This window comes from Acinetobacter sp. 70_2 (assembly GCF_056736115.1).
This window is the reverse complement of the sequence record NZ_JBWZIP010000015.1, coordinates 230,686-288,356: the sequence shown is the minus strand read 5'-3', so window position 1 is coordinate 288,356 and position 57,671 is coordinate 230,686. Positions and strand designations below refer to the sequence as shown.

Below are 57,671 nucleotides of genomic sequence, written 5' to 3'. Positions count from 1 at the left end.
GATCTATAAAGTTGTTGTCCCCAATAGTACCAATGAGTAATTAATAGAGGGCTTTCTTTACTTGCAGATTGAGTTGTTTCTGAGTTAATAGCCCATCCTGAATAGGCTGATAAATTATATAGAGGATAATCCTGTAAAGCATATACATCACTTGCGTTAACTTGATTTAATGCTTCATCAAGCTCTGCAGTTTCTTTTAAATCACCTTTAGGCAAATTTATATTGATGTGGTAAAAAATGTCCGTTAAATGATTCAGTAAGTTATCTGGTATTGGAAGTTTTTTTTGCATAAATATAGTTCCTAGAAGTACCTCAAATAAGAGGTACTTCGCTAATTTTAATTATTAATCCACATTAATAAAGAACTTATCGCCATCTAAGACGCGTTCGGTATTAAAGAAAGATCTTCAAAATACCTCACTCATTACATTATTTGCTCTAAAATCTATTTTCTAAAAATTGGCTGTATAGCAAATTGTAAGAATCAGAAATACACCTCTTTATTTTGCTTTAGCAAAGACTTTATAACGTCAATAAAAAAGCCCTAAACCATTATAGTTTAGGGCTTTTTAAGTCATGTAAAGCAATTTGAGTTTATATAAAAATAGACAGATATGTATATTTTTTATTTATTATCATTCGCCCAGTTCATGAAAATAAAAGGCTTAAATCTTCTAAATTTAAGCCTTTAAAAAGCCTCTCATTTCTGCAAAATCAATCAAGGTACCCTAAATCTCTACTTGGCTTCCCATTTCCACCACTCGGTTAGCAGGTATCTGGAAGAAATCACTAGCAGGACTCGTATTTAGTTGCATAGAAATGAACAGTTTTTCACGCCATGAAACAATACCATCACCTACGTTATGAATTACACGTTCACGTGATACAAAAAAGCTTGTGTCCATAATGTTATATGGTTGATTCAACTTAGTTAAAGCTTGTTCTAATGCTTGAGGTACATTTGGCTGCTCTTTAAATCCATAATAAGCACTGACACGTAAAAAATGCTTATCTAATACTTCGACATCAATGCGTTCTGATTCATCTACATAAGGAATGTCACGAGTATTTATAGTGATCAAAATATTACGTTCATGAAGTATTTTGTTATGTTTTAAATTATGTAATAAAGCATGAGGAACAACTTTTGGACTACTTGTCATAAATACAGCCGTTCCACTCACCATATAAGCACTAGACTCCAAGCTCTTAATAAATAAATCTAATGGCATAGTGTCACTTTGCAATTTGCTCAGTAGTAATTCACGTCCACGGCGCCATGTTGTCATAATTATAAAAGTGATTGCACCCATCATTAATGGGAACCAGCCGCCATCTACAATTTTTAGTGAAGTTGAAGCAATAAAGAGGAGATCTGGAATTAGCAATGGTATCGCAACTAATAACATGACCCATGAAGGCCATTTCCATAAGTGATACATAATGAAAGCAACTAGAATAGTGTCACAAAACATAGTCAAAGTTACTGCAATACCATAAGCCGAAGCTAGATTAGCGCTAGATTGAAACATAAGCACTAAACTAATAATCATACCAAGCAACATCCAGTTCAATGCTGGTATATAAATCTGACCAATTTCAGATTCAGAGGTATGGTCAATCGCAAAACGTGGTAAATAACCTAATTGGATAGCTTGACGTGCCATAGAAAACACACCTGAAATAACTGCCTGAGAGGCAATTACTGTCGCAGCAGTTGCTAAAGCAATCATAGGATATAAGGCTATTTTGGGTACCATCATGAAAAAAGTATTCTCAATGGCCTGTGGGTTTTGCAAAATCAATGCACCTTGTCCTGCATAGTTTAATACCAAGCATGGTAGCGCAACCAAAAACCAAGCCAATTGAATTGGCTTACGACCAAAATGGCCCATATCCGCATATAACGCCTCTCCTCCTGTAATCGTCAATACAACTGCTCCCATAACTACAAATGCAGTCACGGGGTTATTTTCAATGAAAGGAAGAGCCCAATACGGATTAAGCATATTCAAGATATAAGGGTTCTTGATAATGTGAGATAGGCCAATAAAACCTATTGAGAAAAACCACAGTAGCATGATAGGTCCAAAAAAACGGCCTACGGATCCAGTTCCCTTTTTCTGGATCATAAATAATCCAATTAGAATCACGATCGTAATTGGTATCACATACGGTGTAAAAATAGGGGTTGCTACCGACAATCCCTCTACTGCTGACAATACTGAAATAGCGGGGGTAATAATGCCATCACCAAAAAATAATGAAGCACCAAATAAACCAATTGTAATTAACCCAAAGCGCACTTTAGGTCCAATTTTCTTATTGTGCATGTTAAGAGCTAATAAAGCTAAAATGCCGCCCTCTCCATGATTGTCAGCACGCATAATTAACATACTAAATTTCAAGGACACCACGATCATTAGTGCCCAAAAAATCAATGATAAAATGCCTAAAACATTCGCTTCATTTATAGGAACATTATGTGATGTATGAAAACATTGGGTAAAAGCGTAAAGTGGACTAGTACCGATATCACCAAAAACCACCCCTAAAGCGCCCAATGTCATTGCTGACATTTTTTGACGTCCAATCTCATGTGAACTCATCCATATCTCCTTGATATGAAATTATTATTCTTATTTAAAAAGTACTAACACCTATAGCCCACTATCATTGATCAAAATATAAAAATCAAGAGCATTAATAATCAATAAGATATTACTTCCTATAATAAGTGGGACTATAAACACAAAAATTAGTCTACCCTCATAGTATTTGAATTCTAAACTTGATTAATTTTCGTACTTATACACATTAGGGCGTGAATTAATACCCCGAAAAGAAAAAACCGCCATTTAAGGCGGTTTTTTAAATTGCTGATTTAACAGCGAATCTTGGTAGGTATATCCAGACTCGAACTGGAGACCTCTACGATGTCAACGTAGCGCTCTAACCAACTGAGCTATACACCTAGAATGGAAAGCATAATATTCATTTTTCAAAAGCAAAACAAGAGATTTGCCATTGAAAAAAATACAAATGAGCAGACTTTAAGCAAACTTTTTTCATTTTCCAAAAAAGTAAAACGGTACATGGTTCAACCACATACCGTTTTGTTTAGCTGAATTTAACTCTCAATTTAACAAGGGCATTTCTTTAAAGTACCGCCTGCCGATGGATAACGCACATCAACACAATGACGGTAGAAAGTCTTCGCATCCATAGGTGTTAAATCTGGATGATGAGCTTTCATGTGCTCCAAATACGTTTGATAATCCGGCACTCCAACCATCAGTCGGAAGCTTTGCTGCAAACGCTGCCACAAGGTTGCTATACGCGACCAGTTCTTTGGAGAAAGTAATAGCTCTTTTTGCGAAAGCACTGTCATTTTGATGATTTTCGCAATAATGACAGTTCCATTTTTTGCAAATTTAAAATTCATCTTTATTCTCCTCGAGTGGTAACCACTTCAGGATCGGCATATACCGCAGGTGCTTCATTTACAGTCGGAGTACGACTCGCTAAAGCACGGCGAACAATACCAATTGAGGCAATAATCATGACAATCGATACAATCATAAAGAAGCCACAAAGCGCAGCATTAATCTGATTCGACATCACAATGTTTTGCATCTCAGCAATAGTTTTGGCTGGTTTAATAATTTCACCGCGAGCAATCGCATCAGAGAACTTATGCGCTTGCGCCAAGAAACCAATTTTTGGGTTTTCGTGGAAAATCTTTTGCCAACCGGCAGTCATACAGGTCACGAACAAGAAAATAGTTGGAATAATCGTCACCCACACATATTTTTCTTTTTTCATTTTAAACAGAATGACTGTACCTAAAATGAGTGCCATAGAAGCCAGCATTTGGTTACCAACACCAAATAAAGGCCATAATGAGTTAACGCCACCTAATGGGTCAATCACACCTTGATAAACGAAGAAGCCCCATCCACCAACTGCAACGGCTGTACCAACCAAATTACCAAAGAATGAACCTGATGCTTTAACCGCAGGAATGACAATACCTACCGTGTCTTGCACCATAAAACGACAAGCACGAGTACCCGCATCTACAGCAGTTAAAATGAATAATGCTTCAAATAAAATCGCAAAGTGATACCAGAACGCCATCATTGAACGGCTATTGAAAATTTCAGAAATGATATGAGCCATACCAATAGCAAAGGTAGGCGCACCACCCGTACGTGAAAGAATCGAGCTTTCACCTACTTCTTGAGCCAACACAGTCAACATTTCTGGAGTAACGACAAAACCTAAGTTACGTACAGCTTCTGCCGCAGACTCTACAGTTGTGCCGAGTACTGCCGCTGGCGCATTAATCGCAAAATACACACCCGGGTCTAAGACAGTCGCACAGATCATCGCCATGATCCCGACGAAAGACTCCATAAGCATACCGCCGTAGCCAATCACACGAATATCTGCTTCGTTATCAATGAGTTTTGGCGTAGTACCACTTGATACAAGCGCATGGAAACCAGAAATGGCGCCACAGGCAATAGTAATAAATAGGAATGGGAATAAACTACCTGAGAAAACAGGACCAGTACCATCAATGAAGTGAGTCACTGCTGGCATTTTCAATTCAGGTAATGCAATTAAAATACCGACTGCCAAACCAAGAATGACACCAATTTTAAGGAAGGTAGATAAATAATCACGTGGCGCTAACAATAACCAGACAGGTAATACTGAAGCAATAAATCCATAAATGATTAAGCACCATGTGAGTTGTGTACCAGTTAAAGTGAAAAACTCACCCCAGTACGGGTCTGCTGCAACATGTCCACCATAGACAATTGCCAGCATCATTAAAACAAAACCAATAATTGAAACTTCTGCAATACGTCCCGGACGAATAAATCGCATGTAAACGCCCATGAACAATGCAATTGGAATAGTTGCTGCAATCGTAAAAACACCCCATGGACTATGGGCAAGTGCTTTAACCACAACCAAAGCCAATACCGCAAGGATAATAATCATTACTCCAAGCGCACCAAGCATTACAACGATACCAGCAAAAGAGCCAAGCTCCTGCTTTGCCATTTCACCAAGTGAACGACCATCACGGCGTGTCGAGATAAATAAAACTAAAAAGTCTTGTACCGCACCTGCCAGAACCACACCAACCAGTAGCCAAATGGTTCCCGGTAAAAAGCCCATTTGTGCTGCCAAAATTGGTCCGACTAGCGGCCCTGCTCCAGCAATTGCAGCAAAATGGTGACCAAAAAGCACATATTTATTGGTGGGAACATAATCCAGACCATCGGCTAAACGATGTGCTGGGGTTAAACGTCTTGGGTTTAATTCAAATACTTTAGTTGCAATAAATAGACTATAAAATCGGTATGCGATGCTATATACACATGCTGCAGCCAGTACAAGCCAAACCGCGTTAACATGTTCACCACGACTGAGTGCCAGCATCCCAAAAGAAATTGCACCTATAATTGCCACTAGGCTCCAGACCAGCTTGGAGGGAAGCGTAGATTTCGCTTGCATTGTGTCCATTCTTAACCTCTCAATAAATAACTACAGCATTTTTATATTGTTATGTACTGTTTCTCTTAATCCCTGTGACTCTACTCCTCCTTTTTCTTTTTTCCTCTTATACTTTCGCATAAAAAAAGGGATGATTTACATCATCCCTTCGATAATAGTGTATTTTTTAACTATTATGCACGCTCTAAATAATCGCCAGTACGAGTATCTACACGAACGCTTTCTTCTTGCTGAACAAATAACGGAACACGAACAACCGCACCTGTTTCAAGCTTAGCTGGTTTACCGCCACCGCCAGATGTATCACCACGTACGCCCGGATCAGTTTCAACGATTTTTAATACAACGAAGTTCGGTGGGCTTACTGTTAAAGGTACGCCGTTGAACAACATAATTGTACATTTTTCATTTGAATCGTCTTTTAACCATTTAGCAGCATCGCCCATTGCAACTTTGTCTGCAGCGATTTGCTCAAAAGATACAGGATCCATGAAGTTCCACATTTCACCATCGTTGTATAGGTATTCCATTTCAACTTCAACGATGTCAGCTGCTTCTAAAGAGTCACCTGATTTGAAGGTTTTTTCTAATACTTTACCGGTTTTAAGGTTACGTAATTTTACACGGTTGAACGCTTGACCTTTACCTGGTTTTACATATTCGTTTTCCATGATAGAACATGGGTTACCATCAAGCATAACCTTAAGGCCAGCTTTGAAATCATTTGTAGAATAATAGGCCATGAAAGGCACACTCCAAACTTAACAAGTCAACTATGCGATATAATGCGTTGTTGCATTATCTTAATCGTGTCAAATGATAAACTATTTATACCAAGAGCAAAACTGGCAATCACAACTCAGTGACCTTATTACTGATCCTTCTGAACTGCTAAGCCTACTCGAGTTATCCTCAGATCAGCTATTATCGGGTGCGATTCTAGCTTCTGAAAAGTTTAAATTACGTGTGCCTCGTGCGTTCGTCGGAAAAATGAACGCTAAAAACCCACTTGACCCGCTTTTACTACAGGTATTGCCTCATCATTTAGAACTTGAAGAACATCCTGAGTTTGTAACCGACCCTTTAGGTGAAGAAGCAGCAAATCAATTACCGGGTGTATTACACAAATATAAATCACGTTTTTTACTGACTTTGACAGGTGCTTGCGCAGTTCATTGTCGTTATTGTTTCCGTCGCCACTTTCCCTATCAGGAAAATTTGCCAAAAAATGACGATTGGCTAAACATTAAAAACTATATTGAAGCGAATCCCGACATTAATGAAGTAATTTTAAGTGGCGGTGACCCACTTACTTTGTCTAATCGAAAATTAGCACTTTGGTTGGAACGTTTATCATCTCTCAAACAAGTGAAGATTTTGCGAATTCATTCACGAGTTCCAATTGTCATTCCAAATCGAATCGACGAAGAGCTGATTTCTTTATTAAAAAACAGTAGGCTGCGTATTATTCTGGTGGTACACTCGAACCATGCTTCTGAGCTCGATGACTTTACTTGTTCAAAGTTGATGGAGTTATCTTCACACCACATTACTGTACTGAATCAAGCTGTATTGCTAAAAGGTGTTAATGATTCTGCTCAAACTTTAACTGATTTAAGTTATCGTCTATTTGAAGCTCGCGTTATGCCATATTACTTACACGTATTAGATAAAGTAAAAGGTGCACAACATTTTGATTTAATGCCATCTGAAATAGATGCGATATATCAAGACGTGTTAGCGAGCCTACCTGGATATCTGGTTCCTAAACTCGTCAGGGAAATTGCGGGCGAAAAGAATAAAACACCGCTTTTTGGGGCTACAACTTTTTGAGTTATATAATAAGTGATGATGAATAATGCACTTTCGGACATTTTTCACAATCAAACCTCACGTACTCGTGAACGGTTAAGCTTTTGTGAAGCCAACATTAAAGACCTTAATGAATGGGTCACTACCCTTTCTATTATGCAATTGGGTGATACTTCAAAAGCGCTATTTACCGCAATTTTGGAGTTAAATGAATTAAATTGCAGTGAAACACTTCGCTTTGACTTAATTCAAACGCTTCACCCAACCATTAATAATGTTTTGGCAAGTTTAGAAAAGAACTTCTTTAACCAAGGTGTGATTAGTACAGATCGTAACGAGCATATTATTGAGCTAGCAATGCTGTTGCGCTGTTATTTTGCCAGCATTTATTTAAATATTGCGCAGACCAGCCACGAACAGCTGCAAAAACAGAAGTTTTCTTTGTTTTCTTTTAAACAAAAGAAAAATTTACAAACTGCGCGTATTTTGGCGACATTCCATGCATTGCAGCAACTGACCAACCTTTTATATCAACAGCACATGCTCTATAGCGAACCTGTAAAAGGCCAATGGTTAATTGCGCATCAACTTTATGAAACAGCCGTTCAGCACAAATACCATTTAACCAATATTAATCATATTCAAGGCGTGCAACACCCTTTAGCGAATATTACGCAGGCTTATGCACAGCTTATTTTATTAGATATTTTTAATACCAATCAGATTCGTCAATCAGAAATTCAGGCTTTGTTTCAATGTAGTTTCGACTGGGCACGTATGATTCAAATCTTGCCTAAAGACTCTGCTTTAACAAAGTATGTGGTCGATCCAACTAAAGACCACCCACCTGTATATAACAAAAAGCAAAGTTCAAATTTCAACCCAAGCATTTTTATTAGTACACAAGCGTTGCTTGAGCATGTCACTGCTACCATGCATAAAAATGCTCAATATATGTCTAAAAATGAAAAGATTTATTTGAGCCCAGCACTAAAATTCCATGTTCAAACCATTTTGGGCACGACAGCACAACGCCGTCATGAACGTTATGAATATAATGCTGCACTACAAATCTGTTTCGGGTTAAGTACCGCTCATTTTTACTTATCTAAAGCAAAAAACTTTGAAGAAACGCTACAACTTAACAATAACTATAATCTACAAAGCGAATCGAAAGTTTTATCAAACCTAGAGAAAAAAGAGCAACAAACTTCGTCTTACCAACGCTTAAGCCGTGAGAGTAAAACCATCTATCAAACCACCGTGCTTGATATTAGTGTGAATGGCTACCGTATTAAATGGTCTGGTGAAGCGCCTAAAAACTTAAGAACTGGCGAATATATTTTAGTCAAAGAAACACTGCATGGTCAGTGGCGTGGCGGTGTGATTCGCTGGATTAAACAATCGACTGAAAAAAGTCTGGAACTGGGTTTAGAAATTCTTTCACAAGCCATGTTCCCTTGTGCTGTACATATTCAGGCAGAGCGCCATACTCGTAATTACCACCCTGCACTATTACTACAAACTCAAAACTTAGAAGAAATACAAAACACGCTTATTTTACCGGGGTCTCAAATTTTTAGAGAGCAACAAACAATTCATTTACGATTGGGGACAGAAGAAATCAAAGTGTATCTACTCAAAGCACAACTCATTACTCAAAGTTTTATTCAATTTCAATTTGAACTTTTGAATGAGCAGCAGCAACACCTGCTTGATCAGTTCATGCTGAAAAAGAATAGTAACGTGAATAGCCAAGATTTATGGGAAGCATTAAAGTGAGAAACTCTTTACTATCTAAAAGGTTAAAACGTACTGAAATACGTTTACTCATTATTGATGATAACCAATTACGTTATAACCAAATTTTAAATTTATTATCGGGGAATGATTATCAAGTTAATGCCTTATTACTTGATGATTTAAAAAGTTTTGAAAAGCAGCTCAATACATCGTGGGATGTCATTATTTTTGGTCGCGCATATGATTTGAAAATTGAACAAACTCTCTCCCTTGTTCAAGCCTCAGAACAGCCGCAGCTACCAATTTTACTTTTACAACCAGATGATTACCAAGCGCAGCAATATCAAAACTATATTCAAAAAGGTATTTATGATGTAGTTCCATTAGAACCTTTGGACTATTTCTATATTACGCTTGTTCGAGCACTGTCATACAGCCGCCTTTTACAAAAGGAACAACGTCTTTTGGCGGAGCTTGATACCATTCATACGCATACGCAAACATTGGTCGATAACAGCCATAAAGCGGTCGCTATTTTTCAAGAAGGCATCCACATTAAGGCAAATACCGAATATTTGAATCTTTTTGGCTTTCAGCAAGAAGAAGATATTATTGGTTTGCCAATCTTGGATGTCTTACAACCCAACGATTTAAATATTTTTAAACAGCGTTTTAAGAAAATTTCTTTAGGGCAGTTTGATCAAGCACGCTTCGAAATCCAAAGTCAGCATCAAGCCATTTCTGGTAATAATGCTTTAAAACTGGAATTTATTCCGAGTCAAGAAGAAGATGCTGTACAGCTGACCATTGACTATCAAGTTGATTTAAAAACACCAGCAAATACGGTACCGTCCGAGAAAACAACTGGGTTAAGCACAGCTTGGCCGCAGATTAACCGACATTTATCGACCCACCCTGCGCAAGCAAATGCCATAGTTCTATTTAGACTTGCGCAGTGCCCAGAACGCCTCTTTCAACAGGGTTGGCAGACTTTGGGGCAGTATTTCAATCAGCTACATGGTTTTTTAAAAGACCATGCACAAATGCCGATTTACCAAGTCGATTTGGGTACGTATGTAGGCATTTTACAAGCTGAAAATAGTACAGTTTTAAACTCTCAGTTGACGAGTTTGCAAACTTTGCAAAAAGAGCACTTGTTAAAAGTGAATGAGCAAAACTTTTCGGTACAGTTAAAACTTGGCTATGCTCCGTTAAATCAGCCACTCACTGAGGTTTCATTTAGCTCATTACTTAATGAAGCTGAAAAGCAGAACCTACCTCAAGTTACCCCTCAGCTTGAAATAACGCCTATCGTAGAAAAAACAGTTTCGCCAAGCATTGAAGCTGTTTCTCTTGATTTAACGATTGAACATTTTGAGGCGACTTCGCAGTCTTCTTTGCTGCAGCAGTTAAGACAAAAACTAGCTCAGGGCCAAATACACCTGAAGTATCAGCAAGTTTATGACAAGCATGATGAAGAAACTCATAACTATGAAGTGACGAGTGGCTTTATTGCTGATGAACAATGGCATGATTTAAACGACTTAGCTGACTTAAAAGAAGATGCTGAACTGTCAATTCAACTAGACCGCTGGATATTGGTAGAAGCATGTAAACAGCTTCATAACTTCATTGCTCAATATCCTAAAGCAAGACTCATTATTAACCTTAATATTGATATTTTGCTGAAAGATAAGTCATTCCCTGAACTGATTTCCAAACTGCTTACCATCATTGGTAGCAAACTTGAAAGTCCGCTAATTTTGCAATTTTCGGAACAGGCACTTCAGCACTACCTTCCAACAGCTCAACCGCTGATTGGTCGTTTACGTCAACATGGTGCGGAAGTTTCAATCCGAGACTTTGCTTCTTCTATATATAGCGATTCAATTTTGCAGCAGCTTGATATTCAGCTCGTAAAATTACAGTCCAGCAAAACTGACCTATTAAGCTCAGACCAAGGACTTAGTAGCTTGCAAGAAAAGGTACTGAACTATTTGACTGTAAAACCGATTGGAATTTTATTGGCTAATTTAAATGATATGAACTTGTTTGCTAATGCATGGAATGTGGAAGCACGTTTCTTACAAGGTGATTATTTTCAGAAAAAGCTTGATCGCTTAACAGATGTGCAAGACCAATAATGGTCTTGTACGCTAAAAACAAAAAACGGGCATAAGCCCGTTTTTTGTTTCGTTTTGAAGTATTAACGCTTGATAGAGCGAGACATACCAGCAAAACGTTGTTTGAATTTGTCGATACGACCACCAGTGTCTACATTCTTTTGTTTACCAGTGTAGAAAGGGTGGCAAGCTGAACATACGTCAAGGTAAATAGTTTCTTTACCTAAAGCAGAACGAGTTTCGATTACGTTACCGCATGAGCAAGTTGCAACTAATTTTTCATATTTTGGGTGAATATCGGCGCGCATCGTCGATTACTCCTAATTGAAGAAAGGCTTAAGCTGTCATCGCAATTGATCACTCTCAATTAAATTGAGGCAGGCTTTTTCAAGCAGATCAACACCACAACAGACCATTCTTTTGGCCCACCGAAACCTCTAGGGTTAGAGCTAAGCACAACAAGTGGACAGTATTATACGCCATATAATTTTTTTTTGCGACTTAATCTTGGGATTTAGCCCAGTAATTTGCGATTACTCCACACACCATTAACTGTATTTGGTGAAATATCATAATTGGCAATACAATCATTCCCAAAGGCTGACCAATAAATAAGATTTGTGCCATTGGAACCCCACTCGCCAAGGTCTTTTTTGAGCCACAAAAGAACACGGTAATCTGATCGGCACGGCTAAAACCAAAAGCACGTGGCAAATACAGTGCAAGCAACATAATAATAGTCAGTAATACCGAGCAAGCGAGTGCTAAAAGAAGTAAGGTTTTCCAGTTCACTTGATGCCAAAGTCCGGCAACTACTGCCCCACTAAATGCACCATAAACCACCATCAAAATTGAGCCTTGATCGAATGCTTTTACAATGCTTGGTACTTTTGCCATATATGGAAAAACATAAGGACGAAGTAGTTGCCCTAAAACAAATGGCACTAATAACAATAGCGTAATTTCTATAATGGACGATGTAGGATCAAACCCGTGCTGACTCTGCCCTAAAATAAAGAAACTGACTAAAACTGGCGTAATGAACATACCCACCAAGTTTGAGAAAGATGCACTACATACCGCCCCTGCCACATTCCCTTTTGCCACTGAAGTAAAAGCAATAGAAGACTGAACCGTAGAAGGTAAGAAACACATAAACAGAAAGCCCCAATAGAGCTGCTGTCCCAATAAAGGTAAAAGAATAGGTTTAGCCAATAAACCAAGAGCAGGAAAAATAAAGAACGTAATTGCAAATACCAGTAAATGCATTTTCCAATGCAAAATACCTTCAATTACAGCTTCACGAGACAACTTAGCCCCATGTAGGAAGAATAAAATTGCAATCGCGACTGTAGTTAATGTATTGAAATACTGCGCAGCTTGACCACTGACTGGAAAAAATGTTGCTAGTAGCACCATACCAACCAACAAAATTGTAAATCGATCAAGTGCCAAGAACTTCAGCATGTTCACATCCTATGATTATTTTAGACAAATAAAAACCCAGTTGATAAATTGACCATTTGGTCAAGCCTTCATCATACTGGGCTATAAAAATAAAGCTAGGCTTTTAAGACCTAAATCTTAAAGCACCTAAGTCAATTATTTAATTATTTCTAGCATTTGCATCTTGCTGAATGAGCTCGATTTTGTAGCCATCTGGATCTTCAACAAAGGCAATAACCGTAACGCCACCCTTCATTGGGCCAGCTTCACGCACAACTTTACCGCCACGTGCTTTAATTTCTTCACATGCTTTGTAAGCGTCTTCGACACCAATTGCGATGTGACCATAAGCATTACCTAAATCATAACTTGATATATCCCAGTTATGAGTAAGTTCAAGCACGGTATTATTTTCTTCATCGCCATAACCAACAAATGCCAGTGTAAAACGACCTTCTTCATAATCACGCTTACGAAGTAACTTCATCCCTAATACTTCGGTATAGAACTTTAAAGATTGTTCTAAATTGCCTACTCGCAACATTGTATGAAGCATTCGCATGTTTATTCACCTGCCTTTTCTGTTTCATGTGTTTGATGATCTTTGAGTAGTTTTCCAACCCAAACCACTAAAATTAAGATTGGAATCCCGATCAGTGTGGTCATCAAAAAGAAGTTTGGGTACCCAATATTACTCACTATGGTACCTGAATATCCACCTAAAAGTTTTGGTGTAAGGGTCATCAGTGAACTAAAGATCGCATATTGAACAGCAGTAAATGACACACTGGTTAGACTCGAAAGGAATGCAATAAATGCTGCACCAGCAAGACCCGAAGCCATATTATCTACAACAATTGCGAAGTAGAGCCACAGTGAACTATAAGGCTTGATGACTTTACCGCTAATCTCAACTTCTTGACCTGACTTGGTGTCAATGTATGGTAGAGGTTCGATGTTCACATCTAATTCAGCTTTTGGTGCAGAGTTTGAGGCGACTTCATATTGATGTGAAACTGATAATACTTTTTGGTTTCCTTCAACCACCGAAGCAGTAAGTTGTTTGCTTGGTGATGACAATAATTTTTGCATATCAATTGCAGCGTTGAACACGCCTTTTTGATCTGTCATTTTTGCATCAAAATTTTGCCCATCAAGATTCACCACAATCTTTTGGTTAGGCGATAAAGCTTTGCCAAAGTACTGACCACGAACAACCACACTGCCTTCAGAAGATTTAGCAGTGATTTGGTCACTTCCCATTAAAGGTAAAATCTGTAGGGGTACATGTTCAGCATGCGTTGTTACTAAAGGTTGAACTCGGACTATGGTCTCTGCTTGTTGACCTTGCAAAGCATAGCCAGCTTTTACATCAACTTGTTTTGCCCCATCAAAAGTGGAACTCGGGACTTTAATCTTCCAATAACCCACTTCATCTGGCTGAGCTTTATAATGTTTATCACCCACTTGAACATCAACCATATCAAGCGGTTTGCCAGATTTTACTAAACCAATGAAAATGAGGTTAGTCGAGCTTGCTAATACAGCACCAACAAACATCAGTTTCATGATGTTCATACGCTGCGCTAGTAAGCCGCCTAAGAAGCCACCAACCAAGCTAAAGATAACACCATAAACTTTTACAGCTTCGGCAATTTGCTCTTTGCTAAAGTTCAAATCTTGATAAAAGACATTTGAAATCACACCAGCAATAATGTCTGAAATACGGAAGAAACCAATCAAGAATAAAAGCACTAACGCAAGTTTGACACCATAACGTTTAAAGAAATCAAGAATTGGCGCAATCCAAGTTTCTTTTGCCATTTGCTGGTTGACCACGCCTATTTTCACCAGTATGTAACCGACTAAAATGGCAGTGCCTGTTGCTGTTAAAAATCTTAAAGCTTCTAAGCCAAATAAAGCTGCGCTGTCTTGAATATTGCCAGCTTTAGAAATTGCCTCAGTAATTTGACCTGAGTAAATATAAGTTATGACAAACGAAATGACCGCTACAAAGAAGACCAAAACCAGACGGTAATAATCTGTGGTTTTATAGTTTTTATATACGCGATTAACCTTAGGTTCGCGGACAAGCAAGGTTGTAATAATACCTACCGACATGACGGCTGCCATTGTTAAGTAAGTTGTTTTCCATGCCTCGTAAATATAGTTGCCTTTAGCTGTTCCTAAATGTGCTGCTAAGAATAATGCACCAGCACCCGCGACAATCATACCGATACGGTAACCCGCATTATAAGTAGATGCTAACACCGTCTGCATTTCAGTTTCAGCTAACTCAATACGATAAGCATCAATCACGATATCTTGCGTTGCTGCTGAAAACCCAAGCAACACGGCACCTGCCGCCATTTGAACAAGATAACTATGACCTAAAGCTGGGTCGGCAAAAGCCATGGTACAAATCGCAAGCACAATTAAACACTGTGCAATTAGCAACCAAGCACGTCTTCGGCCTAAAGCCTTGGTCAAGATAGGTACTGGCAACTCATCAATTAAGGGTGCCCAAACAAACTTAAAGGAATATCCCAAAGCTGCCCAACTGAAAAAAGTGACTGCACTTTTATCAATGCCCGCTTCACCTAGCCATAAAGAGAGGCTAGAGAAAATCAATAAAATAGGTATTCCGGCAGAAAAACCCAGAAATAGCATAATTAATGCACGACGGTCTAAAAATGCTTTAAACGCCGAGACCCAACCAGAGGTTTGTGTGGTCATTCGTTTTTTATTTTCCATAAATTATAAATGCGCCTATTCAATCGCTTCTTACAATTGCTTTCAAGATTCTTTCTGCAATCAAGTTTTGTTTTGGTGATAAAAGCAGCAAGTTTGCTTGATATTTTATGCTAAACCTGTATACCTTTAATCTTCAACCTTCGTTTTCTTTTGCTGGATATCAACAGTGACACAAAAACTTGATCAAGTGACAACTTCAACTTTATCACTCGCTAAAACAAACACCACAAACGTCACAATAAATGCATTTCCTTCAGCTTTTGAGCAACCTGATATAAAAATGACTTTGGATAAAACAGCCTTAAAACCCGAACAACTTACGCATATTCCAAATTTCGAAAATATCCCAGCTTCTACAAAACGTATAAAACCGCTTAATAACTTTTTAGGGCAAGACCGTGCCAAAGCTTCGGTAGAAGCAGGGATTTCTTTACCCTACTCTGGTTATAACATTTTTGCAGTAGGAACGGCAGGCTTGGGTAAACGCACCATGATTAAGCGTTTACTCCAACAACATGCGAAAACAATGCCTACTCCAGATGATTGGGTATATGTCTATAATTTTAAGCAAGCACGCCAACCACTTGCTCTACGCTTCCCTGCTGGGCAAGGAACGAAGTTTCAGCATACTCTTCACCAAACTTGGCAAATTATTTTAAAACAGCTTGAGCGCCGTTTTAGTGCCGAAACTTACCATAACCGTATTGAGCGTATCCGTGAAGAAACCGGAGATGAACAACAACAAGCACTGGTTGAGTTAACAAAAGAAGGCGAAGAGCTCGATTTAAAATTGATTTCTCGAAATGAGAAACATGGTTTTGTACCTGTACAAGTAAAAGACGATCAGGTGCAAGAACTGACTCAAACAGAAATTGATGCTTTAAATACGAAGCAGCGTGCTGAAATCGCAGCTAATGTTCGTTACATGGATAAAAAGCTCGAACGTCTTGGTTTGCATTTAGGCGATTTAGAAGATGACGCACGTGACAAAGTGTCTGTGTTAAATCGAGACATCGCGACTCAAGTGGTTATGCCACGCATGGATTTGATTTTAAATAAATATGGCCAAGTCAAAGGCCTTGAAGATTATTTAAAGCAGTATGCGCAAGATGTAATTGACAATGTTGAGCTCATTTTAGAGCAAGAAGAAGATGACTTTGCTCCAGCTATGTTCAATCGTGTACCTGCACGCTATCAAGCTAATGTGATTGTCTCAAACAAACCAAACAGTGGTGCACCGGTTATTTTTGAAGATTTCCCAACGCACTACAACTTGCTTGGTCATGTCGAACAACTTACTCACAACGGCACAATTACCACAGATTTCACTCTCATTCGCCCCGGTGCTCTACATCAAGCGAATGGTGGTTTTTTAATGCTTGAGGCCGAGCAATTACTCGAGCAGCCTTATGCATGGCAAGGTTTGAAGCGTGCTTTAAAATCAGGCCAGCTCAAGCTCTCTTCTCTTGAACATATGTTGACGTTAACAGGCTCTATCTCAATAGAACCTGCTGCAGTTCCACTTGATATTAAAGTGGTTCTTATGGCGGAACCTGAAATTTATTATGAAATTTTAGAAGTAGAACCAGAGCTTGGTAGTGTATTTAAAATTCGTGCAGATTTTACCGATACATTACAACGTAATGACGAAAATGAACAAGCTTACATGCAGCTAATTGCTGACTATGTACAAGCAGATAAATTGCTTCCGTTTGACCGCAGTGCTTTAGCAGCTTTACTTACCGACTCAAGCCGTCAGGCAGAAGACCAAAGCTCGCTGTCGTTACATGCTTCAACTTTGGGTGACCTCATTCGCGAAGCGCATCATCATGCATTTAAAGCCAATGAAAAGATTGTAACCGACCAGCACATTAACCTTGCACTACAACATAGACAATATCGCTTAGGCTATTTAAGAGAGCTTTACTGGCAAGATCTGTCGCGTGGAACTCAGTTAATCGAAACTTCTGGTCATCGTTTAGGTCAAATCAATGCCCTCTCCGTCATTCACTATGCAGATGTTGAGTTTGGTTTACCTTCACGTTTGACTGCATCGGTCTATCAAGGTGGCGGCGATATTCTTGATATTGAGCGTAGTGTAGAACTTGGTGGTTCACTACATGCTAAAGGCGTGTTGCTCATGTCTAGCTTCTTGAAAGCTCACTTTGGCCGTGAACAGATTTTGCATTTCTCTGCTGCGCTTGCATTTGAACAAAGTTATGGACAAGTGGACGGCGACAGTGCAACTGTTGCCGAGCTTTCTGCATTAATTTCAGCAATTAGCCAAATACCAATTGATCAATCATGGGCAATTACCGGTTCTATGAACCAGTTAGGCCAAGTACAACCAATTGGTGGTGTAAATGCCAAAATTGAAGGCTTTTATGATGCGTGTAAATTACAAGGTTTAACTGGCAAACAAGGTGTCATTATTCCACGTCAAAACATGCAGCATTTGATGTTACGTCAAGATGTGATTGATGCGGTGCAAAGTGGCCAATTCCATATCCATGCGATTGATACCATCGATCAAGCGCTTGAGATTTTAATGGCCCGCCCTGTCGGTACACTCGACAAAAAAGGTAAGTACAGTAAACACTCTATTTATGCTGCTGTAATGGAACAACTCGAATATTGGCAAGCCATTGAAGATGGTGCAGAAATTGAAGAGGAGCCAAAGAAGAAAAAGAAAAATAAGAAAAAAATCAAAAAGCATGAAGAGCTCACAGCTGATGATCTTCCACAAGAAAATCAAGAAGAAGTTGCGACTCTGAAGCAAAAATAACGTCAATAAAAAAGGGCTTGTAATCACAAGCCCTTTTTTATGAATAAGATCAAATTAGCGAACAATTTGCATGGCTCTTCCGCCTGCCAACTGACTAAAATATTGTTTAAGCGCTTCAACACAACGCTGAATCTTCATTGGCTGTTGATCGTGTTTTGCGATCTCTGCATATAAAGTGAAAGCTGGGAGTTTCCAATCTGGAAGGATTTCAATTAAAGAACCAGCCTTAAGTTCTTTTTGAGCATCTAAATATAAGATTCTGGCAATGCCATGTCCCTGCTGACATAAGGCTTTAGCAACTTGCAAATTATTACTTTGCAAACGGCTTACCATCTCTATATGTAATTTTTCACCGGTTTTAGCATGTTGAAAACTAAAACTGCGTGATTCATTCATTGCATTGATAGAAAGCAATTCATGGTTGTTTAAATCATTCGGATGCAAAATCGGGCTTGATTGATTGAGATAGCTGGGAGAGGCTACCAAAATCTGATCAACAAAAGCCATAGGAACGACAGTACTACTCTCTTCTACTGGTGTAGAACTCATACGCACTGCAATATCAATTCGCTCTTCAATTAGGTCGATATAACGATGCCCCACTTCAAAATGAACAGATAAACCACGATGGGCAGACATCCAGTGAGATAACGCAGGAATAATGTGCTGAACTGCTAAATCAGGTGTAGTTGCTATACGCAAATCACCAATCAAATCATCTCGCAATTCATTGATTCTGATTTTACCTCTTTCTGCTGCTGCCAACATTTCTTGGCAACTTGAGAAAAAAGCCTGTCCAGCCTCTGTCAAACTAAGTTTTCGAGTAGAACGGTGTAATAAAATTACATCCATTTCATTTTCAAGAGAACGTATTTGCTGACTTACAGCACTTGTTGTAATGCCTAATTCACGTGCCGCACCACTAAATGAACTTTTTTCAACCACACAAGCAAAAACACCCATCGCACGAAGCTGATCTAACATAGGTTTCCTCAAATCTAATTCTAAATTTATAAAAAATGCTTATTGTTGTAATGAAAGCAACCAATTGCATTATACGAGGAAACCTGTATTTATTGCATTAGCTAATTTGGTAAAAGATTTGCTGGATTGATTGGTTTACCATCAAGGCGAATTTGGAACTCAAGCATGACACGAGAAGCCCCTGAAGACCCCATCTCAGCAATCTTTTGGCCCGCGGTTACATTATCTCCACTCTTCACCATCATCTTGCTATTGTGGGCATACGCACTGATATAGCCATCAATATGTTTAATCAAAACGAGATTACCATATTCTTTTAAACCATCGGCTGCGTATACAACTTGACCATCAGCCGCAGCATAAATCGGGTCACCTTGGTTACCACCGTAACGAATTCCTTTGACATTATTCGCCAAATTAAATCCTTGGATCACTGGACCACTATTTGGTTTCACCCAACGCAAGCTTGAACTTGGAACAGAGACACCCACTGTAGTATTGGTGGTTGGTGCAACCGTTCTTGGTGGTGTAGTCACCGTCGTTTTTGCTGGGGTTGTTGTGGTTGTCGGTAATGCAATGGTTTGACGCTTAATTGGTTCTTGTTGCGCCATGACTTGTGTCGACACGGTTTTTGGTGAAGAAGATTTCTTCAATCGTAGTGATTGATTGACATAAATACGATATGGCGGAGCAATATCATTCATCTCTGCAACACTGAGATAATCCAAACCATAACGCATTGCAATACCACTTAAAGTATCACCTGAACGGACGGTGTAATAGTTAGGAGCCATTGAATAGCGAGAACTATTATTAATTTGTGGTTTAGAGGCACACCCTGCCATTGCAACAGTGAAACCTACAGCTACAGACAACATCATAATTTTCATTATATTGTCTCTTTGAATATGCGATCTGCTTTGTTGCCCAGTTAAATGCATCGATCTCCCTCACTAAATGCTACAAATCATTTCGGCTAAGAGTACCAAAAAAGTAAGAGGAAACATGTTCCTCTTTTTCTTTATTCACAAAGTTATAACATTTGGCCCAGATTATTAGCCCAGACTTGCCTGCAAATCTTCTAAAACCGCATAGTTTGTTGCATCCATCTGAATTGGGGTTACGCTTACAAAACCGTTTGCAACCGCAAAAAAGTCAGACTGAACTTGGCTGGCAATACGCTGTGGGTCCGTAACCGCTTCACCTGCTAGACCAATCCAGTAAACCTGTCTTCCTCTTGGGTCGACATGACTTGTGATTGGTTTAGACTGAGCACGGCGGCCTTGATAGGTAATTTGAGTCCCTTTAAGCTGTGGCACATCCGGAATATTAATATTAAAAATATGTCTCGGTGGTAGCGCAGGTAAACCTTTGGCAATAAAGTCATGTACCCACTTGGCTGCTTGAGCATAATCATCTTTATGGTTGTATGAACGTACATCTGACCCAGCCAAAGAAACCGCAATTGCTGGCTGTTTCATTAAGCGTCCTTCAAAGGCAGCGCCGACTGTTCCTGAGTACAGAACGTCATCACCTAAGTTTGCGCCACTGTTGATTCCACTCACCACCAAGTCAAATTCGAAATCGAATAATCCATTCATAGATAAATAGACGCAATCGGCTGGTGTTCCATTGACTGCCCATACATCTTCAGCAATTTGAATAGGGCGTAAAGGACGATCGAGTGTTAACGCACTCGAAAAACCACTTCTTTCACTTTCCGGAGCAACCACAACAACACGGCCTAGTGGTTTTAACGCTTCAGCTAAAGCTTGTATACCTGGTGCAAATACACCGTCATCGTTCGCAATTAGAATATTCACAAAAAATCTTTCTCGACAAATAAACCCGAAGGTTTTTCTCAATTGAATTATTTGTTGAATTATATATATTTATGACTCCATAGCATTATAAAATTGTGAAAAAATGAAAACTTTCGCTCCTTTTTTTCAAGTATTGGGGATCAGTATCACATTGTGTACGCAAACGGTTTTTGCTGATGAGGGTATCTCGACACAAGAAGCTGACAGCTTAATTAAAGATGACATTGCATCTACTCAAGTTTTACAAGAAATTTGCCCTACTTTTGTTGGTGCAAATAAAAATCTTGAAACCAATACTAAAAAGATTATTGCGATGTACCTCGGCGGTTATTCCAATAAAGCAATTACCTTCTCTGCACTGCAAAATGATGCAGAGTATAAAACTTTATTAAATGAAGCTCGCCAAGCTGCAAAAGAAATGGATCATCATGAGCAACATGAACTTTGTGAAGAAGTTGTAAATTACAAAGACTAAGCTTAATTCGCTCAATACGCTTTTCTTTGGAGGGTTTTCTGTTTATGTAAAGCAGAAAACCTACATAACAATACATTTTTTCCATTTTTTTAGCGTTTAAATTGTTTAAGCTATCGGCATATTTCAAATTTTTGTTTCAGGTTATCCATGTTTATGAAAAAAAGCTTAGTTCAATCTCTTTCTGTTGTTTTACTCATGACAATGGCAACAGTGGGTTATGCTGCTGACAAGAAAAAAACAGCTGAAAAGAAAACTGAAAATGAAAATGTTGTTGAAGTTACACCGACCAAAGGTACTACACCGGAAGAATTAGCAGCAATTCAAGTACTTTCTGAAATTTGCCCAAGTTTGATTGGCAAAAAAGATGCAGAATTTGCTCAAGGTTATGAGCGTCTTGTTAAAGACTATTTACCAAATGAAGCAGATCCAGTTGCCGCTTTAGAAAAACGTACTAAAGACAAAAGTTTCAAGAAAGTCTTAAAAGAAGCACGTAATGATGCAAAAGCTGCTGGTAACGAGCAAAATACGTTAGTTTGTCAAGACGTAAAAGCTTATCAATCGCAAAACTAAATTAGTTAAAAACTCTCTAGTTACAATACTGTTTGAAAAAGCCGACTTCCCCCATAGAAGTCGGCTTTGCTTTGTCCTAAAATGCTAGGCTCTTCTGCTTCACACAAGATATTGGAATTACCTAGAATGACTCGAAAAAGCGCTATTGCTGCACTCCTCCTCTTACCAAGTTTTTCTTATGCAGCAACTGTCTTATCAGCTCCGCCAGAATTAAATAATAAGTCTTATGTATTAATGGATTACGAGACAGGACAAATTCTCGCTTCTAAAAATGAAAATGAAAAGCTTGCTCCTGCTTCTATGACTAAAATGATGACAAGCTACATCATTGAACAAAAATTATTAAAAGGTGAACTTACCGAGAACGAAAAGGTTCGTATGAACGAATCAGCTTGGTGTAAAGGAAGCAGCGCTGAATCATGTATGTATGTACCATTAAATGGCACAGCTACTGTTTTAGAAATGCTTCGAGGTATTATCATTCAGTCTGGTAATGATGCATCAAAAGCAATGGCTGAACACATTGCCGGAAATGAAGGTACTTTTGCTCACCTGATGAATCAGGAAGCAAAACGTATTGGTATGACGAATACCCAATTTATGAACTCTACAGGCTTACCTGCTGAAGGTCATTATTCAACTGCAAAAGATATGGCAGTTTTAGCTCAGCATATTATTAAAGATAGCTCAAGATACTATCCGATTTACTCTGAGAAAGAATTTACATTTAACGGTATCAAACAAGGTAACCGTAATGCTTTACTTTACACTGACCCAAGTGTTGATGGTTTAAAAACAGGCCATACAGATGAAGCTGGTTACTGCTTAACGACTTCGAGTAAACGTGGTCCAATGCGTTTAATCTCAGTTATTTTTGGTACCGACAGCGTTAATGAACGTGCTAATCAAACTCGCTCATTGTTGTCTTGGGGCTTTGCAAACTTTGAAACTGCAAATGTTCAACCTGCAAACCAAGTTCTTGCAAAAGCGAAAGTATGGTTCGGTAAAGAAAATGAAGTTCAAATTGGTTTAGCAGAGAACTTTAACGTTACTATGCCTAAAGGCAAAGCTGGCGGTATTAAGACTCAATTAGTTGTACAACCAAACCTTAATGCACCTCTACAAAAAGGCCAAGTGGTGGGTAAACTTGTTGCAAGTTTAGATGGCAAAGTCATTGCTGAAAAACCTCTTGTTGCATTAAAACCAGTTGAAGAAGCAAGTTTCTTCGCACGTATGATTGACCATATCAAACAATTCTTCAGCAACTTATTCTAAGTTTAGAGTAGTTGGATTAAGCACTCATGCTATTAGCTTGAGTGCTTTTTTATTTTATAATTCGATTAAATTTTATTTTGATGCTTCTCATGACAAAAAACATCCGTCCTTATTTAGATCATCATCCACAAATTGATCCAAGCTGTTACATTGATGAAATGTCAGTGGTTGTTGGTGATGTTAAATTGGCCGAAAATGTTTCGGTTTGGCCTTTTGCAGTCATTCGCGGAGATGTAAATAGCATTCAAATTGGTAAAAACAGTAATGTACAAGACCACTGTATGTTACATGTGAGCCATAAAAATGATGCGAAACCCAATGGTTCACCTCTTATTATTGGTGAAGATGTGACAGTAGGTCATCATGTTACTTTACATGGCTGTACGATTGGCAACCGCGTACTAGTCGGAATTAATACCGTCATTTTAGATGATGTCGTTATTGAAGATGATGTAATGATTGGTGCGGGCAGTTTAGTTCCACCTCGTAAAGTCTTAAAAAGTGGTTATCTCTACGTTGGAAGTCCAGTACAGCAAGTACGTCCTCTAACTGAAAAAGAATTGGCATTTTTACCTTATTCAGCAAGACATTATGTAAAAGTGCAAAATAACCATAAAGATAACCAAACAAATTAAATCGTACTCAGTTTTTTCAAACGATAGAGTTTTTAGAGTGCTCTATCGTTTGTAAGATCACCGTAGCCAAAAACCCCTAAATTTCGTATCATACGACTTTTAAATTCATGGTGCTTTTTTATGGCCGCATGGACTCCTCATGTCACTGTCGCTACAGTCGTAGAAAAAGATGGACGCTATCTTTTTGTCGAAGAACATAGCGAAGGTTTTGTACACACTGTGTTTAATCAACCTGCTGGTCATGTGGAATGTGGTGAAACGCTAACAGAAGCTGCTATTCGTGAAACTCTTGAAGAAACGGGTCATCATGTTGAGATAGATGCCTTACTTGGTATTTATACATATACCCCACCCATGTTTCCGGACCGTACTTACTATCGCTTCTGCTTTTTAGCACATGTCACTCACGTCGAAAGCGACCCTAAACTTGATACAGGTATTGTTTCTGCTGTCTGGATGACTCTAGATGAGCTTCAAGAATCTGCCCGTGCTCGTAGTCCTTTAGTTATTAAAGCCATTGAAGATGCTATAAAAGGCCACCATTATCCTTTAGCTCTTATTTATGAGCACCCTTTCTCTCCCTCATTAACTTCTCATTTGGATGCCTAGTCCTATGCAACAACGTGTCATCGTCGGTATGTCTGGTGGCGTAGATTCATCTGTTTCTGCGGCACTCTTACTTCAACAGGGTTATCAAGTTGAAGGTCTTTTCATGAAAAACTGGGAGGAAGATGATGGCACGGAATACTGTACAGCAATGGAAGATTTAGCCGATGCTCAAGCAGTAGCAGATAAAATCGGTATTAAACTCCATACTGCAAACTTTGCTATGGAATATTGGGATCGTGTATTCGAACACTTCTTGGCTGAATATGCAGCGGGTCGTACCCCAAACCCAGATATCTTGTGTAATAAAGAAATTAAGTTTCGTGCATTTTTAGACCATGCTATGACTTTAGGTGCAGATTTTATTGCAACAGGACACTATGCTCGTCGTGCTGAAACTGCTTATAACTCTAAAGGTGAAGCATATGCACCTTTATTACGTGGTTTAGATAATAACAAAGACCAAACCTATTTTTTACATGCAGTACATGGTCGTGAAATTAATAAAACCCTGTTCCCTGTAGGCGAAATTGAAAAACCAGAAGTTCGTAGAATTGCCGAAGAACTGGACTTAGCAACGGCGAAGAAAAAAGATTCAACTGGTATATGTTTTATCGGTGAACGCCGTTTTAATGACTTCCTTAAACAATATTTACCCGCTCAACCAGGTAAAATTGTATTGGATAACGGTAAAGAAGTTGGTGAACATCACGGTCTGATGTACTATACGCTCGGTCAGCGTGGTGGTATTGGTCTAGGCGGTATGAAAGGTGCAGCAGAAGGTGCATGGTTTGTACTTCATAAAGACGTTGCCAATAACCGTTTAGTTGTAGGCCAAGGACATGAACACCCACTGATGCAAAGTACACAGCTTTGGAGTGAGTCCATTGACTGGGTAGCAGGTGAACAACATATTCCAGCTGAAGGATTACGTTGTACCGCTAAAACACGTTATCGCCAGCCTGATCAGGCTTGCACAGTGTTTATTGATGAAAATAGTGAACACGGTATTCGTGTTGAGTTTGATGAACCTCAACGCGCAGTTACACCGGGTCAAAGTGTTGTATTTTATTCAGATGAAGTTTGCCTAGGCGGGGGTGTGATTCACCATACAAATGCCCCTACACCAAATTTTATTTAAGGGAATGAGTGGCATGGTGGAGTTACCCTTTCAACAATCACAAGCCTTGAATGTTCGCCAAAACCGTGCCCTTGCTTTAGCTGGGGTATTCCAAGCGACCCAGCTTACACATATGACTGCTATGACAGGTCAGCAAAGTATTGGTGAAAGTGGTAACTTCTATTTTGAGTTATTAATAAAGGCGAGTTTAAATATTCGCCCGACAACAAACAATAATACCGTTCAGACATTAGATTTTTTTAATCAACTGGCTGATATTTCGTTAGGTCTTAAAACACTCGAAAATTGTATTACCCAGCCTTTTACCAATGCGCCTAAGTCTCGTTTGCCTAAAATGCGTAGTGCAAAGCTTCCTATGTCTTACGCAATGTCACTTTTGCAATTAGAAAAAAAGGTCTATAGCAATCCTGAATATGTGGCGGTTATTGAAAAAGCCCAGCAGAAGATTTTAAAACAGCTTTCTTTTTTTGATAATAACTATTTACACCCAAGTATTTTAGCCAATTTGGCTCAAACCTATGTTGATACTGCCGGGCAAATTAATCCACGTATTTTAGTTCGTGGTAATGCTGAGGCATTTAAAGATACCAACCATACCAACCGTATTCGTGCTTGTCTGTTTACAGGGCTACAAATGGCTCATTTATGGCGACAACTCGGCGGTAGTTCATGGAACATGATTTTTAGCAAACGTAAATTGCTACAGGATATTCAAGCACTTGCTCGCTTACAGTACCAAGTTATCTAAGTCTGTAACGAGATTATTTTTGTTTTATGTTTATTCCAGCATTAAGGAATCGTTATGAACGCTTTAACCGCACTATCACCATTAGATGGACGTTATGCCAGCAAATGTGATGCGCTACGCCCTTTTCTTTCTGAGTTTGGTTTAATTCATGCTCGTGTCACTGTAGAAGTGCGTTGGTTACAAGCGCTTTCTAATCGTCCAGAAATTATTGAAGTTGCTCCTTTCTCAGCTGAAACAAATGCAGCTCTAGATGCAATCGTAAGCAACTTCTCTGAAGCAGATGCGAATCGCATTAAAGAAATTGAACGTACAACTAACCATGACGTAAAAGCAGTTGAATATTTCTTGAAAGAGAAAATTGCTGGTATTGCTGAATTACAAAATGCGGGTGAGTTCATTCACTTCGCTTGTACATCAGAAGACATCAATAACTTGTCTCATGCGCTTATGCTTAAAAACGGTCGTGAAGTTTTAGTATCAAGCATGAAGCAAATTTTAAATGCAATTTCTGCTTTAGCAACGACTCATGCTGAACAACCGATGTTGTCTCGTACACATGGTCAAACTGCTAGCCCAACAACTTTGGGTAAAGAAATGGCGAACGTTGCATATCGTTTAGCTCGCCAAATCAAGCAATTTGAAAATGTTGAGTTACTCGGCAAAATCAATGGTGCAGTAGGTAACTACAATGCTCACCTTTCTGCTTACCCAGATGTTGATTGGCCAGCGCACTCACAAGCTTTTGTTGAATCTTTAGGTTTAACATTTAACCCATACACAACTCAAATTGAGCCACATGACTACATGGCTGAGTTGTTTGATGCGTTACGTCGTTACAATACAATTTTGATCGACTTTAACCGTGACGTATGGGGTTATATCTCTTTAGGTTACTTCAAACAAAAACTTAAAGAAGGTGAAGTTGGTTCTTCAACTATGCCACACAAAGTAAACCCAATTGACTTTGAAAACTCTGAAGGTAACTTAGGCATTGCAAATGCAGTGCTGGCTCACTTAGGCGAAAAATTACCAATTTCTCGCTGGCAGCGTGACTTAACTGACTCAACTGTACTTCGTAACATGGGTGTTGGTTTTGCTCAAAGCTTAATTGCTTTTGATGCTTGCTTAAAAGGTATTGGTAAACTTGAACTCAATGCAAACCGCTTAAATGAAGACCTTGACCAAGCTCAAGAAGTTCTTGCAGAACCAATTCAAACAGTTATGCGTCGTTATAACGTTGAAAAACCATACGAGAAGTTAAAAGCTTTAACTCGTGGTCAAGCAATGACTCGTGACATGATGGTTGACTTCGTAAATGGTAATGAACTTGCTCAAGTACCAAGCGAAGAGCGTGCTCGTTTAGCTGAGCTTACACCTGCAACTTACACAGGTAACGCAGCTGAACAAGCAAAACAAATTAACGATTTAATTAGCAAAATCTAATTAAAAAAATTTGATAAAAGCGAAGCTTAGGCTTCGCTTTTTTATTACACTCATATAAATCAGAATAAAGACTTATTTATAAAATGATCGAAAAAGAATTCAAAGTTAAACACTATATTGCGCTTGGTCTGCTTTTTATTGCCATTATCATTTCAGGTATTCAACCACTTGAGTTTGAGGCTTATTTACTTCATCAAGCTGGCACTGTTTTTATGGTGATTCTGCTTTTTATTATTTTCAAAAAAATTGGACTCAATTTCTTAACTTTTACTTTTTATCTACTTTTTTTATTAATCCATATTATTGGCGCTCACTATCTCTACTCATACGTTCCATACAATGACTGGATACAACAGGTGTTCCATTTCAACCTAGATCAATATATGGGCTGGTCTCGTAATATGTATGATCGTTTAGTTCATCTTGCCTATGGTGTTTTGCTCTACCCTCTTATTTATCGTGTATTCCAAGTATGGTTACCCACTGCACGTCCTTTTTCTTTATTCTTACTTGTAGTCCAATTCGTGATGGCATCAAGTGTCTTTTATGAACTAATTGAATGGGCAATCGCAATTGGGTTATCACCTGAACAAGCGGAAAACTATAATGGGCAACAAGGTGATATGTGGGATGCTCATAAAGACATGTTACTCGCCACAATTGGCGCAATCCTCTATGGGCTTTTCGCCTTGATAACATCACCCAAATTAGACAATAAACCGTAAATAAAAAGCGCTCTTTAAGCGCTTTTTATTTTTTATCAAATGGCCTGTTAAACAACCGGATAAGTTTGCTCTAAAATATTTTGCAACGGTGAAGAAGTCGTATTTGGCAAAAGATGATCAAGATTTGTTGTCTGATCAATTGAAGTATTTACATCATTTTGCTCAGGAGTCTGAGCCGTTTTTAATGCTGTCGATGATAGAAGTTTTGAGACAGGATCTGATTCGTTTAAAGAAGAGCTTTTTAGCAAATCATCTACAGGAACAGTTTTCTGCTGACTAGTCGGCTCAGTTGTCGTAGTTTGCGCAACCTTTAAAGTATGTAACCCAACACTATCTGCCAAAGATGGTGCTTCTGTACTTAAAGTATTGACTGAAGCATCGGCCAGACTCGCGACCTTCGGTGCAACCACATAAAAAGTAAATGGAGAGCTTGCTTCACTGGTCAGCCCTGCTGCATCGGTTTGGGTTAAAGTAATGCTGTGCTTACCAAGAGTTAAGTCTTTATCAAAAGTAAATGACCAAGATCTACCAGCCGTTACAGTCACCACCCCAATTGCAACACCATTATCATAAATCGTAAGTGTCGCATTTGCTTCACCTGAACCCGTAAGTTTTGGCCTAGCATCATCAGTTTCCGAACCTGCCGCGATAGCACCTTTGATGTCACCTACATCATCTTCTACACTATTTAAGATAGGTTTGGTCGGAGGTATAGTATCTTTTGTACCCACAATATCCAGATTTTCAGATCTATTTCCTGCGCTATCAATCGCAGAAACAGCACCATGGTTGTTATCAGTCAATGCTGGCGAAATAGTAATGGTAAATTTTCCATTCGCATCTGCTGTTCCAGTACCAATCACTTTACCAGTTGCATCTTTAATTTCAATTTTGGCATTGGCTTCCGCTGTACCAGTTACTGAAGTACCATCTGCATTAATTTGAGCCGTTGGTTTATCCGGTGCAATCGAGTCAAAACCTGGCTTAATTTCGACAGACTTAGACGTATTACCGGCTGCATCTTCAACAACTACGGTGCCTTTTTGAGAATCTTTTAAAGCAGGTGAAAGCGTAATTTGAAAGTCACCTTGGGCATCCGCCATGCCAGATCCAATGACATTGCCATCGGCATCTTTGATTTGAACTTTTGCATTGGCTTCAGTTTTACCATGTATTACCGATCCTTCTTTGTTGACTTCAACAAAAGGAGAAGCTGGTGGCACGGTGTCTTTACCTGCAATAATTTTAACTTCTTCAGATTTATTACCAGCAGCATCTTCAGCAATAACTTTACCGCCCGCCTCACCAGTTAATGGCGGAGTAAGTTTTAAAGAATAAATACCATCTTTATTTGCAAAAACAGAACCTAGTACTTTGCCAGTGGCATCATAAACTGTAATTTTTGCATTTGCCTCTGCTTTACCAGTCAATAATGAACCATCATCGCTTAATTGGGCCTGTGGAGTATCTGGAGGTATTGTATCTTTTGTACCTGTTACAACAGTCGCTTTAGAGCTATTTCCAGCCGCATCTTGGGCAATAACATTTAATTTGTCCCCATTCACTAGAGGCTTATCTAATTTAATCGTGTAGTTACCACTTGCATCTGCAACACCCGATGTGACTGTATTGCCTGCAGCATCTTTAAGATAGATTTTTGCATTTGCTTCAGTTTTACCAGTCACTGTCACGGTATCATCAGCAAGCGTAGCGGTAGGAGCAGCAGGCGCGATTAAATCAGGTGCACTTGCTGAGTCATCCTTATCATCTTTCTTAAAAGCCCAAAGATATAATCCTTCAACAGCTAGAACTGCTAGACCAGCTTTGAGTACATTACCTATTGAAAAACTTGGATCACCATCAACAGCCATAGTTGCAGCTGTTGAACTCCTACTAGCATAGCCCAAATCTGTAATGTGATTTAAGCCTTTATAATCGATCACTTTGCCTTGGGCATCAAATTGTGCTTCAACAAACTTCCCTTGTTCTGTTGGAAAAACAAGTGAATGCTCTGTTGTATTCGTTGCTTCATTAAAGAAATTTTCTAAGACAATGGTCTCTCCATTTTTTAAATGGATGACTAGGCGTCCACCCTGTTTTTCCATCGATGCAATATCTTTTTGACTTACACCAATTTGAATAATAGTAGGCTGGTTTAAAATTACTTTATTGAGCTGACCATCTTGCAGAACGTCCAAACCCTCTTTGGATGCCACAATTATTCTTGTCATTATTTCCTATCCTGAATTTCAGTTATATTTTTAAATGTGTAACTTTTTAAATGAAACATCTAAAAGCTATTTTATTGTTGCCTAAAATATCAAAATCACTTATCTATCACAATTCAATAAGTATATTTATCAACAATATTTTTTGAATTCTCATTAAAAAATATAACTTCAAACAGGATTTATATGCACCTTATATATTACATTCTTAAATAAACAAAGCTAAAAGCTCCGACAAGAACGAACACCAACAATGTCATAAATTTAGTTATTTTTTTATCTTCCCATGTCATTTTAAGCATAGTCCAGCCCTGAAAGCGTTTAGCAAGAATGCTATTTAAAATAAGCGTTGAAAGATGCAATATAACCAAAGCTAAAAATAAGTTTGCGAAAAATGAATGTAAGTCTCTCAAAGAATAAGTAAAGTGCTCTGTTCCGTATCCAAGTGCTACAACAACAGGAATGAGTATGAAAATAAATACAATCGAAGCTTGAAATAGCCCAATACTGAATAATTGAATTGAATTTTTCGAAAAAATACTTACTGAATTTGCATGACTAAACGGCTTTTTAATTGCGTTGAATACCATACTGCTCCGCTTCTTTATGCCAAATGGCGCAGTATTTGAAATACGTGGACTTAAAAAATGCCAGATAACCCGTGTGGTAATACTCATCAGGAGGATATAACCAAACATCATATGCACCTGATGTAAGTCCTCACTATCTCCTGTAAAATAAGCACCAACAAACGCAACCATAATAATGATGTGCAAGATTCTTATAAGAATATCAATATGAGATAAAGTTTTTGACATCACAAAACTCAAAAATTTAAAAATAACCACAACTTTGGCAATTGAAACTTAAACAAATATTAATCAAATTGGTTTAATGGCTCCCATAAAAAAGAGCACCTATAAAGGTACTCTTTCGTTAAAAAATATTTTAATTAAAATTTCGTATCGCGCATTTGCACCAAAGTTGAATTCGCTTTTGCCAATGTATCTGCAACTTTATTCATTACCGCTGGAATCAAACTATCCGCCATTTGAGCCGCTTGTAGACCTAACTTTTCACCCAAAGTTGCCTTTTTACGTGTATTAATCACATAGACATCATGCTGAGGTAACAACGCTAATAGATACTCATCAGAAGTTTCTAGTTTATCTACAAGGTTTAAATCAAGTGCATCTTGTCCATACCAATGCTCACCTGTAGCAACTTTGTCTACATTAAGCTGTGGACGATACTTCTCTACAAAGTGCTTAAACAAGATATGTGTTTGTTGTAGCTCTTCTTCAAACTTCGCCTTACCTTCAGGTGTATTTTCACCGAACATAGTCACAGTACGCTTATATTGCCCTGCTGTGTAAAGTTCGAAGTCAACGTTATGCTCTTTTAAAAGACGATTGAAATTTGGAACCTGAGCAACGACACCAATCGAACCAACAACAGCAAATGGTGCAGAAATAATTTCATTTGCAATACAAGCCATCATATAACCACCACTTGCAGCGACTTTGTCGACACAGATCGTTAAATGAAAACCTGCATCACGCAAACGAACTAACTGAGCTGCTGCCAGTCCATAACCATGAACCATACCACCCGGACTTTCAAGACGTACCACTACGCGGTCACGTCCAGCTTTAGCTGTAGCTAAAATAAGTGTGATTTCTTCACGAAGGTTTTCAACCGCAGATGCTTGAATGTCACCTTTAAAATCTAAAACAAAAATCTTCTGATTGTTCTTACGGCGGATTTTAGCTTCTTTTGCAAGTTGTTGAGCCAATTGTAAAAGCTCTAAACGGCTTGCTGTCGTTTGTGCAATTTTTTTTCTCTGTTCATTTACACGTGCATTTAAATGACTAACACGTATTTCCGCAGGGAGTTTAGGCAAATGGAATAACATAAAATTCTATGCTCATAAGTTTGTCTTTATAGCCTTAAGATGTGGTTCTTTTGATTAAAATTCAATAGCGATTTTGCAAAATAGATTCATTTTCATTTATTAAATAAAAAAAAGAGCACAAGGCTCTTTTTCTTTTACAGCTAGAAATTAACCGAAACGGCCAGTAATGTACGCTTCTGTCAATTGATGGTCAGGTTGCGTAAATACTTTTTCTGTAGAGTTTACTTCGATCAAATCACCTAAATGGAAGTAAGCTGTACGGTCTGAAACACGTGCTGCTTGTTGCATTGAGTGCGTTACAATCACAATCGTATATTGATCAGAAAGTTCTGAAATAAGCTCTTCCACTTTTGCTGTTGCAATTGGGTCAAGTGCAGAACATGGTTCATCCATCAAAATGACTTCAGGACTTACCGCAATCGTACGTGCAATACATAAACGTTGTTGCTGACCACCAGATAAGCCTGTACCCGGCTGATTCAAACGGTCTTTCACTTCTTCCCATAAGCCCGCTTTACGCAAGCTATTTTCAACAATTTCTTCTAGGTCATATTTGTCACGTGCTAAACCATGTAGCTTTGGTCCATATGCAACGTTATCAAAAATAGACTTAGGAAACGGGTTTGGCTTTTGGAATACCATACCCACCTGAGCACGTAGCAATACAACGTCCAGATTTGGATCATAGATATTTTTATTATCTAAAGTGATCTTACCTGTTACACGGCAGCCATCAATCGTGTCATTCATACGGTTTAAAGTACGTAGGAAAGTTGATTTACCACAACCTGATGGTCCAATGAATGCAATCACTTCATTTTGGTAGATATCTAAATCAATGCCTTTGATCGCTTCAAAGTCGCCATAATAAACATGGGCATCTTGTGCACTAATTTTGATTTCAGTTGAGTTCTGCTTTTTTGAAGTTTGCGGTTCAAAATGCGAAACATATGAAGTGCCATGATTCAGCGGCTTATCTGTAAATTGAGATTGTTCAGTATTCACTAACTTATCCTTTTCTAAGGAATTCGTAATATCAATAGTATTCATTATTTATCCTCTATTACCAACGCACTTCGAACTTTTTACGTAACCAAATTGCAAGGCTGTTTAAACCAATCATTAATGCAAGAAGTACGATAATCGCAGCAGCAGTACGGCCTTCGAAGAAGTTACGCAACTCATTACCCTGCCATAAGTAAACTTGAACAGGTAAAGCTGTTGCTTGATCAAATGGAGTGGTTGGAATACTTGCAACGAATGCACTCATTCCGATTAAAAGTAACGGCGCAGTTTCACCAAGCGCATGTGCCACACCAATAATTGAACCTGTCATGATGCCCGGCATCGCCAAAGGTAAAACATGATGGAAAACGGTTTGTACTTTAGAAGCACCTAAACCAAGTGCAGCTTGTCGAATTGATGGTGGAACAGCTTTTAAAGACGCACGGGTTGTAATAATGACTGTTGGTAATGTCATTAAACTTAATACCAAACCACCGACAAATGGAGCCGACAATGGTAAATGCATCCAACCAATGAAAATGGCTGCACCAAGTAAACCGAACACAATTGAAGGAACAGCTGCAAGGTTATTAATGTTAACTTCAATAATGTCTGTAAGGACATTCTTTGGAGCAAACTCTTCCAGATAAATAGCACTCGCCACACCAATTGGAATCGAAATAATGATCACAATCAGCATCATAAATAACGAGCCCATGAATGCACCTGCAAGACCACTAATTGCTGGTGAACTACGAGAGTCCGGATTTTTAAATAAGTTGGTATTAAACGTATTTTCGAGGATACCTTTTGCTTTCAAATCATCTGCAAGCTTACGGATTTCCGGATCAAGCTGTTGCTGGTCATCTGGTAATGAGCGGTCAATGTTGCCTTTTAACCATACATCTACGTTAGCATCACCCAAGAAAGTAAGGTTCTCTTTTTTACCAATCAGCGATGGGTCAGCAAATACCATGTCACGCAAACGATAAGCTTCAGAGCTTGCGTAAAGGCTACGTAAAGAATCACGTTGTGACTCAAGTGAAGGATCTTTAGCGACCATACCATTTACGATCAGGCTATCCCAATCCACCATACCCATTTTTGTTTGCCAAGCTACATAACGTTCTTGGTAATGCGCAGGTGTTTCACCTTGAGTACGTGCTGGCAATGGACCAGCATCAATCACTTTAGGATCGAAGTAAACTGGTACATTCATACTGGTTTGCCAAAAAGCAGGTAAACCTTTTGCCAAAATACTACCAAACAATAGCGCTACGAATGCAAGACCAATAACAACTGCCGATAAACCAGCAAAACGGAAAGCTTTTTCTTTGCGATGACGTTTAGCCAATGACTTTTCAATCACTTTTTTACGGCGATCACGTGCTTGAGCAGCAGCTTGTGGATCAAATACGTTCTGATCCATAGGAGACGATGTATTTGATGTACTCATTCGTATTGCTCACGGTATTTACGCACAATGTACAGTGCAACAATGTTTAATCCCAAGGTGATTACAAAGAGTGTTAAACCCAGTGCAAATGCCACCAAGGCCTGTGGGCTTGCAAAATCGGTATCGCCAGTTAACTGTTTTACGATGGTTACAGTCACTGTCGAAACAGCTTCAAACGGATTTGCATGTAGAAGTGGACTGTTCCCCGCTGCCAAAACCACAATCATGGTTTCCCCCACGGCACGCGATACAGCCAATAAAAATGCCCCAGTAATACCCGGTAATGCTGCTGGTAAAACCACTTGGCGAATTGTTTCTGATTTGGTTGCGCCAAGTCCGAGTGAACCATCACGAAGTGCACGAGGAACTTGAGTAATAATGTCATCAGATAAAGATGAAACGAATGGGATAATCATGATTCCCATTACGAAACCAGCAGTCAGTGCACTGGTTGCGTTAATTTCGATACCAATATGAGCACCCACAGCTTTAAAGAATGGACCAATAATCATCATGGCAAATACACCATAAACAATTGTTGGAATACCAGCTAAGACTTCAATTGTCGGTTTTGCCCATGAGCGTAACCATGGTGAAGCATATTCAGCTAAATAAATCGCAATCATTAAGCCAACAGGTACAGCAACCAATAAAGCAATACCACTAACCATGAGCGTACCCCATAGCAATGGTAGTAACCCATAACTACCTTCAGCGTTGCCTGAAGTACTAAAGCCAGGGTTCCATTCTGTACCAAAGAAAAAGTCAATTGGACTTACAAAATGGAAGAAGCGCATTGCTTCACCAAACATCGACATTACGATGCCGATTGTGGTCAAAATTGCTACACCAGAACACAAGATCAAACCAACATTAATGGCACGTTCAACTTGGTTACGTGCACGATATTCTTGGCTGATTTTTTTCTTTGCCCAGACTAAACCCAATAATGCAGCACATACAACAACGGCAAATTTGGCAAAAGAGCCAATAGTTTGAAATTTTGCATATTGCTGAGCAGCAGCCAACTCATAAGCAGCTGGATGATCACTTACCCCAAAACCAGAAGCAATCGCTTGAACTCGATCAACAAGTACACTTCTTGCTGCTTCATCAAGAGAAGCTGACACAGAAGCTGGAACATTATTAAAGATAATATGATTTAAAATATTTGGTTCAACTAAGTTCCAAATCATCAAAATTAAAAAAGCAGGGATACCGCACCAAAGTCCAACCAGTGCGCCATAATAGCCAGGACGAGAATGTAATGTCGCCGAGTTGCTTCCCTTACCTGCTAGGTTACGGCTTTTTCTCAGCCCAAGTTGATATGCAATTGCCACAAGGGCTAACAACACACCGATAAGTAGCAGATTCATGTATTCTCCACTGTTTTCTCAATTGTCATAATTTGGGAAAAACGTGTTAGACAAAAAGGCTGATGATCACTTGGGATCACCAGCCCCTATTCAAAACAATTTATTTAACAGTTTTACCTGCTTTAAAGTCAGCTAAGACTTTAGCGCGTTCTGCATCAGACATCGCGATTAAACCGTCACGCTCAGCTTTAGAACCTTTACCAGTCGCTTTTTTGCTTAGGAAGTATTCTACATACTGTGGTAAACCTTTAACTGATTTTAAGTGTTCGCCTTTTACATAGAAGAATAATGGGCGAGATACAGGGTATGTACCATTTAACACAGTTTTCTCAGAAGGAAGTACGTTGTTTACTGATGCTACACGTAACTTGTCACGGTTCATGTCATAGAAACTTAAACCAAATACACCTACTGCACTTGGAGAAGTTTTTAAGCGAGCTAGAGTTTCTGTATAGTCGCCAGCAATTTCAATTACACGGCCGTCTTTACGGAAAGTCGAACATGCTTTCTTCTGAGCATCTTTATCTAGGTTTTTGAAGTATTCGTATGATTCACAACCAGCATCAACCATTTTTTCTTGGAAAACTTCACGCGTACCGTGGTTAGACGCAGGAATTACAAGCGTAATAGGTTCGTTAGGAAGTGATTTGTCAATTTGGTTCCAGTTTGTATAAGGGTTTGGAACCAATTTACCTTTTGAAGGTAACTGTGCAGCTAAAGCAGCAAACACATGATAAGGTTTTAATTTATAAGCTGCTTTGTGTGAGCTAGACGCAAATACGATACCGTCATAACCGATTTTGATTTCTTGAATTTGCTTTACGCCAGCTTTGTTACAAGCTTCAATTTCTGTAGTTTTAATTTTACGAGAAGCGTTTGCAACGTCGATCGTGTTGTCACCAACGCCTTGACAGAATTGTTTTAAACCAGCAGAAGAACCACCAGAACCTACAACAGGAGTTTTAAATTGAGGGAATGTATTACCAAACTCTTCAGCTACAACGCTGGCAAACGGTAATACAGTTGAAGAACCAGCAATTTGAATCGTATCACGAGCTGCATTTGCAGTCGTTGTTACAGCGGCCCCAGTTACTGCTAACGCAATTGCGATTTGACGTGGATTTAAGCGCATTCTGTTCTCTCTCATTAATGCAATAGGTTGTACGTCACTTTTTGTTGAGTGCTTGTACGCTCTTCGATAGCTGCATTGTGAATAGAAAATATGACAAATAAGTTACAGTATTATGACGCTTTCATGATTTTTATAATGTTCATTGTCACATTTCTAAATCTATTTTATATCAATCATTTAATCTTATTTTATAAGGGTTGTGTTACCTCAATTTTATATTAAATATGACAATCACCCAAATTGATAAAATTACAATTATTCTTAAATTATAAAAGCTTAAAGAATTTAATAAATTGATATTACAAAGTTAATTTATTGACACATTTCTCAAATTTTTACATGTCATATTTATTTTTAAAAAATTATTTCGTTCTAACATGAAAATATTATGACAAAAAGATAAACGGTTACCTGCTCTTTGTCAGATAACCGCAATATCACTGTCAATTTAGCATATTAGTTTGATTGTATTTCTGGCATTGGGACCATTTTTTTGCGGTACTTCAAGAAATACATGATAGCTAAAGCCGCTAACCAAATAGGTCCTAAAATTACAGCCAGTCTCATATCTGGCGTCATCGCCATAATTATAAGAATGAAACATACAAAGCTAATGGTTAAATAATTACTCCATGGACTCATAATGCTTTGGAACTTAGTTTGGCGACGTTGTAATTTCATTGCTTTGGTAAATTTCAAATGCGTGACTGAAATCATAAGCCAGTTAATAACAAGTGCAGCCACAACCAACATCATAAAGAGCTGAAAAGCTTGACCAGGGATTAAATAGTTCACCACCACACAGACTGCTGTGATTGAGGCAGAAACAACTGCTGCTGGAACCGGAATACCACGGCTGTTTACTTTTTTCAAAATTGCCGGAGCATTACCCTGCTCTGCCAAACCATGCAACATACGGCTATTACAATAAATACAACTGTTATAAACCGAAATAGCAGCAATTAAGACCACAAAGTTCAGAACATTTGCTACGCCATTACTATTGAGTGACTGGAAAATCATGACAAATGGGCTACCGCCTTCTGCCACCATATTCCAAGGGTAAAGGCATAAAAGAATACCAATTGCACCAATATAAAAAATCAGGATGCGGTACACAATCTGGTTCACTGCTTTTGGAATTGTTGTTTCTGGTTTCTTGGTTTCTGCCGCCGCGATACCGATAAGCTCTAAGCCACCAAATGCGAACATAATCACAGCCAAAGCCATAATAAAGCCATGAATACCATGCGGGAAGAAACCACCGTGTTGCCATAAATTTGCAACACCAGCTTGTGGACCTGCTGAACCTGAAAATAATAGATAAGCACCAAAGCCAATCATGCTTAAAATGGCAACAATTTTAATGCACGAAAATAAGAACTCGGATTCCCCAAAAAAGCGGACATTTACCAAGTTAATGCCGTTAATTAAAATAAAGAAAAATAATGCAGTCATCCATGTCGGAATTTCAGGCCACCAAAACTGTATAAAAGTACCAATTGCACTCAGTTCGGCCATGCTCACCAGCACATACAGCACCCAATAGTTCCAGCCTGACATAAAACCAGCCATTTTGCCCCAATACTTGTTCGCAAAATAACTAAAAGAACCACTTACCGGTTCTTCAACAACCATTTCGCCCAAATGACGCATAATTAAAAAGGCAATCACCCCTGCAATTGCATATCCTAATAAAATTGAAGGACCAGCCAATTTAATTGTTTGAGAAAGACCTAAGAATAACCCTGTTCCGATCGCTCCTCCGAGTGCGATGAGTTGAATATGCCGATTGGATAAGCCTTGTTTTAACTCGTGCTTATTGTTTGCATCCATAACATTATCTCCAATGTTGGTGTCACTTCCTGTACACCTTTATTCAGCACCATATCCGAAGGTCAGAAACCGACCTTCGGACATAAGTTGCTTTAATATGAGTCCATTTAATTTTGAGAAGCCTTGTCCTGTCTTCTATTTAAAACGAGCTTGCATCCTTACATTTAACTGGCTGGGAACGCTCCTTTAAAATTTCGTAGCCACGATCGCCGTAGTCAAAACGTGCAATCACAGAAGCAAATTTTTTCAAACTTACTGGCGCATCCATTGCTGGTAGTTTTAATTCAATAAAAGTTAACTGGTCATTTTGCTGAACGTTGTCTAAAACGCTCTTTAGCTGCCCAGCGGTTTCAACTACATAAGTTGTATGACCCTTTTTACCGTTAAATACCGCTGGAATTTCAGTGTATTTCCAGTTTTGTACATCGTTATAGGCAGCGGTTTCACCCATAATTAAGCGCTCAATGGTGTAACCGCCATTGTTCAGCAAGAAAATAATTGGTTTTAAACCGTGACGGATAATTGTAGAAAGCTCTTGTACCGTAAGCTGGAAAGAACCATCGCCAATAAATAAAATTTGACGGCGTTCAGGAGCAGCTAACAAACTACCAAGCAAAGCCGGCAAGGTATAACCAATAGAGCCCCAAAGCGGCTGAGCAATATATTTAGCTGTCGCTGGAAGCTTGATACCCGACAAAGCAGAGTTTGATGTCCCGACTTCACCAATAATCACATCATCTTCTTTTAAGAACCCTGAAATGTAGTTCCAAAGCACATCTTGGCTAAGCTTCTGTTGAGCTGGAGCTTCAACTACTTTCTGAGGTTGTTTTTCAAGAAGAGGTGTTGAAGATTTACGTGGCGCAACTTTTTTATTTAGCTCGACAAGTAATTGTCCAATTTCAATACCCGGAAAATCCTGACCAAAAATATTTAAGCCATAAGATTTAATTTCGATGTAGTTCTTGGTCTCAATTTGATGCGTAAATACAGCTGAGCCTACATCGGTAAAGCGTGCACCAATACCAATTAGGCAGTCAGATTGCTCAATGATATTTTTCACATGCGGTTGGCTTGCCCCACCTACATAAGTGCCGATATAACGAGGTGAGCCCTCATCCATAATATTTTTTGCAGTATTCATACCTGCAAATGGAATTGAGCATTTTTGAGATAAATCATTTAAAAGCGACGTTACACCAAAAACTGAAGCTTCATTATCAATAAGAAGTGCTGGGCTTTGAGCATTCTCAATAATGTCACAAAGTTTTTTTACCACAGTTTGTAATAATTCAGGTTCAACAGCTGGGTAGCTTAAGTCGAGCGGACGTTCAGACACTTCAATTTTAACGTGGGTAATGTCGCCTGGTAGTTGAATGTGTACAGGACGGCGTTCAAGGAAACACTGACGTAACACACGATCAATTTCAAAAGCTGCATTTGCTGGAGTTAAACGAGTTTGGGCAACTGTAAACTCTTTCATACAGTTCATAATATTGTCGTAGTTACCATCGACAAGCGTGTGGTGTATGAGAGTGCCCTTTTGAACTGCATGTAAAGGTGGAATACCTGAGATATGAATAAGAGGTACATTCTCTGCATAGGCACCTGCAATACCATTAATCGCACTTAAGTCACCTACACCATAAGTGGTTGCCAAGGCAGAAAAACCGTTAATTCGTGCATAACCGTCTGCTGCATAGGCAGCATTTAATTCATTACAATTTCCAATAAATTCGAGTTGTGGGTCTGCTTCAACTTGTTCTAGATATGAGAGGTTAAAATCACCAGGTACACCAAAAAGATGTTGGATACCCATTTGTTTTAGACGAAGATTTAAAAATTCACCAATTTCTATGAACATTGCTCTATATCCTTTGAGACCAATTTTTATTCCATAGAAAAATAATATTTCATCTATCTTTTAGATTTCGTGCATAATGAAAACGCATTTTAATAAAAATACATGATTTGTGTATCATAAAAGGATTTTATGCAATGGATAAGTTCGACTGGCAAATCATTCAGGCACTACAAAAGAATGGACGACTCACCAATCAGGAAATTGGAGATTTAATCGGTTTATCTGCTTCACAATGTTCAAGACGACGTCAATTGCTTGAGCAAAAAGGCGTAATTCTCGGTTACACGGCGCGCATTCAGCAACAGGCGCTAGGGCTGGAAGTTACAGCAATGATTCACATTAATTTAAGGACACACGAGGCAAAATCACAACAAGCTTTTCAAGAGCTGATTGAAGCTGAAGACAACATTCAAGATGCGTTTTCAATTAGTGGCGATGCAGATTTTATTTTAAAAGTTGTTGCTGAAAACTTAGAACAGCTTTCCCAATTTGTGACTGAAAGATTGCTTTCTTATAATTTTATAGGACACATAAAGTCTTACATTGTTCTTAAAAAAATTAAAGAACAGAATCATTTTTTAATCAAACCTAAAAGCATGAGCTATCATCACTCCCAATAAGCAAGCGAAGCTTTTCTCCCATATAGATAAAAATAAAAAGGCGGATACTAGATCCGCCTTAAAATGAATATTTAGACTTTACTGATATGAACCGTTTGTCCAATCGTATTTTCAAGTAAACCTTCTAAGCCAAACTCAGCACCTAAGCCTGACATTTTCCAGCCACCAAAAGGTGCATGAGGCAGGACTTCTGCATGGGTATTGATCCAAACAGTGCCACATTGAAGCTGAGTAGCATAAGTTTGAGCAGCTTTAATATCGGAAGACCAGATTGATCCACCCAAACCAAACTCACTGTCATTGGCACGGGCAATTGCATCGTTGATATCGGTATATTTTAAAACAGGCAACACTGGACCAAATTGCTCTTCTTGTACCACGCGGCAAGAGTCAGAAACTTCAGTCAAAATAGTTGGCGCAATAAAGTAACCCTGATCTGGAACTTGTTGTTGTCCAGAAAGTACTTTTGCACCCTGTTCAATCGCTTCAGCAATAAGAGCTTTTACCTTGTTATATTGCATTTGGTTTTGTACTGGACCAAATGTTGTAGAAGACGCCATACCATCACCCACAACTTGAGCATTGGCAATATCAGCTAACTTTTGAGATAAAGCCTCATATTGGCTTTCATGCACGTACAGACGCTTTAAAGCTGCACATGTTTGACCAGCGTTTAAGAACGCCATATTAAAAATATTGGCTGCAATTTCATCGATATTTGCATCTGGCAATACAATACCAGCATCATTACCACCCAACTCTAAAGTTAAGTGTTTTAACTGCTGAGCTGCACCAGCCATAATGTGCTGACCTGTTCGAGTTGATCCCGTAAATACAACTTTTTGTACATCTGGATGAGAAGATAATGCTTCACCAATCTCACCAGCACCAACCACAATTGAAATAACACCAGCAGGAACTTCTTGCTGAATGATTTCACATAAACGTAAAGTCGATAATGGTGTGTATTCAGAAGGTTTACTAATGACAACGTTACCTGCGCGTAAAGCAGGCATGATATGCCAAACCGCAATCATGAGTGGCCAGTTCCATGGCGTAATTGAAGCCACTACACCTAATGGTTGGCGATGGCGCTCAATACGCTTAGTTTCACTGTCTTCAATAACTTCTACAGGTAAATCCATTGCAGCGGCATAGCGTGTCCAACCAATTGCACCCTGCACTTCCATTTGCGCAAGTGCCAATGGCTTACCCTGTTCAAGCACAACCAACTCTGCAAGCATTTCAGCGTGCTTTTCAATGCCATCTGCAATCTTGTTTAATATTGATTTACGCTCTTCGTGTGAAACTTGTTGCCAAGCTTTAGATGCTTGTTTAGCAGCACTCACTGCCTGGTTTACCTGCGCAACCGATGCTTTTGCACAACGTGCAGCAGTTAAGCCAGTAGCGGGGTTAAGAATTTCTAGTTCACCTTGTTCACCTGAACAAAGTTGACCGCCAATAATGAGTTTAAATTCATTGAGCATATTCGCTTGTTGCATTTCTTCTTCCTTGTCTTAATTGTAATTACAGCCACTTACTTTTTTCAGTTAAAGCGGGATTATTTAAAGTGAGTACGATATTGATATATCAATGCGACCCAAAATATCGGGAACATACCAATACAATAAGAAATTTGCTCCCCATAAATCATGCATAATTATTTATGTTTTTTGAAAATATGCATGTTTTGTGCATTTCATTCTCTTGCGATGCACACTTTTAATAAAAATAATATGTAATAAAAAAGCCCGGCAATAAACCGAGCTTTTTTTGTTATCAACTTAATTAGTCGATTGGTGGTACATAGTTACCAGAAGCAATTGCATCTTTAATGCGGTCAGCTTCAGCCAATACTTGACCTAAAAGGTTTTTAACATTTTCGAATGTTACAACAGGGCTTAATGTTGTCATCTTCAATGACTGTACATTACCCACTTTTGTTACACCGATATTTGCTTCACCACGTGCAAACAATTCGTCTGCTACGTTTTGGTTTAAGCTATCGATAAACTCAACTGGGTAGCCTTGTGGCACAACACGGAACAATACAGAAGCAAATTGTGGTTCAACTAAAAGCTCTAAACCTTCAGTTGCCTTGATGTAATCTGCAACTTCACGAGTAAGTTTGACACCATGGTCAATCATTGAACCGTAAAGGTCTTCACCTAGTGATTCAATGGTCATCCACAATTTCAATGCATCAAAACGACGAGTCGTTTGTAATGACTTAGATACAAGGTTTGGTACACCATGTTCTTCGTCATAAGCAGAGTTCAGGTATTCAGCTTCGTAGTGCATGAAACGATAGTTCGCTTCATCTTTCAACAAGAACGCGCCACAGCTAATGCTTTGGAAATAATGCTTATGGAAATCGAGAGTGATCGAATCAGACAACTCAATACCATCAAGCATTGCACGATAGTCATTTGACAAGATCAGTGCACCGCCCCATGCAGCATCGATGTGCATCCATGAACCATATTTCGTTGTGATTTCACGAATTTTCTTCAATGGATCAATTGCACCAGCATCGGTTGTACCTGCTGTCGCAACAACACAAGCAACAACTTTACCTTCAGCTTGAAGATGTGCCATCGTTTTTTCGAGAGCATCAACATCCATCTGTGCATTTTCATTCACAGGAACCGTCACAACTGACTGGAAGCCCATGCCCATCATTGCCATGTTCTTTTGCACAGAGAAATGTGCATTTTCAGAACAAATGACTTTGACGTTTTTCATTGCCTCAGCTGGAATACCATCACGCTGTACAGACCACGGATTACCGTTTTCGTCTTTCCAGTTTTTCGAGATGCACCAGTCACGAGCAAGCAATACACCCATCAAGTTAGATTGAGTACCGCCAGAAGTGAAAACACCAGCCTGACCAGAACCATAACCTACTTTTTGACGCAACCAATCAATAAGCTGAACTTCCATTAATGAACCTGCCGGGCTTTGATCCCATGAGTCCATAGACTGGTTAGTTGCATTGATTAACACTTCCGCAATTTGGCTCATCACCATAGTTGGGCAGTGTAAATGCGCTAATGAATGTGGATGGTGTACTTTCAAGCTTTTATTTAAGAAAAGCTCAATCATACGTTGAAGTGATTCTTGTACACCCATACCCTCTTTTGAAGGTTGGAAAGAAATTGCTGAACGCAATTCTTTAATGCTACCGCCTGTGTACATTTTTTCATTTTGCAACCATGCTGAAACGGCTTTTACCGCTTCGCCCATTGCTGACTCATAGTCAGCAATGGATTGTGCATCATTGCAGAGTAACGCTTTACGATGTTCTGCAAAATCCACCATTCTTACGCGCCTCGTACTGCAACCAATGCTTCTGCAATTGCTTTCTTGAAGCGGGCAATTACTTCAACACACTCGTCTTGAGTGATGATAAGCGGGCAAAGTAAACGAATTACTGTACCGTTACGACCGCCTTTTTCAAGCAATAACTTGTTGTTAAAGCAAGCAGTCTGGATCGCAGCCGCTAACTGAGAGTCAGCAGGATGAGAACCGATACGGTCAGCAGGTTTACGCTCGTCAACGATTTCAACGCCGATCATTAAACCGCGGCCACGTACGTTACCGATACATGGGAATTCAGTAGCTAATTTTTTCAATTCAGCTTGTAAGAAATCACCGCGTTCTTGAGCATTTTGAGCAAGGTTTTGTCCCTTGATCGTTTCTAATACGACAAGACCAGTACCCATAGCAAGTTGGTTACCACGGAAAGTACCCGTGTGACCAGCAGGCTGCCAAGCATCAAATTTACGTTTAATACCTAATACTGCAAGTGGTAAACCACCACCTACTGCTTTAGACATTACAACAACATCAGGTTCAATACCTGCATGTTCGAATGCAAACATTTTGCCTGAACGTGCAAAGCCAGCTTGAACTTCGTCTAAAATTAAAACGATGTTGTGCTTTTCAGTCACTTCACGGATTTTTTGCAACCATTTTACTGGAGCAGTAACAACGCCGCCTTCACCTTGAATTGCTTCAAGAATAACAGCTGCAGGCTTAGTTACACCGCTTTCAACATCTTCAATAAAGTTTTCAAAATAATAAGTTAAAGCATCAACACCAGCTTCACCACCTAAACCAAGTGGACAGCGATATTCATGCGGATATGGCATGAATTGTACGCCTGGCATTAAACCATTAACCGAGTTTTTCGCACTTAAGTTACCAGTCATTGCAAGTGAACCATGGGTCATCCCATGATAACCACCAGAGAAACTGATTACTGAACTACGACCAGTGTAAGTCTTAGCAAGTTTAACCGCTGCTTCAGTCGCGTCTGCACCAGCAGGACCACAGAACTGTAAGCAGTACTCTTCTTTACCGCCTGGTAAATATGCTAACAACGCTTCAGTAAACGCATCTTTTAAAGGTGTGGTTAAGTCTAAAGTATGCAATGGCAAACCACTTGCCAATGTGTCTTGAATACTTTGAATCACCGCAGGATGATTATGACCTAAAGCCAATGTACCTGCCCCAGCTAAACAATCAAGGTACTGTGTACCTTCAACATCAGTAACCCAGCAACCTTGTGCTTTCGCTATCGCTAACGGTAATTTACGTGGATAGCTACGAACATTCGATTCCATCTGACTTTGGCGAGTCAAATAATATTCGTTGGTAGCATTAGTGGCAGGGTTGACAGAAGTAACGCTCATATCGGATTACCATCTCTGATAAGGGTAGAAAGAAATAAGTCTGGTGACTTTTGGTCCTTTGACTCGGTGCTTTATAGAACTAGCGAAGACACATATTTTATATCTTGTAACTAGGAGCGCGATGATACCTAATTTTGCAAGAAAAAAAACGTCTTTTGTGTACTTTACTCATCTAATCTTATTGAAAAAATGTATTATCCCAATAGTTATGATGAATTATCATCATACTATGTGACAACCTAAAGAAAATATTCTTTTTTTATATTAGTTTGATTTTTTAAGTTACATTGAAATACTTTATTTTTAAGTTTTTATTTTTTAAAGCTTTTATTTGCACCAAAAATTAAAAAAATTGATTTAAATATTACAAATACCCCACAAAATCTGCAAAAGTTATGCATAACTTATGTTTAACATTTCTTAATGAAAAAAATTAAATTTATATTAATTTTTAAAGGATAAATTTATGCGTACTTTAGCAATATCTACTCTTCTACTTGGTACGGTACTCAGCCCTATGGTTTTTGCCCAAGATGATAACGCCCTTCACTACAATATTGTAAATGTACAAGCTGAAGCTTCTCGTCAGGTATCTAACGATGAAATGCATGCAACTTTATATATTGAAAAAAGTAACAAACAACCTGCTGAACTTTCAAATCAAATTAACCAGTTAATGAATCAAGCACTTGCGACTTCACGTAAATACCCGCAAGTAAAAGTGGAAACTGGTGCTCAAAGCACTTATCCAATTTATGACAATGACAGTAACAAGTTAAAAGAATGGCGTGGCCGTGCAGAAATCCGTTTAGAAAGTAAAGATTTTAAAGCAGCAAGCCAATTGATTAATGAGTTACAGCAAAACTTCCAAACCCAATCAATTAACTTTAGTGTTTCAGATGAGCAACGTAAAAAAGTTGAAAATGAGTTAATGGTTGAAGCATCTAAAAGCTTCCAGCAACGTGCTCAAATGCTGACTCAAGCTTGGAATAAAAGCCAATACACATTGGTGAATCTGAACTTGAATACCAACAACTACTTCCCTCAACCTGTTATGCGTGCCAGCCTAGCCAAGTTCGCTGCTGCTGAAGCGGCACCAGCTCAAGACATGGCTGCTGGTGAGTCTAAAATTACCGTAAATGCAAACGGTTCAATCCAGTTTAAATAATTTATTTTTCAAACTAAAAAAACCGCATAAAAATGCGGTTTTTTTATTGTTCGATATTAAGGTTCTAAAAGTAAATCCTGCAAAGAACTCCACGCTGCTTTAGCTAACACATCTTTATAAACTTTAGGGTCGGACTTTACACGTTGTGATAACCACGCACGGCAATAGCTCTCTGTAGAACCAATGACCAATGAAAGCAAAAGCTCATTTGGAATTAAACTTAAAGCTTTAAATTCTTCAAAATTTGCAATCAGACTAAATATATTTTGGTTTCTGTTCTTATTTCTTTGGACGAGCTGCTGGTGTTCTTCACCTTTCATCATGTTAAAACGTGCTGAATTTAAAAATTTTGCAAATTCAGGCTGCTCACTTACCCAGTCCACATAACTATGAATTAAAGCAAATACCACATCTTGTAGCGTTTTGGCCTGTTTTAAGTATTCATCTCTTAGAGCCGTTTGGTCATCTAAAGCTGAAAAAAATAATGCCGCGACGATACCCTCTTTATTTTTAAAATGGTGATAAATCGCTCCAACACTCGTTTCTGATTTGGCACGAATCATTTCTATACTGGTCGTTTCAATACCATGCTCTAAAAAACAGACTAAAGCATCTAACAATATTTGTCGTTTTAAAACAGCCCTTCTTCCGGGATACAAACGTTCTAATAAGTTTTGAGCAGATACCATTTTGTATTCTCTGACCAGTCATCGGAGATATTTTGAATGACTTGACGCCTATTTGTAAACAGAACTATATTCTTTAACAGAATAATATTCTGTATTTTAAATTATAGGAAGTGAAATCATGCCAACTACCTTAGAACTTTGGAAAAAAGTGACTGCTTTTCCTAAAGGAAAGTGGACATTCTCTCGTATGCTGTGCTTAAAAGCGCCCTATTTCGGTAGCATTTCCCCTCTTTTTATTGAGTTAAAACCGAACTATTGCGAAATTTCTATTAAGAAGAAGCGCTCTGTTCTTAACCATATTGGGACAGTCCATGCAATTGCCATGTGCAATATGGCAGAACTTGCAGGTGGTACTATGACAGAAGTGACCGTCCCTTCTACACACCGCTGGATTCCTAAAGGCATGACCGTTGAATATTTAAAAAAGGCTGAAACAGACCTCATCGCTATTGCGACGCCTGTACAAACTGATTATGAGTGGGAAAAAGCAGGAGAATATTTAGTAAGTGTAGATGTTTACGACACTCATAAAGACAAAGTATTTCATGCGGTCATTACAATGTGGATTTCTAAAAAGAAATAAAAAAAGCCCTGAAATTTCAGGGCTTTTTTATCTTATTTTTTAAATGGGAAAGCATATTTTGCAATACGCCCAACCACTTGGCCGAACTGTTTAACAAAGCTAGCATTGTTATAGTTCAAACCATATTTTTTACAAACTGCTTCAACTTTTGGAGCCATTTGACGATAACGACGAGCAGGAATATCTGGGAATAAGTGGTGTTCAATTTGGTGACTTAAGTGACCAGATAAAATGTGGAATGCTTCCGAACCAGTTAAGTTAGAAGAACCACGAATTTGGCGCATATACCAGTGACCGCGGCTTTCGTCTTGTAAAACTGTTTTTGGAAACACTTCTGCATCTTTTGTGAAGTGACCACAGAAAATAATACTGAATGTCCAAATATTACGAAGACCATTTGCAACCAAGTTTCCTGTAAATACAGGTAATGCTGCAGGTCCTGCAATGAGTGGGAAGAAAACATAGTCTTTAAAAAGTTGTTTACCAATCTTTTTATTCACTGGTTTTAACTCTTCCAAAAATTTTGCTTTAGTCTTACGTTTATAAAGAACACGACCAATTTCAAGATTCTGGATTGCTACGCCCCACTGGAACAATAAGCAAAACGGAATACTATAAACCGGTTGAAACAAGAAACCTGGTTTCCAACGTTGCTCTGGGAATAAGCGAAGTAAACCATAACCAATGTCATCATCAATACCTTTAATATTGGTATAAGTATGATGCTTATAGTTATGCGTTTGTCGCCAGTTATCCGATGTACCTACTGTGTCCCACTCATAAGTTTGACCATTAAACTTAGGATCATTCATCCAGTCATACTGACCGTGCATCACGTTATGACCGAGCTCCATGTTCTCCATAATTTTAGAGAAGCCTAATAGACCTGTACCTAAAATCCATGCTGGCGGGAACCAACCTGCAAATAGACATGCACGGCCTAAAAGACCGCTATAGCGAACTGCTGCATAAACACGGCGGATGTATTTTGCGTCTTTTTCACCCAAATCATCCAATACTTCTTGTTTGATCTGATCAAGCTCTTTTGCAAATGCTTCAAGTTCCGCTGGAGTCAAATCGCGATTTTTAGGATTTTTAAAATATTCGACTTTCACTGGCATATTCATAAGAGGTCTCTCTTAAAGATCAATAACTAGATCGGATTGTGCTGAGTTCACACAAATTTTAAGTAACTGGTTTGGTTCTGTATTTTGACTACCATTTAGTAGGTTACGTGTAGAACCTTGCGTTTTACTACAAACACATTTATTACAAATTCCCATACGGCAACCGTGTGTTGGCTTAACACCTTCATGCTCTAGGCTCACCAAAATCGATTGCCCCTTAGGAATTGCTATCACTTTATTAGACTGTGTTAATGTGACATTCACATAACCGACATCATCTGCAGAGCTTTCATTGGTTAAACTAAATGCTTCAGTAAGCACGGCTGGTGCCTTTTCAAAAAGCTCTTCGACAGTTGAAACAAAACCAGATGGACCACATGCGTAGACCGTGCTGTTTTCAACATCATCAACCAATGCAAGATGTTCAACATTTAAGCGCTCATCATTTGGTGTTTCTTGTGTGTAAAACACTTGATAGCTGAAGTTTGGATTTTGCTCTGCTACTTGTTCAAAATACTCTGTAAAAGCAGCATCAGAACGCTGTTTTACCCAATATAAAAGCTGAACCTGTACTTTTTCTAACTGCTGGCTTTGCTTAATTGCTGTAATTAAGCTCAACATTGGTGTAATACCACTACCCGCAGCCAACATAATTAATTTCGGTGTCTGGATATTTTGTTGCATATCACCATAAGGCTGACCAAGCTCAAAAATATCACCAATTTTACTTTCGGCAATGAACCAGTTACTGACAATACCATCAGCAACTTTTTTAACGGTTAAACGTAAGTGCTCTGCGTCTACTTGCGTCAAGCTATAAGTACGTTCATAACGGCGGCCTGCAATTTCAACAATCACTGGATGATGCTGACCTGCTGCTCCCATTTTAACCAAACGGTTGCATTTTAAAGTAAGGCTCACAGTGTCATGAGCTACGAATTCTTTTTTTACAATTTGAACTAGTCCGTGCTTTACAGACCATAAAGGATTTATTTTTTGTAGCCAGAAACTCGCTATATCTTTATCAAATACAGCTTGTGTTAATGAATTGAATAGAGAATTTCTCTTTTCGATTGCTTGCATAACTGAGGGCTCTGTCGCTCTTTTTTAATTATTATACACATGTATATATATTTGTATATACACCTGTACTTTTAATTACAATTTCACAAGTTCCCTGTCTAACGCTATAATCCAGACAGTTTAAGAATATATTGAAAAGCATGACCCAAACCTCACTTTCTCAGAGCCCAAATGACACAGCCTCTTCACAAGATGTCATTGAAATAAAAACAGCAACGCGTTCTGTTGGAAGAAAAGCGACGATTACGAAAGACGAACTTTTTCAGGCTGCACTTAACCTGATTGGTCCACAAAAAAGTATCGCCTCATTAAGCTTACGTGAAGTTGCGAGAGAAGCGGGTATTGCACCAAATAGCTTTTATCGCCACTTTAAAGATATTGATGAATTAGCTATTTCACTCATTGACCGCGCTGGTATCGTTTTACGTAAGATTATTCGTCAAGCTCGTTTGCGTGCATCTTTTCAAGACAGCATTATTCGTAGTTCGGTAGAAATTTTTCTTCAACAGCTTGATGCAGACGAAGGTAATTTAAGTCTATTGTTACGCGAAGGCTTTACAGGTTCAGCTTCTTATAAAGCTGCGGTAGACCGTCAGCTCAACTTTTTCCAGCAAGAGCTACAAGAAGATTTAATCCGTCTAGAGCGCTTAAATAACAACCATCTATACCATCCAGAACTTGTTGCAAAAGCAATTACGCAACTGGTATTTCACATGGGTGCTAAAGTAATTGATCTTCCAGTCCATCAACGTGCGGAAGTCGCTGAACAAACCATGATCATGATCAGAATGATTTTAGAAGGTGCCCGTCATCTAGACGAAGCAAAAATACGATAAATTCAACATAAAATGGTTTGTGATTTTACAAGCCATTTTTTATACAGACATACCTATTTCTTGATAAAAATATAATTCACAGATTGAAGCAACCAACATGCAAGAGTATAAGTAATTATTATTCTAGCAATACATACCCATATTTCCCCACGATATTTAGGGATTCACATGCAAAGTTTGAGTAATCGTCAAAGCCTGATTGCAAGCTATATTCTGATGGGCATTTTTTTGCTTTCGGTTATCCCCTTGCATCTCTTAGCAAGTTTTTTTGCTGGCTTTCTCATTTATGAAATTATTATTAGTTTAAGCTCTATTGTTGAACGTTATATTGATGGTCAAAGAGCCCGCATTTTTATTAGTATTTTATTAAGTATTATCACGGTTTCACTTATCGCCTTTTTCATTACAAGTTTAATTAGCTTTGTCGTTTATGACTTAAAGGGTGTAGGTATCCATAATATCAACAATAAAGTCGATCAAACGCTATTACACTTACAAACTGAGATTGGTAAATACCTTCCAGGTTATATTCCAGATAGTGTTACAGAACTAAAGGATGAAATTTTCGCGTTTATGAAAGATAACGTGACGACATTAAAAAATGCCAGTTCCGATATCTTACATAACTTTGTAACCATGATTATGGGTCTTATTATTGGTATTTTGGTGGCGATTCATGGCTTTCACCGTCGTACACCACAGCCTATTTTTAAGTCGTTACTCATTCAACGCATTCAAAAATTATCAATTTCTTTTAGGAATGTAGTTTTTGCCCAAATTAAAATTTCAGCAATTAATACACTGCTCTTTATCTTATTTGCGTTTGTACTATTGCCGATTTGGGGTGTTCATCTCCCTTTCGCCAAAACCTTAACCATTCTTACTTTTTTGTTTGGTCTCATTCCAATTTTAGGCAACTTAATTTCAAATACGCTTACTTTTATTGCTGCACTTACGGTTTCACTCGGCCTAGCAGGTGTTGCTCTGCTCTACCTCGTATTAGTACATAAGTTAGAATATTTTATTAACGCGAAAATTATTGGTCATAAAATTAATGCCAACGCATGGGAAATTTTATTGGCAATGTTAATTTTTGAGTCAATTTTCGGTTTAGGCGGCCTGATTGCAGCGCCAATCTTTTATGCCTATTTAAAACTAGAACTAAAAGATGCCAGAATGATTTAATTAAAATTTACTCAATAAAAAAGCGCCGTAACGGCGCTTTTTTATGATTCAATACTTATGGTTTAACTACCACAAGTACTTGAATTGCTTCCGGAGTTACCGTTAAACCATCAAGCAAACTCAAGCCTTCTTTTTGCAACTTCTGTAAGCGCTCAATTTCGTCTTGACGAATACTTGGGTTGAACTGCTTTAAATAAGTTAAACGATCAATCTCGTATTGCCATTTACTACCATAATGCTCTTTTGCCTGCTGTTGAAGCTGTGGCAAGCCGACTTTAGCAATATCAAGCGCTTGTCTATAGCGCTCTTCAATCACTTCACGGCGAGCTTTAACCACTTGGCGGCAGCTATTACCATCTAAGTGGTGCAAATATGGTTTTAAAATGGTTGGATCAATCTTTTCAGATAAGTCCTGACCATTTTCACTTAACAACACGCGAATGAGCTGTTTCGGCAAGCTTGATGGCAAGTTCAAAGCTTTTGGTGCAACTACATCAACTTTAAACCAAACTTCAAGTAATACAGAACCTTGCTTTAATGCATTTGACTTAAGAACAGCAACATTAGTACTACCAAATGATTGTGTACGGATCATTTCCATGACACTTTCAATGAACGGATGCTCTAAAGTCAGATATTGAGCATCTTCACGCATTTGCGCCTGATCACGATAGAACGTGGCAGTCATGCCTTCTTCATCTAATGCCAAACCCTGCACTTGCATTTGGTCTGTCGGACGAATAATAACAGTACCGTTACTTTGCTCATCAAAATCAATATTAGTTGAAGACATAAAACGCTTCACAAACATAGGTAATGTTGTGTTGTCATCGTAGTCTTCTAAAGCTTGAACAATTTCTTGTGCAACGATAGGACGACATGAATTGTATTCAAGTAAGCGATCTCGACCAGCTTGTAACTCTGTTTCTAAAGCCTGACGTTGAACATTGACTTCTTCGAGTAAATCTTCAAAGGTTTGACCTTGGTCTGAAAGTAAGCAGTCTTTTAATTCAACAATAAAGTTTTCTTGCAGCGTTTGAGCTGTCGGAGAAATATTGCTGAAAATATTCAACGCTTCGTTGTACCAACGGAACATACGCTCTTGAGCAGTACCCATTAAGTAAGGTACATGAATTTGAATACGGTTTTCTTGACCAATACGGTCTAAACGACCAATACGTTGTTCTAAAACGTCTGGGTTTGCAGGCAAATCAAATAAAATTAGATCACTTGCAAACTGGAAGTTACGACCTTCTGAACCAATTTCAGAACATAGTAGAATTTGAGCACCATAACTTTCTTCTGCAAAGTAAGCAGCCGCTTGGTCACGCTCAAGTAGACTCATGCCTTCATGGAACATTGCAGTACGAATACCAGCATGCAAACGAAGTACACTTTCTAAAGATTCAACAACAGGACCACTACGTGCAATTAAAAGAACCTTTTTATGCTTAAGTTCTTTACGCAAGATTTCCATTAACCATGGCACACGTGGGTCATTTTGCATCCAAGAACCATCAAGTTGTGCTTCTTCTGGCCACATTTGCTCACGTAATTTACCGTCTTTTGACCAATCTTCTGGCGCTGGCAAAGGTGCTGGTTGGCAATCACGGCCTGGGAAGCCTTGAATCGCTTCACGCGTATTACGGAATAAAATACGACCTGTACCGTGACGGTCTAACAGTTCATGAATCGCTCTGAAACGTTGTTCAGGCTGATCTTCAATTGAATGACCCAATAAACCTTCTAAAGCAGTTAAATGCTCTTGAGTTAAAGGTTCATCCGACATAAGCACTTCTGCAACTTGAGCAGTTTGCTGATATTGCGCTTCTTCATCTAAGAAACGCTCTAAACTGCTAAAACGCTGAGGGTCTAACAAACGTAAGCGTGCAAAGTGACTCTCTACACCAAGCTGTTCAGGTGTTGCTGTAAGCAATAATACACCCGCTGTATTTTCAGCAAGTTCTTCAACCAAGTCGTAACGATCGTTGCCGCCTTCTTCTTCACTCCACATTAAGTGATGCGCTTCATCGACTACAAGTAAATCGAAACCAGCTTCTAATGCTTGCTCACGTAAATCATCATGGTCCACCATCAAATCTACGCTGGCAATAATGCATTGCTCAGTCAAGAACGGGTTAAGCTCTGGATCATGTTCTTTAATAGATGCAGTACGGGTTAAGTCGAACAGAGAAAATTGCAAGTTGAAACGGCGACGCATTTCAATCATCCACTGATATTGCAGTGAATCAGGGACTAAAATGAGGATACGTTCAGAGCGGCCAGTTTTAAGCTGTTGGTGGATAATTAAACCAGCTTCAATTGTTTTACCTAAACCTACTTCATCGGCAAGTAAAACACGTGGTGCGAAACGTTTACCGACTTCATGCGCAATATAAAGTTGATGCGGGATTAAACCTACACGTGCACCGACCAAGCCGCGTAAAGGACTGGTTTGCATTTGCGATTGCATGAGCATTGCTTCAATGCGTAAGTCATACCACTCTTTATAATCGATCTGGCTTGCCAGCAAACGATCTAAAGGTTTTGATAACTGAATTTGTGCACCAATACGAGTTTCATTGAGCGCTTTTCGTTCTTGTTCACCATTTTCTAAAGTACGAACGACGTTATAACGCAAAACACCATGACGGTCTTCAACCGACTCAACAATCCACTTCTGGCCTTCTTGATCTTGGACTTCATCATTTGTGTTAAAGATGATGCGAGATAGCGGTGCGTTATTACGTGCATAGACACGCGTTTCATCACTTTTGGGGAATAAAATGCTGACAGATCTTTCATCTACATCAATAAGAACGCCTAAACCGAGCTCAGTCTCTGTATCTGATAGCCAACGTTGACCAATAGCATACTGCTGCAATTTTTCCACCTTTTTCTCAAGTTCGCACTACATATTGTACGATGCAAATTAGCTTATTTTTGCATCTTTTTATGTAGTCTTTAAAGCAAAATTTTGCAGCAGAAACCAATTAAATTGTTTCGCTACAAAAATTACTCATTGAAAGTTTTTACATTAAAACGGTACAGGGCAGTTAAACGTTAATGATTCCCCTGTAACAGGGTGATTAAAGCTTAACTGTTTGGCATGCAAGCACAGACGAGGAACAAGTAATTGTTCCGGTGTTGCATACAATGTATCACCTACAATCGGATGTCCCAGATATTGCATGTGTACACGGAGTTGATGAGAACGTCCGGTAATCGGTGTTAATTTGACACGCGTAACCGGTTGTCCCTGAATCTGGAAATGTTCAATCGCCTGCCAATGTGTTAAAGCAGGTTTGTTATGAGAAGCATCGACAATATGTAAAGGTGGTCGACTCGGGTCATAGACTACGGAAATATCAACTGTCCCTTCGCCGTCTAGATGGCCTGCGACTAACGCTTCATATATTTTCGAAGTTTGACGGTCTTGAAATTGGCGTGCAATCGCACTTTGTCCACGCTTAGATAAACCAAAAACCAAAATACCTGAGGTATCACGGTCAAGGCGGTGAATGAGCAAAGTTCGTGGTTCAATTGCCACCAGTCTTGTCAAAACGCTGTCATGTAAATCACCTTTCCCTGGCACACTCAAAATGTCCGAAGGTTTATGAATCACCATAAAATCATCATCACGATAGATCAGATGTTCACTTAGAAAATCACTCAAAGTTGTATTCCCAAGGCAAGATGAAAAACAAGCGGGCAATAATAAAAAGCTTACGTCCGAATTACAATGCCGTTCGGGTAAATTAACGACAGAATTTGCAAATATTATGATTCAGTTTATGGCTAAAGCCGATTAGTGCTTCAATAACTGCATAATATGTTGCAAGGTAGGTGTTTGCATCAGCTCTTCAACACTTAGACTCGCACCGTTCGCACGCCATAATTCCACCAAATAATTGACGCCAGTAGTGTCTAAGCCATAGTTTCTTAAATCTATTTCTGGATGAATTTCCATTGGATGCCGCCCCACCTGTTCAGCAACAGCCAATAAAATTCCTTTATCGGATAACACCTGTGACGACGGTGCACTTAAAGACCATAAGCGCATTAAAGTCTGTGTGTTTATATGTTGAATGGAGTCAAAACTGATTTTTTCAATCCATTGTATATGCTGCTCTAAACTACTCGCCAAAATCGCATCATTTACAACAGCTACATAATCTGTAATCGATAAAACAAGCTGCATGACTTGCTTAAATAGCGGTGATAAATTTCCCGCCATTATCACTTGTGCTT

General features: G+C 38.8%; 48 protein-coding genes and 1 tRNA gene (2 of these 49 only partly in view). 18 read left to right on the top strand and 31 right to left on the bottom strand.

The window, feature by feature from the left end; genetic code table 11:
• From AC1PJ9_RS10370 to efp, 6 genes are all read right to left on the bottom strand, one after another.
• Positions 1–290, bottom strand: partial view of a molybdopterin-binding domain-containing protein gene (locus AC1PJ9_RS10370; protein WP_311086841.1) — the start only. The gene continues 1,123 nt to the left of window position 1, outside the view; 290 of the gene's 1,413 nt are visible here — the first part of the coding sequence; the start codon lies at positions 288–290; the stop codon falls past the left edge of the window.
• A gap of 438 nt (positions 291–728) precedes the next feature.
• A complete protein-coding gene (locus tag AC1PJ9_RS10365; RefSeq protein WP_311086840.1) occupies positions 729–2,609 on the bottom strand; it encodes a potassium transporter Kup in 1,881 nt (626 codons plus the stop codon).
• A 289-nt stretch (positions 2,610–2,898) separates the two neighbouring features.
• Positions 2,899–2,975, bottom strand: a tRNA-Val gene (locus AC1PJ9_RS10360).
• Between the two features lie 167 nt (positions 2,976–3,142).
• Positions 3,143–3,445, bottom strand: a complete 303-nt coding sequence (locus AC1PJ9_RS10355) for a YbdD/YjiX family protein (protein ID WP_002052430.1) — start codon at positions 3,443–3,445, stop codon at positions 3,143–3,145.
• Between the two features lie 2 nt (positions 3,446–3,447).
• A complete protein-coding gene (locus AC1PJ9_RS10350) occupies positions 3,448–5,544 on the bottom strand; it encodes a carbon starvation CstA family protein (RefSeq protein ID WP_199999567.1) in 2,097 nt (698 codons plus the stop codon).
• Positions 5,545–5,708: 164 nt separating this feature from the next.
• Entirely contained in the window at positions 5,709–6,278 is a 570-nt protein-coding gene (gene efp / locus AC1PJ9_RS10345; RefSeq protein ID WP_004700171.1) for an elongation factor P, read from the bottom strand.
• Positions 6,279–6,351: 73 nt separating this feature from the next.
• Here efp and epmB point away from each other — a divergent pair, with 73 nt between their 5' ends.
• The 3 genes from epmB to AC1PJ9_RS10330 are packed head-to-tail and all read left to right on the top strand — an operon-like array spanning position 6,352 to position 11,234.
• The gene (epmB, locus tag AC1PJ9_RS10340; protein WP_002052728.1) at positions 6,352–7,368 is read left to right on the top strand and encodes an EF-P beta-lysylation protein EpmB; all 1,017 of its coding nucleotides are present in this window, start codon (positions 6,352–6,354) and stop codon (positions 7,366–7,368) included.
• 15 nt (positions 7,369–7,383) lie between these two features.
• Positions 7,384–9,129, top strand: a complete 1,746-nt coding sequence (locus AC1PJ9_RS10335; RefSeq protein ID WP_311086922.1) for a GTPase — start codon at positions 7,384–7,386, stop codon at positions 9,127–9,129.
• Positions 9,126–11,234 (top strand): EAL domain-containing protein, encoded by a 2,109-nt coding sequence (locus AC1PJ9_RS10330; RefSeq protein ID WP_263614295.1) that lies wholly within the window; start codon positions 9,126–9,128, stop codon positions 11,232–11,234. The genes AC1PJ9_RS10335 and AC1PJ9_RS10330 overlap by 4 nt, the downstream gene beginning before the upstream one ends.
• Positions 11,235–11,296: 62 nt before the next feature.
• Here AC1PJ9_RS10330 and rpmE read toward each other — a convergent pair whose 3' ends face one another.
• From rpmE to AC1PJ9_RS10310, 4 genes are all read right to left on the bottom strand, one after another.
• Positions 11,297–11,521: a 50S ribosomal protein L31 gene (gene rpmE, locus AC1PJ9_RS10325; RefSeq protein ID WP_001200845.1), complete on the bottom strand. Its 225-nt coding sequence runs from the start codon at positions 11,519–11,521 to the stop codon at positions 11,297–11,299.
• A gap of 193 nt (positions 11,522–11,714) precedes the next feature.
• Positions 11,715–12,686, bottom strand: coding sequence for a bile acid:sodium symporter family protein (locus tag AC1PJ9_RS10320; protein ID WP_006580654.1), 972 nt, complete (start codon positions 12,684–12,686; stop codon positions 11,715–11,717).
• A 133-nt stretch (positions 12,687–12,819) separates the two neighbouring features.
• Positions 12,820–13,221 carry a lactoylglutathione lyase gene (gloA, locus tag AC1PJ9_RS10315; RefSeq protein WP_023188239.1) on the bottom strand — a complete coding sequence of 134 codons (402 nt, stop codon included), beginning with the start codon at positions 13,219–13,221 and terminating at the stop codon, positions 12,820–12,822.
• A 2-nt stretch (positions 13,222–13,223) separates the two neighbouring features.
• Entirely contained in the window at positions 13,224–15,413 is a 2,190-nt protein-coding gene (locus AC1PJ9_RS10310; RefSeq protein WP_311086839.1) for an AmpG family muropeptide MFS transporter, read from the bottom strand.
• A gap of 166 nt (positions 15,414–15,579) precedes the next feature.
• Here AC1PJ9_RS10310 and AC1PJ9_RS10305 point away from each other — a divergent pair, with 166 nt between their 5' ends.
• Positions 15,580–18,198 (top strand): Lon protease family protein, encoded by a 2,619-nt coding sequence (locus tag AC1PJ9_RS10305; RefSeq protein ID WP_311069368.1) that lies wholly within the window; start codon positions 15,580–15,582, stop codon positions 18,196–18,198.
• A gap of 54 nt (positions 18,199–18,252) precedes the next feature.
• Here the strand turns inward: AC1PJ9_RS10305 and AC1PJ9_RS10300 are convergent, their stop codons facing one another.
• The 3 genes from AC1PJ9_RS10300 to surE all read right to left on the bottom strand — a co-directional run bounded on the left by AC1PJ9_RS10300 (position 18,253) and on the right by surE (position 21,005).
• Complete coding sequence (locus AC1PJ9_RS10300; protein WP_263614299.1) at positions 18,253–19,182, bottom strand: LysR family transcriptional regulator; 930 nt, start codon at positions 19,180–19,182, stop codon at positions 18,253–18,255.
• 101 nt (positions 19,183–19,283) lie between these two features.
• Positions 19,284–20,123, bottom strand: coding sequence for a peptidoglycan DD-metalloendopeptidase family protein (locus AC1PJ9_RS10295; protein ID WP_311086838.1), 840 nt, complete (start codon positions 20,121–20,123; stop codon positions 19,284–19,286).
• A 114-nt stretch (positions 20,124–20,237) separates the two neighbouring features.
• Positions 20,238–21,005, bottom strand: a complete 768-nt coding sequence (surE, locus tag AC1PJ9_RS10290) for a 5'/3'-nucleotidase SurE (protein ID WP_174724179.1) — start codon at positions 21,003–21,005, stop codon at positions 20,238–20,240.
• Positions 21,006–21,108: 103 nt separating this feature from the next.
• Here surE and AC1PJ9_RS10285 point away from each other — a divergent pair, with 103 nt between their 5' ends.
• The 9 genes from AC1PJ9_RS10285 to AC1PJ9_RS10245 all read left to right on the top strand — a co-directional run bounded on the left by AC1PJ9_RS10285 (position 21,109) and on the right by AC1PJ9_RS10245 (position 28,623).
• Positions 21,109–21,480, top strand: a complete 372-nt coding sequence (locus AC1PJ9_RS10285) for an MCR_0457 family protein (RefSeq protein WP_263614301.1) — start codon at positions 21,109–21,111, stop codon at positions 21,478–21,480.
• A 147-nt stretch (positions 21,481–21,627) separates the two neighbouring features.
• On the top strand, positions 21,628–22,050 hold the full coding sequence (locus tag AC1PJ9_RS10280; protein WP_263614302.1) for an MCR_0457 family protein: 423 nt from the start codon (positions 21,628–21,630) through the stop codon (positions 22,048–22,050).
• Positions 22,051–22,176: 126 nt separating this feature from the next.
• Positions 22,177–23,325 carry a D-alanyl-D-alanine carboxypeptidase PBP5/6 gene (dacC, locus tag AC1PJ9_RS10275; RefSeq protein ID WP_174722975.1) on the top strand — a complete coding sequence of 383 codons (1,149 nt, stop codon included), beginning with the start codon at positions 22,177–22,179 and terminating at the stop codon, positions 23,323–23,325.
• A gap of 89 nt (positions 23,326–23,414) precedes the next feature.
• Complete coding sequence (locus AC1PJ9_RS10270; RefSeq protein WP_004707665.1) at positions 23,415–23,960, top strand: gamma carbonic anhydrase family protein; 546 nt, start codon at positions 23,415–23,417, stop codon at positions 23,958–23,960.
• A gap of 120 nt (positions 23,961–24,080) precedes the next feature.
• Positions 24,081–24,569, top strand: a complete 489-nt coding sequence (locus AC1PJ9_RS10265) for an NUDIX hydrolase (RefSeq protein WP_174743664.1) — start codon at positions 24,081–24,083, stop codon at positions 24,567–24,569.
• 4 nt (positions 24,570–24,573) lie between these two features.
• Entirely contained in the window at positions 24,574–25,707 is a 1,134-nt protein-coding gene (mnmA, locus tag AC1PJ9_RS10260) for a tRNA 2-thiouridine(34) synthase MnmA (RefSeq protein WP_031981789.1), read from the top strand.
• Positions 25,708–25,720: 13 nt separating this feature from the next.
• Positions 25,721–26,455 carry a high frequency lysogenization protein HflD gene (hflD, locus tag AC1PJ9_RS10255; protein WP_311086837.1) on the top strand — a complete coding sequence of 245 codons (735 nt, stop codon included), beginning with the start codon at positions 25,721–25,723 and terminating at the stop codon, positions 26,453–26,455.
• A 54-nt stretch (positions 26,456–26,509) separates the two neighbouring features.
• On the top strand, positions 26,510–27,898 hold the full coding sequence (purB, locus tag AC1PJ9_RS10250) for an adenylosuccinate lyase (RefSeq protein WP_311086836.1): 1,389 nt from the start codon (positions 26,510–26,512) through the stop codon (positions 27,896–27,898).
• A gap of 83 nt (positions 27,899–27,981) precedes the next feature.
• Entirely contained in the window at positions 27,982–28,623 is a 642-nt protein-coding gene (locus AC1PJ9_RS10245) for a DUF2238 domain-containing protein (protein WP_311086835.1), read from the top strand.
• Positions 28,624–28,670: 47 nt separating this feature from the next.
• Here AC1PJ9_RS10245 and blp2 read toward each other — a convergent pair whose 3' ends face one another.
• The 9 genes from blp2 to AC1PJ9_RS10200 form a co-directional block, all read right to left on the bottom strand.
• Positions 28,671–30,854 (bottom strand): Ig-like repeat protein Blp2, encoded by a 2,184-nt coding sequence (blp2, locus tag AC1PJ9_RS10240; protein ID WP_311086834.1) that lies wholly within the window; start codon positions 30,852–30,854, stop codon positions 28,671–28,673.
• A gap of 197 nt (positions 30,855–31,051) precedes the next feature.
• Entirely contained in the window at positions 31,052–31,669 is a 618-nt protein-coding gene (locus AC1PJ9_RS10235) for a cytochrome b/b6 domain-containing protein (RefSeq protein WP_311086833.1), read from the bottom strand.
• A 134-nt stretch (positions 31,670–31,803) separates the two neighbouring features.
• Entirely contained in the window at positions 31,804–32,766 is a 963-nt protein-coding gene (sohB, locus tag AC1PJ9_RS10230) for a protease SohB (RefSeq protein ID WP_077169542.1), read from the bottom strand.
• A gap of 147 nt (positions 32,767–32,913) precedes the next feature.
• The gene (gene pstB / locus AC1PJ9_RS10225) at positions 32,914–33,816 is read right to left on the bottom strand and encodes a phosphate ABC transporter ATP-binding protein PstB (protein ID WP_004700130.1); all 903 of its coding nucleotides are present in this window, start codon (positions 33,814–33,816) and stop codon (positions 32,914–32,916) included.
• A gap of 13 nt (positions 33,817–33,829) precedes the next feature.
• Positions 33,830–35,227, bottom strand: a complete 1,398-nt coding sequence (gene pstA, locus AC1PJ9_RS10220; protein WP_077169543.1) for a phosphate ABC transporter permease PstA — start codon at positions 35,225–35,227, stop codon at positions 33,830–33,832.
• Positions 35,224–36,603 (bottom strand): phosphate ABC transporter permease subunit PstC, encoded by a 1,380-nt coding sequence (gene pstC / locus AC1PJ9_RS10215; protein ID WP_002052700.1) that lies wholly within the window; start codon positions 36,601–36,603, stop codon positions 35,224–35,226. Before pstC ends, pstA begins: the two co-directional genes overlap by 4 nt.
• Positions 36,604–36,703: 100 nt before the next feature.
• Positions 36,704–37,735: a substrate-binding domain-containing protein gene (locus tag AC1PJ9_RS10210; protein WP_002052826.1), complete on the bottom strand. Its 1,032-nt coding sequence runs from the start codon at positions 37,733–37,735 to the stop codon at positions 36,704–36,706.
• 456 nt (positions 37,736–38,191) lie between these two features.
• Positions 38,192–39,571: an amino acid permease gene (locus AC1PJ9_RS10205; protein WP_311069376.1), complete on the bottom strand. Its 1,380-nt coding sequence runs from the start codon at positions 39,569–39,571 to the stop codon at positions 38,192–38,194.
• Positions 39,572–39,710: 139 nt separating this feature from the next.
• Positions 39,711–41,432 carry an alpha-keto acid decarboxylase family protein gene (locus AC1PJ9_RS10200; RefSeq protein WP_311069377.1) on the bottom strand — a complete coding sequence of 574 codons (1,722 nt, stop codon included), beginning with the start codon at positions 41,430–41,432 and terminating at the stop codon, positions 39,711–39,713.
• A 134-nt stretch (positions 41,433–41,566) separates the two neighbouring features.
• Between AC1PJ9_RS10200 and AC1PJ9_RS10195 the strand changes: the two genes are divergently transcribed.
• Positions 41,567–42,052, top strand: coding sequence for an Lrp/AsnC family transcriptional regulator (locus tag AC1PJ9_RS10195; protein ID WP_000357090.1), 486 nt, complete (start codon positions 41,567–41,569; stop codon positions 42,050–42,052).
• 71 nt (positions 42,053–42,123) lie between these two features.
• Here the strand turns inward: AC1PJ9_RS10195 and AC1PJ9_RS10190 are convergent, their stop codons facing one another.
• The 3 genes from AC1PJ9_RS10190 to AC1PJ9_RS10180 all read right to left on the bottom strand — a co-directional run bounded on the left by AC1PJ9_RS10190 (position 42,124) and on the right by AC1PJ9_RS10180 (position 46,749).
• The gene (locus AC1PJ9_RS10190; RefSeq protein WP_311069378.1) at positions 42,124–43,554 is read right to left on the bottom strand and encodes an aldehyde dehydrogenase family protein; all 1,431 of its coding nucleotides are present in this window, start codon (positions 43,552–43,554) and stop codon (positions 42,124–42,126) included.
• A 286-nt stretch (positions 43,555–43,840) separates the two neighbouring features.
• A complete protein-coding gene (locus AC1PJ9_RS10185) occupies positions 43,841–45,373 on the bottom strand; it encodes a pyridoxal phosphate-dependent decarboxylase family protein (RefSeq protein WP_174723061.1) in 1,533 nt (510 codons plus the stop codon).
• A gap of 2 nt (positions 45,374–45,375) precedes the next feature.
• Positions 45,376–46,749 carry a diaminobutyrate--2-oxoglutarate transaminase gene (locus tag AC1PJ9_RS10180; protein ID WP_263614313.1) on the bottom strand — a complete coding sequence of 458 codons (1,374 nt, stop codon included), beginning with the start codon at positions 46,747–46,749 and terminating at the stop codon, positions 45,376–45,378.
• Positions 46,750–47,215: 466 nt separating this feature from the next.
• Between AC1PJ9_RS10180 and AC1PJ9_RS10175 the strand changes: the two genes are divergently transcribed.
• Positions 47,216–47,917, top strand: coding sequence for an SIMPL domain-containing protein (locus AC1PJ9_RS10175; RefSeq protein ID WP_212511058.1), 702 nt, complete (start codon positions 47,216–47,218; stop codon positions 47,915–47,917).
• A 56-nt stretch (positions 47,918–47,973) separates the two neighbouring features.
• Here the strand turns inward: AC1PJ9_RS10175 and AC1PJ9_RS10170 are convergent, their stop codons facing one another.
• Positions 47,974–48,606 (bottom strand): TetR/AcrR family transcriptional regulator, encoded by a 633-nt coding sequence (locus tag AC1PJ9_RS10170; RefSeq protein WP_311069381.1) that lies wholly within the window; start codon positions 48,604–48,606, stop codon positions 47,974–47,976.
• A 118-nt stretch (positions 48,607–48,724) separates the two neighbouring features.
• Here AC1PJ9_RS10170 and AC1PJ9_RS10165 point away from each other — a divergent pair, with 118 nt between their 5' ends.
• Entirely contained in the window at positions 48,725–49,189 is a 465-nt protein-coding gene (locus tag AC1PJ9_RS10165) for a hotdog fold domain-containing protein (RefSeq protein WP_263614316.1), read from the top strand.
• Between the two features lie 32 nt (positions 49,190–49,221).
• Here AC1PJ9_RS10165 and AC1PJ9_RS10160 read toward each other — a convergent pair whose 3' ends face one another.
• The gene (locus AC1PJ9_RS10160; RefSeq protein ID WP_263614317.1) at positions 49,222–50,316 is read right to left on the bottom strand and encodes a fatty acid desaturase family protein; all 1,095 of its coding nucleotides are present in this window, start codon (positions 50,314–50,316) and stop codon (positions 49,222–49,224) included.
• A 12-nt stretch (positions 50,317–50,328) separates the two neighbouring features.
• Positions 50,329–51,399: a ferredoxin reductase gene (locus AC1PJ9_RS10155; RefSeq protein WP_311069382.1), complete on the bottom strand. Its 1,071-nt coding sequence runs from the start codon at positions 51,397–51,399 to the stop codon at positions 50,329–50,331.
• A gap of 140 nt (positions 51,400–51,539) precedes the next feature.
• Between AC1PJ9_RS10155 and fabR the strand changes: the two genes are divergently transcribed.
• Both fabR and AC1PJ9_RS10145 read left to right on the top strand, forming a co-directional pair.
• Positions 51,540–52,235, top strand: coding sequence for an HTH-type transcriptional repressor FabR (fabR, locus tag AC1PJ9_RS10150; RefSeq protein ID WP_002052794.1), 696 nt, complete (start codon positions 51,540–51,542; stop codon positions 52,233–52,235).
• Positions 52,236–52,403: 168 nt separating this feature from the next.
• The gene (locus AC1PJ9_RS10145) at positions 52,404–53,420 is read left to right on the top strand and encodes an AI-2E family transporter (RefSeq protein WP_263614318.1); all 1,017 of its coding nucleotides are present in this window, start codon (positions 52,404–52,406) and stop codon (positions 53,418–53,420) included.
• Between the two features lie 55 nt (positions 53,421–53,475).
• Here AC1PJ9_RS10145 and rapA read toward each other — a convergent pair whose 3' ends face one another.
• The 3 genes from rapA to AC1PJ9_RS10130 form a co-directional block, all read right to left on the bottom strand.
• Positions 53,476–56,313 (bottom strand): RNA polymerase-associated protein RapA, encoded by a 2,838-nt coding sequence (gene rapA, locus AC1PJ9_RS10140; protein ID WP_311069384.1) that lies wholly within the window; start codon positions 56,311–56,313, stop codon positions 53,476–53,478.
• Between the two features lie 144 nt (positions 56,314–56,457).
• Positions 56,458–57,096: an RluA family pseudouridine synthase gene (locus AC1PJ9_RS10135; RefSeq protein WP_311069385.1), complete on the bottom strand. Its 639-nt coding sequence runs from the start codon at positions 57,094–57,096 to the stop codon at positions 56,458–56,460.
• Between the two features lie 132 nt (positions 57,097–57,228).
• On the bottom strand, positions 57,229–57,671 hold the 3' portion of the coding sequence (locus AC1PJ9_RS10130; protein ID WP_311069386.1) for an acyl carrier protein. 262 nt of this gene lie beyond the right edge of the window; the window shows 443 of its 705 coding nt (coding positions 263–705); its start codon lies off the right edge, out of view; the stop codon is at positions 57,229–57,231.

Coding starts and splice junctions, on each gene's coding strand:
- AC1PJ9_RS10365 (WP_311086840.1), bottom strand. CDS start 2,609: ATGAGTTCACATGAGATTGGACGTCAAAAAATGTCAGCAATGACATTG.
- AC1PJ9_RS10355 (WP_002052430.1), bottom strand. CDS start 3,445: ATGAATTTTAAATTTGCAAAAAATGGAACTGTCATTATTGCGAAAATC.
- AC1PJ9_RS10350 (WP_199999567.1), bottom strand. CDS start 5,544: ATGGACACAATGCAAGCGAAATCTACGCTTCCCTCCAAGCTGGTCTGG.
- efp (WP_004700171.1), bottom strand. CDS start 6,278: ATGGCCTATTATTCTACAAATGATTTCAAAGCTGGCCTTAAGGTTATG.
- epmB (WP_002052728.1), top strand. CDS start 6,352: ATGATAAACTATTTATACCAAGAGCAAAACTGGCAATCACAACTCAGT.
- AC1PJ9_RS10335 (WP_311086922.1), top strand. CDS start 7,384: ATGATGAATAATGCACTTTCGGACATTTTTCACAATCAAACCTCACGT.
- rpmE (WP_001200845.1), bottom strand. CDS start 11,521: ATGCGCGCCGATATTCACCCAAAATATGAAAAATTAGTTGCAACTTGC.
- gloA (WP_023188239.1), bottom strand. CDS start 13,221: ATGCGAATGCTTCATACAATGTTGCGAGTAGGCAATTTAGAACAATCT.
- AC1PJ9_RS10310 (WP_311086839.1), bottom strand. CDS start 15,413: ATGGAAAATAAAAAACGAATGACCACACAAACCTCTGGTTGGGTCTCG.
- AC1PJ9_RS10300 (WP_263614299.1), bottom strand. CDS start 19,182: ATGTTAGATCAGCTTCGTGCGATGGGTGTTTTTGCTTGTGTGGTTGAA.
- AC1PJ9_RS10295 (WP_311086838.1), bottom strand. CDS start 20,123: ATGCATTTAACTGGGCAACAAAGCAGATCGCATATTCAAAGAGACAAT.
- AC1PJ9_RS10285 (WP_263614301.1), top strand. CDS start 21,109: ATGAAAACTTTCGCTCCTTTTTTTCAAGTATTGGGGATCAGTATCACA.
- AC1PJ9_RS10280 (WP_263614302.1), top strand. CDS start 21,628: ATGTTTATGAAAAAAAGCTTAGTTCAATCTCTTTCTGTTGTTTTACTC.
- dacC (WP_174722975.1), top strand. CDS start 22,177: ATGACTCGAAAAAGCGCTATTGCTGCACTCCTCCTCTTACCAAGTTTT.
- AC1PJ9_RS10270 (WP_004707665.1), top strand. CDS start 23,415: ATGACAAAAAACATCCGTCCTTATTTAGATCATCATCCACAAATTGAT.
- AC1PJ9_RS10265 (WP_174743664.1), top strand. CDS start 24,081: ATGGCCGCATGGACTCCTCATGTCACTGTCGCTACAGTCGTAGAAAAA.
- mnmA (WP_031981789.1), top strand. CDS start 24,574: ATGCAACAACGTGTCATCGTCGGTATGTCTGGTGGCGTAGATTCATCT.
- hflD (WP_311086837.1), top strand. CDS start 25,721: ATGGTGGAGTTACCCTTTCAACAATCACAAGCCTTGAATGTTCGCCAA.
- purB (WP_311086836.1), top strand. CDS start 26,510: ATGAACGCTTTAACCGCACTATCACCATTAGATGGACGTTATGCCAGC.
- AC1PJ9_RS10245 (WP_311086835.1), top strand. CDS start 27,982: ATGATCGAAAAAGAATTCAAAGTTAAACACTATATTGCGCTTGGTCTG.
- blp2 (WP_311086834.1), bottom strand. CDS start 30,854: ATGACAAGAATAATTGTGGCATCCAAAGAGGGTTTGGACGTTCTGCAA.
- AC1PJ9_RS10235 (WP_311086833.1), bottom strand. CDS start 31,669: ATGTCAAAAACTTTATCTCATATTGATATTCTTATAAGAATCTTGCAC.
- sohB (WP_077169542.1), bottom strand. CDS start 32,766: ATGTTATTCCATTTGCCTAAACTCCCTGCGGAAATACGTGTTAGTCAT.
- pstB (WP_004700130.1), bottom strand. CDS start 33,816: ATGAATACTATTGATATTACGAATTCCTTAGAAAAGGATAAGTTAGTG.
- pstA (WP_077169543.1), bottom strand. CDS start 35,227: ATGAGTACATCAAATACATCGTCTCCTATGGATCAGAACGTATTTGAT.
- pstC (WP_002052700.1), bottom strand. CDS start 36,603: ATGAATCTGCTACTTATCGGTGTGTTGTTAGCCCTTGTGGCAATTGCA.
- AC1PJ9_RS10210 (WP_002052826.1), bottom strand. CDS start 37,735: ATGCGCTTAAATCCACGTCAAATCGCAATTGCGTTAGCAGTAACTGGG.
- AC1PJ9_RS10205 (WP_311069376.1), bottom strand. CDS start 39,571: ATGGATGCAAACAATAAGCACGAGTTAAAACAAGGCTTATCCAATCGG.
- AC1PJ9_RS10200 (WP_311069377.1), bottom strand. CDS start 41,432: ATGTTCATAGAAATTGGTGAATTTTTAAATCTTCGTCTAAAACAAATG.
- AC1PJ9_RS10195 (WP_000357090.1), top strand. CDS start 41,567: ATGGATAAGTTCGACTGGCAAATCATTCAGGCACTACAAAAGAATGGA.
- AC1PJ9_RS10190 (WP_311069378.1), bottom strand. CDS start 43,554: ATGCAACAAGCGAATATGCTCAATGAATTTAAACTCATTATTGGCGGT.
- AC1PJ9_RS10185 (WP_174723061.1), bottom strand. CDS start 45,373: ATGGTGGATTTTGCAGAACATCGTAAAGCGTTACTCTGCAATGATGCA.
- AC1PJ9_RS10180 (WP_263614313.1), bottom strand. CDS start 46,749: ATGAGCGTTACTTCTGTCAACCCTGCCACTAATGCTACCAACGAATAT.
- AC1PJ9_RS10175 (WP_212511058.1), top strand. CDS start 47,216: ATGCGTACTTTAGCAATATCTACTCTTCTACTTGGTACGGTACTCAGC.
- AC1PJ9_RS10170 (WP_311069381.1), bottom strand. CDS start 48,606: ATGGTATCTGCTCAAAACTTATTAGAACGTTTGTATCCCGGAAGAAGG.
- AC1PJ9_RS10165 (WP_263614316.1), top strand. CDS start 48,725: ATGCCAACTACCTTAGAACTTTGGAAAAAAGTGACTGCTTTTCCTAAA.
- AC1PJ9_RS10160 (WP_263614317.1), bottom strand. CDS start 50,316: ATGAATATGCCAGTGAAAGTCGAATATTTTAAAAATCCTAAAAATCGC.
- AC1PJ9_RS10155 (WP_311069382.1), bottom strand. CDS start 51,399: ATGCAAGCAATCGAAAAGAGAAATTCTCTATTCAATTCATTAACACAA.
- fabR (WP_002052794.1), top strand. CDS start 51,540: ATGACCCAAACCTCACTTTCTCAGAGCCCAAATGACACAGCCTCTTCA.
- AC1PJ9_RS10145 (WP_263614318.1), top strand. CDS start 52,404: ATGCAAAGTTTGAGTAATCGTCAAAGCCTGATTGCAAGCTATATTCTG.